The sequence below is a fragment of the Pseudomonas lactucae genome, from assembly GCF_016937615.1.
GTDB classification, from domain to species: Bacteria; Pseudomonadota; Gammaproteobacteria; order Pseudomonadales; family Pseudomonadaceae; genus Aquipseudomonas; species Aquipseudomonas lactucae.
Window position 1 is genome coordinate 1 of sequence record NZ_JAFHKI010000048.1, and the last position, 51,102, is coordinate 51,102.

The window sequence follows — 51,102 nt, forward strand, 5'->3', positions numbered from 1 at the left end:
CCCCTCCCACATTTTGACTGTGGTGAGGCTGGGCTATTTGGGGTAGCCGGCCCGCTTCATTTCGCGCTCGGTGGTGGTCTGCGCCGCCGTCAGTGCCGCATCGACCGTCTGCTGACCGGTCAGCGCACCGGAGAAGAACTTGCCGACCTGGGTCCCGATCGCCTGGAATTCAGGAATGGTCACCAACTGGATACCGATATACGGCACCGGCTTGAGCGTTGGCTTGGTCGGGTCGGCGACTTTCAGCGATTCCAGCGTTACCTTGGCGAACGGCGCAGCTTTCATGTAGTCGTCGCTGTAGGTCGAGGTGCGCGTGCCCGGCGGTACGTTGGCGATGCCGTCGGTCTTGGCGACCAGGGCGCCATATTCCTTGGAAGTCGCCCAGGTGGTGAACACCTTGGCGGCGTCCTTGGCCTTGGAACTGGTCGGAATCGCCAGGCTCCAGGAGTACAGCCACGACGTGCCCTTGTCGGTCTTCTCGTGCGGAGCGAAGGTGAAGCCGACGCTATCGGCCACCTTGCTCTGGGACTTGTCGGTGACGAACGAACCGGCGACGCTGGCATCGACCCAGATCGCACACTTACCGCTGTTGAACAGCGCCAGGTTTTCGTTGAAACCGTTGCTGGACGCACCCGGCGGGCCGGACTTTTTCATGTTGTCGACGTAGAAGTTCAGCGCATCCTTCCACTCGGGGCCGTTGAATTCGGGTTGCCATTTTTCATCGAACCAGCGCGCACCGTAGCCGTTGGCCAGAGTGGTGATCAACGCCATGTTCTCGCCCCAACCGGCTTTGCCGCGCAGGCACAGGCCGTATTGCTCTTTGGTTTTGTCGGTGAGTTTGGTGGCGAATTCGCCGATCTGGCTCCAGGTCGGGTGCTCAGGCATGCTCAGCCCGGCGTTCTTGAACAGATCGGTGCGGTAATAGGTAATCGAGCTTTCGGCATAGAACGGCAGGGCATACAACGAACCCTTGACCGACAAACCGTCACGCACCGAAGGGAACACATCGTCGAGGTCGTAGGACGCCGGCAGATCCTTCATCGGTTCCAGCCAACCCTTGGCACCCCAGAGTGCGGCTTCGTACATGCCGATGGTCAACACGTCGAACTGTCCGCCCTGGGTGGCGATGTCGGTGGTCAGGCGTTGGCGCAGTACGTTTTCCTCGAGCACCACCCAGTTCAGCTTGATTTCCGGATGCTCGGCCTCGAAGGTTTTCGAGAGCTTTTGCATGCGGATCATGTCGCTGTTGTTGACGGTGGCAATGGTCAGGGTTTGCGCGCCAAAGCTGACGGCGCTGAGGGTCATGCAGGTAGTCATGCAGGTGGAGACAAGCAGTGCTTTTGCTGTGAACTTCATCGCGCACTCCATTTCCGCGCCCAGGGGGCTACAGAAGGACAGTTATTGTTGTTGTGTCTTCCTACAGGGAGTCAGGAAGAGTGTGCGTTGATTACAGCCTTCTAAAGACTTGGTGACAAATCCTTGGGAACACTTGGACTGATACTTTTTTGCACTCTAGGTTGACGTGTGACAACCCCCTGCTGGAAGGCCGGGCGAAAACAGCTGTCATGCCGCTACAGCCTTTTCACCCGGCGTTACAACAGCCTACACCCCGGCATATCCATTGGAGTAGGGGGCCTTGGGTTGGTTGATCAGCTTCTCCATCCAGTTCTTTTCCAGCGGACTGAATCGCTTGCGTCCCTCTGCAACCTCTAGTTTTTCAAGGTGCCATTTGGCCATGACTTCTTTCAGCTTTTGTGTGTATTCGCGAGCTGGACAAGCAATATCTGCCCAGGGATCGACAATCCAGGCATCCGTCCAGGCAGCACCTGAGAAGTCCTTCGTCTCAGAGGGTAGCGTGGATGGTCCGCCGACGACGGTGAACGCGTGTGCATCCGACGCGTACCATTCGTAAGCACGACCACCACTCTTTTTGATGATGTCTTTGGACAGCCTAGCCATCTCTCCGCAGTTTCGCGCGCGTCTTCAATATTAAGTTGGAGTAATTCGGGTCTTCAGCCCCATTGATGTTACGTAGCCAGCCAATGGCTATATCTGCGGCGTCAGCGCGTGCCATATCCGTTTTTGAGCGAATCTTGTTACTGGGTCCCAGGCCGGTGACCTTCATTGAACGGTTCACACTGTCCTTGGCTTGTTGTGCATAGAATTTGTTCTGCTGCTCGGCTGTCCACGAGGTGAAATCAGCGGGTTGGGGCAATTGGGTCATCTGATTCGGCAGCAGCGCAATTGCCGGCTTGTCGATTGCCTTCAACCGTTGTAACTGATAGACAATTTCGCGCTGCTGCTCTTCGGTCAAGTCTTTACATAACGTCTTTAGTTTCTCGACATCCTCGTTCGAGTAACCCGAACGCGCCAACTGTTTGAACGCAGTGTCAAGTTTTGGCAGGGCAACAAAATTGGCATCAAAAGGCAACCTGGCAGCACCTTGGCGAATGCTGAATTTATTGCGGTAGCTTTGGACCAAAGGCAGCTCATTGGGCGTGCATTTTATGAACGTCAGTTGGTCGGTAGTGTCATTCAGCCTGGCGTAGTAAAACTCGGCGGTATCGGCCTCTATCACCAGGTATTTCTCGACGCCTCTGCCTGAAGGGCCGTTAACGATGACCCCGCGAACCTCACGTTTGTCGTCGCAGGCATCGCTGATCCTGTCCAGCTTGATCACACGGGTTTCCTGCGAGAGCGCGTCAGAAGGTCGCCCCGCCGAAAAGCCGAATTCCGGATCATGTTTGATGCGGCCATTGATCAGCGTCTTATAAGTAATGGGTTTGCTGTCCAGCGTTGGGATCAGGCGGGGGCCCATCTCACCGTCGACCATTTTGTAACGACGGCGCTCCAAAATAACGAACTGGTCCTTTCGCAAAAACTTCGGCGTCGAGGGAAACAGACGCACGTGCTCAAGCGCCTGGAGTTCCTGGGCCAACTCCCCGGAGACATCTTCGATCACTTTGGAAAAGCAGGTGTCATTTGCGCCGCGCTTGATCCTGCCGCTCACCGGTGGGACCGGGCAAACCGCTTCAAAATCATCCAGGGGCTTGAAATGATCGGCCGACGCCAGGTCGGTCAGCACACCGGGGTTGCGGGTGTCGTAACGGTAAACCTTGCCCTCGTTGATCAGATCGAAGCCATGGCTGCGGGCAATCGTGTAAGCCTCGGCGGCCAGAGGCTTGTCCGTCACCAAGGCTTGAGTGCCGTCTGAAAAAGTCTCTTGTCGCACGGCTGTCGATGTATCAGATACAAAACCATTCAGGGGCGGCCCGTAAGTCGCCATTGTTTTGGTGTCGTAGGCGTACCATTCGCCATTTTGGCGTACAGCGGTTGTCTTGAGGTGTTCGTGGAGGCCGGAATGCATCACCGTGCCGTCGGCCATGTTGGCAGCTGGAGAAGATGCATCCAGTGGCGACGGCGCAAGATGACTATCTTGCAGTCGACTCAATGCGTTGAGCGATTTCGACGTGCTGGAAGTGGTCATATTCCGGATGACCGCTTCGCCGCCGCCTTCTGCTGATTGAACGAAGGCTTCCCCTGCCGCTTCCCCTGCTGCTTCAGCGGCGACGCGTTCAAGGCCTTCCGCGGCCAGTGACCACCCCTTTCCGACGACTCCAGGGATGATGAGACCAAGGGCATCAATGAGCAGATCGCGGCCGGCCGCGGCATAATTGCCCTGGAAAGCGTCCTCGATACTGGTGACGCCAGGGATCATACGGGCCAAGGTATTGAGCCGCTCAAGGAAAGTGGGGCCTTTTTTCTCCAGTTGGTTGTAGCCGCGATTGATTGCCTTGTACTCATCTTTACGTAGGAAGTGTGAGTCGACAGCGATGTTGGCAATCAGGTCAAATGCCTCACTTGAGTAGCCGGGTGCTGTGCGGGTGTCGGGTTGACCGAACGTTGCGATGCCCTCATTGACCAGTTCTCCATTGATCAGCCTCATCGGCGGGACATTGTAGACAATAACGTCGCAGGTGACCCCGTCACGCGGCGCTTGCGCCGAACTGAACGCGGCAAAGTCCAGGGGGAGCGTGTGCGGGCCTTCGTCTCGCCCGTCATAGATCTTGCCGAAGGCAGCATTCGTGCCGCCGGCGGGCATCGGCACCGGCAGCCCCGACAATTTCTTCACCGTCCCGGCGTCCGGAAAGAGGCCGAAATCACTCACCTTGCCTTGGCTGTCGGTTGAGCGAATGATCAGGCCGTGGCTTCCCTTTTTACCTTTTTTGGCATGAAGGTTTTGCCATGCGCTAGTGTCCGACTCCCGAACGCTGTAGTACTCCAAACGGCCATGAGCCAAGCTGTTGCGGTCGTCCGGCGGAAGTCTGGACAGCAGGTCCTTGATGATCGCGATAGAGTGTTCCCTGCGCGCAGGGTAGTCCTTCTCTATAGCCGCGTCATACTGTGTATTGACATCGGGCAACTCAGCTACGCGGTCATGCAATAACTGGATGGGGATGCGAGGGTCCTTTGCTTCCCAGGCGGAGGTATTTGCCTTGGTAAACAACCGATCTATCAGGTTGTCGGACTTATAAGTATCGCCCAGTTGCTCGGCTTCATAGGCTTCTACCACACTAGCCAGGGTGCCATAGAGGGTGCCATCTTCCTTCCAGAGACTTTGGTCTTCATAGGGAATCTGATCGCCGAATTTTTTGGTCAGGTTCTCCAGTGCGAGGGTTCTTCGCTCGGGAACCGGTGTTTCACTCAGATAGCGCTTGGCATTCGCTACGTCTGTGCTTTGTTTAACCAACTGCGTGATACCACGTTGCAGTTGCTCGGAGGTGTATTCATCTTTGTCGTTTTTGTCGATAACTTTATTGGCAATACTCCAGTCGATAACCGGGTTCATTTGGGCTTTGAGCAAGTGCAGTGTTTCAGGTCTCGATATAGGCTTGATGTCATGCAGGCGCATGACTTGGGTGTAGTCACTACCGGACGCCGCACCTGGGGCGATTTGCTCGATACGGTTTACCGCTGTCACAAATGCGACCCACTCGGGAGATCCCTGGGTAACCGTTTGTGGCACGTTTTTGACCAGGTATTGCGGCGCCATTCCCGACATCAGCAATTGCGAGGCAATGGGTAAAAGATCTGCCGAGAGCTTTTGGGTGCCAGCCAAATGGCGGCTGAACTGCTCACGAATCCCGTCGGTACCTAGCCCCCAGTTCTCTCGTCGAGCGAAGTCGAAACCTGCCACGGTATTGCGCTGGGTGCCGGCATTTGGATCAAACTCGATTACCAGGGCGGTCAATAACCAGTTTTTAAGGCTGGTGCTGTTGGTTGCGCCCTTCATTTCGGTTTCCAGGTTTACGGCGAGTTCAAGCGCCTTGTTACTGGATAAAAGTTGCTGCAGCGCCTGTGCGGGGTCGGTACTGAGGCTGGATACGCCGCTGCTCAGGTAACTGAGGAGATTGTCGTGACCATCAATGGACTTCCTGACGAACGCTGCCACTGTGCCGCGCTGATCGGTGGTCAGGGGGAGCGCCGTGGACAGGAACCCCCAGCCATTGCCCAGTGGCGGCGCCTGTGGCGTCGGTGTTTGTAGGGCCCGCAACAGATTGTCGACTTCTGCGCTCCCTGTCGCCCCGTACCAGCCCTGATCCGTCAGGTACTGTTGGACCGTGGTCTCGCCTTTGGGTTGGTGAGATGAGTCCGGGTCGACAATAAAGCGTGTGGTGCTGTCGTTATAGATATTCGCCTTTTTGAGCTGATTGATCAGCGCATACCGATCATTGCTATCGCCCAGCGCGTTTTTTTGCCGGCTCAACCAGTTCACGATTCGCTGCGGATCTTCAGATGTTTTTCTGAACGCCTGCGTGCGGCCCATCAGCTCCGTGTCTTGTTCGAATGCCGAGCTACCGTAGTCGGTGCTGATGTCATAAAAATTGGCCACTTGCTCAAACGGCGCGCTGCTGTCGTCAGCGTGAACCAGTGATATGGGTTTTCCATGCGCGGTGAAGGCCGCTGCGGCAGTTAATACCGGCGTGAGCACATCGAAATGCTCCGGGTATTTTTTCGCGAAGTCGATGGCAGTAAAGCGCTGTTCAACACCGTTGGCATTGCCGATAAGGGCGTTGTCTGTCGGATCAAAACGCAGGGAGGCAAGGTCAATGTTCTGTTGCCGCGCCCATTCGGTAAAGCATCGCGCCTTCAGCGCTTTGCCCAGGTAAGTCCACCACTGGCCGAACAGGCTGTTGGCCGGGATCGACTCGATCATTTTTGTCGAGGCGTCGCTCGCTTCGGCCTTGAGTCCAAGCATTACACGATGCACAGCTACAGCCAGTGCGCTTTCGGCGTCTACCATGTCCTGCGCGTCCGGTGCTTGGCTCGGCGTTGCGTCAGGTTGCGCAGGGGCAGGTGAGCTTAGCCGCTCAATGACGGCCTGACGCTTTGCCTTGACTGCGAGCGAAGCCTCGTCCGGTGTCGGATTGTCGTTCTTCAATGCAGCGAAGCCGTTTCGGTTAAGCGCCACGCATTGCCTGAGCAGTTGCTCCGTGGAGAGGGGCGATGGCGCTGAGCGTTCCCCGTAGAAATTCAGCATGCTCCTGCAGCTGATGATGTCATTCCCAGGGTATGACACTCGGCTGGACGAGCCGGCGGCCAGGCTCTTGGCCAATGCCCAAATATCTGTGGCGACCGTTGACCATCCTGAATTGTCGGTCTGGCTGAAGCGCTTGTCAGACATGCTTCCGTTTTTATCGGTTACCTGGCAGGTCAATTCGCCACTCAACGGGTCAACCCGGATGCTTGAAATTTCAATGTTGTTCTGTTTTGCGAAGTTCAAAAATCCATCCGTCGCAAATGCTTTCTGGAACGCCTGGCGCGTCTGTTTCAGTGTCGAGTATTCGGGGAGCTCGTCAGCGGCAATGTAAAAACCGTCACTAGCAGAGTGTCCCGGGGCGTTGGCCAAGTACAGAAAACGACTGCACAGCTTGGCCAGTGCCAGATCCGCATCCTCAACCCGTTGCGCAACGCTTTGATTGCTCTGTGCGGGTGAAAACTTCCCAGGCTCCAGAGCGATCTGTAGTGCGAGATCCTGTGCTGCTTCGTCTTGCAATTGCCTGGCGTGCTGATATTCCGGGCGACTTTGCCCTGGTGTCTTGGTGTCAGGAGAAAGCACGGAGGGGAACGTCATGAAGTTCTGCAATTGACGGATATCCGTGAATGTCCCGGTCGGTGTGTTGGGAACCTGCACGCCGTAAAAATTACCGACTGCATCGATCATGGCTTTGTGGGCGCCGACATACACAAACGCTCTGTTGCCCGGGCTCAGTTTCCGGGCAATCGTCAAAACCTCCTGAGTGGCTTGCTCAAAACCGGGGGTGTATTTGGAGGCACCGACATTGGTTAGCCTGCCGTTAATGGTGCAATCCAGCCATCCGCTAGGTGTGATTTTCAGGTTTGAAACGTTGATGTTGTTTTTTTTCGCGAACGTTGCGAAAGGCTCGCTGTTGAGCGCTTGAGTGAGTTGTGCCCAGAGTTGTCCGAATGTGGAGTTAGGTGGAATGTCACAGGAGGATGGCGCTCGGCTGCGTGCGCTGTCTGAACCAACCTGATCCATCAAGGCCGTAGTGAATGTTCCTGCCAGCTCAGCGTCCGCCTTATGCACTAATGCCTGGGCTTTTTTTTGGACTTCCAGAGTGATCACCGGAATCGATGTGCTGCGTTTAGCGCGTGTCCCGTGCTGTTGCTCCTCTACTGTCGCAGGGGCAGGGGACTCACTCTGGAGCTGGACTGCTGGGGTCGAAAACGAGACTGATGGGAAGACTCTCATTGGAAATCCTTTGTGGCGACTTTGGAAAAACGCATAGCTGCACGGCGCGTCCGCCATGGCTCAGCTTATTGGTCGCGGGAAGGTGAGAGTTCCATCCTGGGTTTTATAGGACCTAAATGAGATAAATGTGATGCGTATTTCTCAGGTGACCAATACACCTCGACTTGAACTGAAGTGCGAAGTGTCCACTGGCATAAGGTTCTGCTCCGTCAGTCGCTGCACGGCCAGACGGCGATAGTGCGAAGGCGTCATGCCTTTAAGCTGCTGAAAGCGCCGGTTGAAGTTGGAAATGTTGTTAAACCCCGACTCAAAGCACACATCCGTCACAGCCTTGTCGCCATCAGCCAGCAACTCGCAGGACTTGCTGATGCGCAGCCGATTGACGAACTCGACAAACGTGCGTCCGGTGGCCTGTTTGAACACCCGGGAAAAATATGTCGGCTTCATGCCCAGGTATTCGGCCACTTCCTCCAGCGGCAACTCCCGTGCGTAGTGGGCAAAAATGTAGTCCACCGCGCGGTTGGTGCGGTCGATGCTGTGCTCATCGGCTTGCTGGGGCGTGGTCACGCCCGACAGCAGGTGGTAGTCCTCACAGGCATTCAATACTTCCAGCAGGATGAAAAAGTGCCCCAGACGCGCCATGCCCTTGGCATCCTCGATGCACTGCATCAAGTCCATGGCTTGGGCAATGGTCTTTTTGCAGCGGAATTCGATGCCGTACTGCGCGCGCTCCAACAAAGGCGCCAGGCTCTTGAGTTCGGTGAAGATATGGCTGCCATGCTCGAACAACTCATCGGTGAAATTGACCAGCATGTCGCGCTTGGGCACCACCTCGTCTTCTTCGACCTGGCTGATCCAGTTGTGGGGCAGGTTGGGGCCGGTGAGAAACAGGCTTTCCGGGTAGAAGTTGCCGATGTAGTCGCCGATGAACACCTTGCCCGAGCTGGCGACGATCAGGTGCAGCTCGTATTCCTTGTGGAAATGCCAGCGCACCAGCGGGCAGGGGAAGCCATGCTGGCGATAGATGATGGACAGACCGTTGTGATCGTCCATCAGCTCGTAGGAAGGGTCGGTAATCCGCGTTGCTCGGGTCATGCTGCCGTCGCTTTATTGTGGTCGCTGCGTAGGATAATGCCCCGTCGCACGCGACCTCGCCAGCAGCAGTGTTTACAAGTTGCGGTTTTTCGCTTCGATCCACTGCGACATGTACTGAGTACTTTTATGCGCATGGTGGCGCAGCATGCTGCCGGTGAAGTTGCTGCGCCGATGGACGGCGAGGTTGCGGCGGCATTGCTCCAGGCAGGCCAGCAGCGCCGGGCCGTGGATTGCCTGATCGTAGCGGCGGGCGAGCAGGTGCCGTCCCTGTTCCTGCGCCAGGTTCCAGCGTTCGCGATCCTGGTACAAGGCCACCGCCGCCGCCGCCAGGGCAGAGGCACTCTGTTCGATCGCGCCTGGCCATGGCTGTTCATCGCCCATGGCTTCGGCGCCGATCGGCGTGGTGACATTTGGCGTGCCGCACAGCATTGCGTCCGCCAGCTTGCCCTTGATACCGGCACCAAAGCGCAGCGGCGCCAGGCAGATCCGTGCGGCGGTCATTACCTGCAGCGCATCTTCGGCCCAGTTCATCACATGAAAGCCTGGGCCGGGTTGTGCAGCGCGGTGGCCTTGGGCGGCGTGTAGGCGCCATAGATATGCAGTTGCGCGCCCGGTAGTTGCTGACGAATCAGCGGCCACAGGCTGTTCTTCATCCATAGCACCGCGTCCCAGTTGGGCGCGTGGCGGAAGTTGCCGATGCTGAGAAAGTGCGCGCGCTCTTCATAGGGCGCGAACGCTGCGGTCGGCGGCACCATCATCAAGGGGCACCAGTGGAGCAGGGCGGCCGGCACCTTGAACTGCTGGGTGAGCAGGCGGATTTCCACGTCGGAGATCATCAGGCTGATGTCACAGCGGTAAATGGCTGCGATCTCGCGCTTGGCCAGGTCGGTGTCGGCCATGCGTTGGAATTCTTCTTCCAGGGCGGGCGCGAACAGGGCGCTGAAGTCGTCGCTGTCAGGGTGTGCCTTGAGATGGTCCTTCAAGCGCTGGTGACGGGCGTCGCGCAGGCTTTGCAGATCGGAGGTTTCGAGCACGCGCAGGGCCTCGGGGCAGCACTGTTCCACGCGCCAGCCGAATTGCTCTTCCATCATGAAACGGTCGAACAGCACGATGTCCGGGGCCAGTTCGCGGATAAAATCGTCGAAACTGCTGTTATTGAGCTCGATGGCGCATTCGGCGATGCCCAGTGCGCGCAGGTCGGCCTTGTGTTCGCCGAGAGCGGCCGGGCTGCTGAAGGTAATATCCCAATTCTGTGTCAGAAAAGTTTCGAGGATCTGCATCATATGCCCGCCGGCGGCCGAGGAACGGGGTTCCGGCCAGACATAACCAATGACCAGGACTTTGGTGGCAGGCGCTTTCATCGGCAGCGGGTTCCTTAATCGGGCGGGTAAAAAGCGCGCAATTAAACCACAACCGGCTGGCATGACAATTTATGTCTGGGGTAGGTAGCCACGTCACTTTGTGGTTAACTTCGGCCTCTCGAATTCGTTTAACCAAAACCCAGTATAAGGATTCCGTTCATGGCTCAAGTCACCCTCAAAGGCAACCCGGTCCAGGTTGAAGGCGAATTGCCGAAAGTCGGCGCCAAAGCCGCAGACTTCACCCTGACCGCCGGCGATTTGTCCAACGCCACCCTGGCTACTTTTGCCGGCAAGCGCAAAGTGCTGAACATCTTCCCAAGTGTCGATACCCCAACCTGCGCGACCTCGGTGCGCAAGTTCAACGCCCAGGCCAACGATGTGGAAAACACCGTGGTGCTGTGCATTTCCACTGACCTGCCATTCGCCCAGGCGCGTTTCTGCGGCTCCGAAGGCCTGGAAAACGTGAAGAACCTGTCGGACTTCCGTGATTCGGATTTCGCCGTTGATTACGGTGTGGCGATCGCCGATGGCCCGCTCAAGGGCCTGACCGCCCGTGCCGTGGTGGTGCTGGACGAAAACGACAACGTGCTGCACAGCGAGTTGGTCAAGGAAATTGCCGAAGAACCAAACTACGAAGCAGCCCTGGCTGTGTTGAAGTAACTGTTTCCGCGCATTGCTGTCGTGATGCCGTAACACGCTTGATACATGATTGCGGCCTGGCCTAGTCCAGGCGTTTTCATTTGCAGCTCAAACGCTTAGCGAAATAGCCGACGGACTAAGCCGCAGAAGTTAAAAGTTGTAAGCCCAAGGTAAATAGCCGGTAAAGGCGCTTTTCTTAATGCGCCCCAGTGCTTATCTTTCAGCCTCCCCCAGTAGAAGCTCTCGCGCCCAATGGTTGATCACTCCATGCAATCCTCCCCCCGCAACTCCCGTCGCTGGCTGTTCGGCCTGCTTGTGCTGCTGGTTATCGCCGGCCTGTGCTGGAAATTCTGGCCAGGCGGCGCTGCCCATAAAGACGCACCGGCCGGGCATACCGGTAAAACCGGCATGGCGCGCCCGGGCTTCGGCGGTTCCACCGGCCCGGTGCCGGTGCGCGTGGCGCCGGCGGTGCTGGGAGAGTTCCCGGTGTACTACAAGGCGCTGGGCACGGTGACGGCGCTCAACACCATCAATGTGCGCAGCCGGGTGGGTGGCGAGTTGGTGAAGATCGCCTTTGAGGAAGGGCAGATGGTCAAGGCCGGCGACCTGCTGGCGGAAATCGACCCGCGCAGCTACCAGAACGCCTTGCTCCAGGCCCAGGGCACGCTGTTGCAGAACCAGGCCCAGCTGAAAAACGCCCAGGTCGATGTCGAGCGTTACCGCGGCCTCTACGCCCAGGACAGTATCGCCAAGCAAACCCTGGACACCGCCGAAGCGCTGGTGTTGCAGTACCAGGGCACGGTCAAGACCAACCAAGGCGCGGTGGATGACGCCAAGCTCAACCTTGAATTCACCAAGATCCGTGCGCCCATCAGCGGGCGCGTGGGCCTGCGCCAGGTCGATGTGGGCAACCTGGTGGCGGCCAACGACACCACGTTCCTCGCCGTGATCACCCAGACCCAGCCCATCAGCGTGGCCTTCACCCTGCCGGAAAACACCCTGGAAACCGTGCTGAGTCGTTACCGCACCGGCAACAAACTGCCTGTGGAGGCCTGGGACCGTGGCGACGTTAAACAGCAGGCAGTGGGCGTACTGCAAAGCCTCGACAACCAGATCGACGTGACCACCGGCACCCTGAAATTCAAGGCGCGCTTCGATAACAAGGACCAGGCGCTGTTCCCCAACCAGTTCGTCAATGTGCATCTGCTGGCCGACACGCTGCACAACGTGGTGCTGGCGCCGTCCGCCGCGATCCAGTTCGGCAACAATGGCACCTTTGTCTACAAGCTCGACGGTGACAAGAAGGTCAAGGTCCAGCCGTTGGTCGTCGGTGATACCGATGGCGACAACACCGTGATCAAGGAAGGCCTGGTCGCTGGCGACCGTGTCGTACTCGAGGGCACCGACCGCCTCAAAGACGGCAGTGAAATCGAAGTGGTCAACGACAGCAGCGAAGTGCCGACCACCCCGACCGAACACTTGCAGGGCAAACCCGCGGCCAAGACAGACACCGGCACCAGCGCCGGCAAGGCGCAAAAGGTCGGTTCATGAACCTGTCGCGGCTGTTTATCCTTCGCCCGGTCGCCACCACGCTGAGCATGCTGGCCATCGTCCTGGCCGGCATCATCGCTTACCGCTTGCTGCCGGTGTCGGCGTTGCCCCAGGTGGATTACCCGACTATTCGTGTGATGACCCTGTACCCCGGCGCCAGCCCCGATGTGATGACCAGCGCGGTTACCGCGCCGCTGGAGCGCCAGTTCGGGCAGATGCCCGGCCTTACCCAGATGGCGTCCACCAGCTCGGGCGGCGCCTCGGTGCTGACCCTGCGTTTCAACCTCGACATCAACATGGATGTCGCCGAGCAACAGGTGCAGGCCGCGATCAACGCCGCCACCAACCTGCTGCCCAAGGATCTGCCGGCACGCCGGTGTACAACAAGGTTAACCCGGCGGACACCCCGGTACTGACCCTGGCCATCACCTCCAAGACCATGCTGTTGCCCAAGCTCAATGACCTGGTCGACACGCGCATGGCGCAGAAAATTGCGCAGATCAGCGGCGTCGGTATGGTCAGCATCGCCGGCGGCCAGCGCCAGGCGGTGCGCATCAAGGTCAACCCCGAGGCCTTGGCGGCCAACGGCCTGAACCTGTCGGACGTGCGCACCCTGATCGCCGCGTCCAACGTCAACCAGCCCAAAGGCAACTTCGACGGCCCCACGCGGGTGTCGATGCTCGATGCCAACGACCAGTTGGTATCGCCGCAGCAATATGCCGAACTGATCCTGGCCTACAACAACGGCGCGCCGTTGCGCCTCAAGGATGTCGCGCAGATCGTCGACGCGCCGAAAACGAACGCCTTGCCGCCTGGGCCAATGAAAACCAGGCCGTGCTGCTCAATATCCAGCGCCAGCCGGGGGCCAACGTGATCGAGGTGGTGGACCGCATCAAGGCGCTGCTGCCGAGCATCACCGACAACCTGCCGGCCGGCCTCGACGTCACCGTGCTCACTGACCGCACCCAGACCATCCGCGCCTCGGTGAAGGACGTGCAACACGAATTGCTGATCGCCATCGCCCTGGTGGTGATGGTGACGTTCCTGTTCCTGCGCCGGGTCAGCGCCACGATCATTCCGTCGATTGCCGTGCCGCTGTCGCTGGTGGGCACCTTTGGCGTGATGTACCTGGCCGGGTTCTCCATCAACAACCTGACGCTGATGGCGCTGACCATCGCCACCGGCTTCGTGGTCGACGATGCCATCGTGATGCTGGAGAACATCTCCCGCTATATCGAAGAGGGCGAGACGCCATTGGCTGCCGCGCTCAAGGGCGCCAAGCAGATTGGCTTCACCCTGATTTCCCTGACCCTGTCGCTGATTGCGGTATTGATCCCGCTGCTGTTCATGGCCGATGTGGTCGGGCGTCTGTTCCGCGAATTTGCCATCACCCTGGCCGTGGCGATCCTGATTTCCCTGGTGGTGTCCCTGACGCTGACACCGATGATGTGCGCGCGATTACTCAAACGTGAGCCCAAGGAAGAAGAACAGGGCCGTTTTTACAAGGCCAGTGGCGCCTGGCTCGACTGGATGATCGAAGCCTACGGGCGCAAGTTGCAGTGGGTGCTCAAGCACCAGCCGCTGACCCTGCTGGTGGCCATCGCCACCCTGGGCCTCACGGTGGTGTTGTACCTGGTGGTGCCTAAGGGTTTCTTTCCGGTGCAGGACACCGGGGTGATCCAGGGCATTTCCGAAGCACCGCAGTCGATTTCCTTTGCCGCCATGAGCCAGCGCCAGCAGGAACTGGCCAAAATCATCCTGGCCGACCCGGCGGTGCAGAGCCTGTCGTCCTACATCGGTGTGGACGGCGACAACGCTACCCTCAACAGCGGGCGCTTGCTGATCAACCTCAAGCCCCACGGCCAGCGCGACTTGAGCGCGGCGCAGGTGATTACCCGGCTGCAGCCTGAGATCGACAAGCTGGTCGGCATTCGCCTGTTCATGCAGCCGGTGCAGGACCTGACCATCGAAGACCGCGTGAGCCGCACCCAGTACCAGTTCAGCCTGTCGTCACCGGATGCCGAACTGCTGGCGTTGTGGAGCGACAAACTGGTGCACGCCCTCAGCCAGTTGCCGGAACTCACCGACGTCGCCAGCGACCTGCAGGACAAGGGCCTGCAGGTGTACCTGGTGATCGACCGCGATGCGGCCTCGCGTCTGGGCGTCAGCGTGTCGACCATTACCGATGCGCTGTACGACGCCTTCGGCCAGCGCCAGATCTCGACGATCTACACCCAGGCCAGCCAGTACCGCGTGGTGCTGCAGGCCCAGTCCGGCGAAACCCTTGGCCCTCAGGCGCTGAATCAGATCCACGTGAAAACCACCGATGGCGGCCAAGTGCGGTTGTCGAGCCTGGCTCGCGTGGAGCAACGCCAGGCGCAGTTGGCGATTGCGCACATCGGCCAGTTCCCGGCGGTGATGATGTCGTTCAACCTTGCCCCTGGCGTCGCCCTGGGCAAGGGGGTGGAGCTGATCAACCAGACTCAGAAAGACATTGGCATGCCGGTGGGCGTACAGACGCAGTTCCAGGGCGCGGCCCAGGCGTTCGAAGCCTCGCTGTCGAGCACCTTGCTGTTGATCCTGGCCGCGGTGGTCACCATGTACATCGTGCTCGGCGTGCTCTATGAGAGCTATATCCACCCGATCACCATTCTGTCGACCTTGCCGTCGGCGGCGGTGGGGGCTTTGCTCGCCTTGCTGCTCAGCGGCAATGATTTGGGCATGATCGCGATCATTGGCATCATCCTGCTGATCGGCATCGTGAAAAAGAACGCGATCATGATGATCGACTTTGCCCTCGACGCCGAACGCAACCAGGGCCTCGACCCGCAGACGGCGATCTACCAGGCGGCGCTGCTGCGCTTCCGGCCGATCCTGATGACTACCCTGGCGGCTCTGTTCGGCGCGGTACCGTTGATGCTGGCCACCGGTTCCGGCGCGGAACTGCGCCAGCCCTTGGGCCTGGTGATGGTCGGCGGTCTGCTGGTGAGCCAGGTGTTGACGCTGTTCACCACCCCGGTGATCTACCTGTATTTCGATCGCCTTGGACGTCGCTGGCGCAAAGAGCCGCAACGCCTGGAGCCGGTTGAGTCATGAACCTGTCCGGACCTTTCATTCGCCGGCCGGTCGCGACCATGCTGTTGAGCCTGGCGATCATGTTGCTGGGCGGGGTCAGCTTCAACCTGCTGCCGGTGTCACCGTTGCCGCAGATCGATTTCCCGGTGATCGTGGTGTCGGCCAGTTTGCCGGGGGCGAGTCCCGAGGTCATGGCCTCCACCGTGGCGACGCCGCTGGAACGCTCCTTCGGCGCGATTGCCGGCATCACCACCATGAGCAGTTCCTCAAGCCAGGGCTCGACCCGGGTGATCCTGGCGTTCGACTCTGACCGCGATATCAATGGCGCGGCGCGGGAAGTGCAAGCGGCGATCAACGCCTCGCGCAACCTGCTGCCCAGCGGCATGCGCAGCATGCCCACCTACAAGAAGATCAACCCGTCCCAGGCACCGATCATGGTGCTGTCGCTGACCTCGGACGTGTTGCAGAAGGGCCAGCTCTACGACCTTGCCTCGACGATTCTTTCGCAAAGCCTGTCCCAGGTGCCGGGCGTGGGTGAAGTGCAGATCGGCGGCAGCTCGCTGCCGGCGGTGCGTATCGAACTGGAGCCCAAGGCCCTCGACCAGTACGGCGTAGCCCTGGACGATGTGCGCAACACCATCGCCAACGCCAACCAACGCCGGCCCAAGGGCTCCCTTGAAGACAGCGAGCGCAACTGGCAGATCCAGGCCAATGACCAACTGGAGAAAGCCAAGGACTACGAGCCCCTGCTGATTCGCTACCAGAATGGCGCGGCCCTGCGCCTGTCGGATGTGGCGAAGATCAGCGATGGCGTCGAAGACCGTTACAACAGTGGTTTCTTCAACAACGATTCGGCGGTATTGCTGGTGATCAACCGCCAGTCTGGCGCCAACATCATCGAGACCGTGCGCCAGATCAAGGCGCAGCTGCCGGCATTGCAGGCGGTGCTGCCGTCGAGTGTCAAGCTGAGCCTGGCCATGGACCGCTCGCCAGTGATCACCGCCACCTTGCATGAAGCCGAAATGACGTTGCTGATCGCGGTGGGGCTGGTGATCCTGGTGGTGTACCTGTTCCTCGGTAACTTTCGTGCCTCGTTGATCCCGACCCTGGCGGTACCGGTATCGCTGGTCGGCACCTTTGCGGTGATGTACCTGTACGGGTTCTCGTTGAATAACTTCTCGCTGATGGCGTTGATCCTGGCCACCGGCCTGGTGGTGGACGACGCTATCGTGGTGCTGGAGAACATTTCGCGGCATATCGACGAAGGCGTGCCGCCGATGAAGGCTGCCTACCTCGGCGCCCAGGAAGTCGGCTTTACCTTGCTGTCGATGAACGTATCGCTGGTGGCCGTGTTCCTGTCCATCCTGTTTATGGGCGGCATCGTCACCAACCTGTTCCGCGAGTTTTCCATCACCTTGTCGGCGGCGATCATTGTGTCGCTGATCGTCTCGTTGACCCTGACCCCGATGCTCTGCGCGCGTTGGCTCAAACCCCACGTCAAAGACCGCATGAGCGGATTGCAGCGCTGGAGCCAGAAGATCAACGACCGCATGGTCGCCGGCTACGCCACCAGCCTGGACTGGGTGCTGCGTCATAAACGCCTGACCTTGCTCAGCCTGTTGCTGACCATCGGCATGAACGTGGCGTTATACGTGGTGGTCCCCAAGACCTTCATGCCTCAGCAGGACACCGGCCAATTGATCGGCTTCGTGCGCGGTGACGACGGTCTGTCGTTCAGCGTGATGCAGCCGAAGATGGAGACGTTCCGCAAGGCCGTGCTCAAGGACCCGGCGGTGCTCAGCGTGGCCGGCTTTATCGGCGGCAACAACGGCACCAACAATGCAGTGATGCTGGTGCGCCTCAAGCCTATCAGCGAACGCAAGATCTCCGCCCAGGCGGTGATCGAGCGGCTGCGCAAGGACGTGCCGCTGGTGCCGGGCGGACGTCTGTTCCTGATGGCCGACCAGGACCTGCAATTTGGTGGCAGTCGCGACCAGACCAGCGCGCAATACTCCTACATCCTGCAAAGCGGCGACCTGGCCGCGCTGCGCCTGTGGTACCCGAAAGTGGTTGCGGCCTTGCGTGAGTTGCCGGAACTGACCGCCATCGACGCCCGCGAAGGTCGCGGCGCAGCCCAGGTGACCTTGATTGTCGACCGCGACCAGGCCAAGCGCCTGGGTATCGACATGAATATGGTCACGGCGGTGCTCAACAACGCCTACAGCCAGCGGCAGATTTCGACGATCTACGACAGCCTCAACCAGTATCAGGTGGTGATGGAGGTCAACCCCAAATATGCCCAGGACCCGATCACCCTCAACCAGATGCAGGTGATCACCGCCGATGGCGCGCGGGTGCCGTTATCGACCATTGCCCATTATGAGAACAGCCTGGCCGATGACCGCGTCAGCCATGAAGGCCAGTTCGCCTCGGAAAACATCGCGTTCGACATGGCGCCCGGGGTCACGGTAGAGCAGGGCACGGCCGCCATCGAGCGGGCGATTGCCAAGGTCGGCCTGCCGGAGGACGTGATCGCCAAGATGGCCGGCACCGCCGATGCCTTCGCCGCCACGCAGAAGGGGCAGCCGTTCATGATCCTCGGCGCCCTGGTGGCGGTGTACCTGGTGCTGGGCATTCTGTATGAGAGCTACATTCACCCGCTGACGATCCTCTCGACCCTGCCATCGGCGGGTGTCGGCGCGATGCTTGCGATCTACCTGACCGGCGGCGAGTTCAGCCTGATCTCGCTGCTGGGCCTGTTCCTGCTGATCGGTGTGGTGAAGAAGAACGCGATCCTGATGATCGACCTGGCGTTGCAGCTCGAACGCAACGACGGCATGGGCCCGCTGGAGTCGATTCGCAGTGCCTGCCTGCTGCGGTTGCGGCCGATTCTGATGACCACCCTGGCGGCTATCCTCGGCGCCTTGCCCTTGCTGCTCGGCGCTGGCGATGGCGCGGAAATGCGCCACCCCCTGGGCCTGACCATCATTGGCGGCCTGGTGTTCAGCCAGGTCCTGACCCTTTACACCACCCCGGTGGTTTACCTTTACCTCGACCGCGCGCGCCACCGCTTCAACGCCTGGCGCGGCGTGCGTACCGATGCTGCCCTGGACACTGCACTATGACCGATTCATCCAACACCCTTGCAGGCGCCGCCGGCTTGTTGTGGCGAGGGAGTTTGCTCCCGCTGGGCTGCGAAGCGGCCCCCAAAAAGCCTGGGAGTGCTTCGCCCTCCAGCGGGAGCAAGCTCCCTCGCCACACCACCGGCATTGCACGCGGTGTGAAGGTATTGGTGATGGTGATGTGCGGCGCTCTGCTCAGCGCCTGCGCCGTCGGCCCCGACTACCAGCGTCCCGAGGTTGTCGAACCGGCGCAATTCAAGCAGGCCCAGGGCTGGCGTCAGGCCACACCGAGTGATTCCCTGGCCCGTGGCGCCTGGTGGGAGTTGTATGGCGACCGTGAACTCAATGATCTGGTGGTGCGCCTGAACAACGCCAACCAGACCGTGGCCCAGGCCGAAGCGCGTTTTCGCCAGGCTCAGGCATTGGTGCGCAGTTCGCGCGGTGCGTTCTACCCCACCGTCGACCTGAGCGCCGGCAAGACCCGCGCCAGCCAGGGCACCGGCAGCAGCAGCGCCAGCCTCAGCAGCTCCAGCAGCGGTATCCGCGACACCCTCAACGCGCAGTTGGGCGTGAGCTGGGAAGCCGACATCTGGGGCAAGTTACGCCGTGGCCTGGAGGCCAACGAGGCCAGCGCCGAAGCCAGCTCGGCGGACCTCGCCGCGATGCGCCTGAGCCAGCAGTCGGAACTGGTGCAAAGCTACCTGCAACTGCGCGTCATGGACGAGCAGACCCGTCTGCTGCAAGCCACGCTGGACACCTACCAGCGTTCCCTGCAAATGACCGAAAACCAATACCGCGCCGGCGTTTCCGGTAAGGACGCGGTGGCCCAGGCGCAAACCCAGCTCAAGACCACCCAGGCCAGCCTGATCGACCTGATCTGGCAGCGGGCCCAGCTCGAAAACGCTATCGCCGTGCTGATCGGCGAGGCCCCGGCGAACTTCAACCTGGCGGTAAGCAAAGATATTCCGGCACTGCCGCAGATCCCGGTGAGCCTGCCCTCGCAACTGCTGGAGCGTCGCCCCGACATCGCCTCGGCCGAACGCTCGGTGATCGCCGCCAACGCCAACATCGGCGTGGCCAAGGCCGCCTACTACCCGGACCTGACGCTGAGCCTGGCCGGCGGTTATTCCAGCAGCACCTACGCCGACTGGATCAGCCTGCCGAACCGCTTCTGGTCGGTGGGGCCGAAGCTGGCCATGACGTTATTCGACGGCGGCCAGCGTTCGGCGGAGGTTGACCGCAGCGTGGCGTCTTATGACGAAACCGTGGCCAAGTACCGCCAGACCGTGCTGGACGGTTTCCGTGAAGTGGAAAACTACATGGTGCAACTCAAGGTGCTGGAAGACGAGGCGGTGGTCAGCAACCAAGCGCTGGAAGCGGCGCGTGAGTCGCTGCGCTTGACCCAGAACCAGTACAAGGCGGGCTTGATTGCCTACCTGGACGTAGTGACGGTGCAGGCTACCGCGCTGAGTAACGAACGTACGGTGTTGACCTTGCTGCAGTCGCGGTTGGTGGCCAGCGTGCAGTTGATCGCCGCGTTGGGCGGTGGTTGGGACGGGCAGACCCCGATCAGCGCCAAAGCGGATTAAGCGTCAATGCGGATCCCATCTGGCTGATGCCCTCCGATGGGATACCTGTCAACTCTGACAGTATCGACCGCCGGTTTGCGGCGGTAGATTTGGCCCCACGATAACGTCGCTGGAGCCCGCTCATGCCTATTCATTCAAGGGTCGCTGGTGAGTTTGAACCCACCGGATCAATGCATGAGCCCCGGCGCGCTCATTGTTGTGTCGGGATCGGCGATCAAGGGGTCCTGGCGATAGCGGGGGCGGGCTTTGCATCCGGGTTGGAGGATGCTCCCATCACGCCCGGCAGGCTGAGTGGAGTCGAGCTCTACGATCAGGCGTCAGGCACTTGGTCTGTGCGTACACCATTGCCGGTGGGACGCGATACCTGCGGCGCGGTGCTTTTGATGTCCGGCGACGTCTTGGTTGTTGCCGGCAGCAATGCCGGTATGGCGATCGGGGATACCCATTTATACGATGTTTCCACAGACCTTTGGCGAGCAGCGGGCCAGTTGAGAACACCGCGTTTCGCTCACACCACGACGTTGCTTGAGTCAGGACGTGTCCTGGTCGTTGGCGGGAATAATCTGCAATTCACGGGCGGGCAGGTACAAGACAGTGTGGAGCTGTACGACCCGAATGCTCAAGAGTGGCAGCTTCAGGGCTGGTTGCCGGTCGACTGCATGGACCACACGGCAACCCTGCTGCAGAACGAAAGGGTACTGATTGTTGGCGGTTACTCCGGTAGGCAGAACGCGGCGTTGGCCCGCGCCTTTATTTACGACCCCTCAGCGGTCGGGCATTGGAGCGAAGTGTGCCCCCCACCGGTACCTCTCATGCAGCACACGGCGACGTTGCTGCAAGAGGGGCGAGTGCTGGTCTGCGGCGGGGCGAATGAGCCGTTTGGTTCCCCGCAGCGGCATGCCTTTATTTACGATCCGAGTCTGGATAGCTGGGAGCGAACGAGCATGTGCATTGACCGTAAGGGCCACACTGCGACGAGGTTGGCGACGGGTGAGGTAGTGGTGGTCGGCGCCAGTTCGATCGGCGACCCAGGGTCTGCGCGGACAGCGGAGCTGTATGATCCTCTGTCGGGGCAATGGAGGTTGACTGCCCCCTTGCTGGATGGCCGCTTCGGCCACAGTGCGTCTTGCCTTTGCACGGGGCAGGTTTTGATTGCCGGAGGCGCCCGGCCGGTTTCTCATCCGACGCCCTTATCATCCGCTGAGCTTTTTACGCTCACGTCGGGCAGTCGCTTGGCTGATTGATTTGGGTCGATGAAAAACCGTCCGGTTGAAGGTATTCTTGGGCTCCAACCCTAAACATCAGGTTGAATCAGGAGACCGCACTCATGGACAAAGTCCTCCTCATTACCGGCGGCAGCCGCGGGATCGGCGCCGAGACGGCATTGCTGGCCGCCCGCGAGGGCTACCGCATCTGCATCAACTACCAGTCGGACGAAGCGGCTGCCCAACGCGTGCTCGATCAGGTGCGCGCCCTGGCGCCCAGGCGATTGCCGTACGCGCGGACGTGAGCATCGAGGATGAAGTGATTGCGCTGTACCACCGGGTCGACGCTGAGTTGGGCCGCGTCACGGCCTTGGTCAACAATGCGGGCACCGTGGGCCATAAATCACGGGTCGATGAGATGTCCGAATTCCGCATTCTGAAAATCATGAAGACCAACGTGCTCGGGCCGATCCTGTGTGCCAAGCACGCGGTGCTGCGCATGTCGCCCAGGCACGGCGGGCAGGGCGGCAGTATCGTCAACGTGTCGTCGGTGGCGGCGCGGCTGGGGTCGCCGGGTGAGTATGTCGACTATGCGGCCTCCAAGGGGGCGCTCGACACGTTCACGCTCGGTCTGTCCAAGGAAGTGGCAGGTGAGGGCATTCGCGTGAACGCGGTGCGCCCCGGCTATATCTTCACCGATTTCCATGCCCTGAGCGGCGACCCGGACCGGGTCAGCAAGCTGGAGTCCGGTATCCCCATGGCCCGTGGCGGGCGCCCGGATGAGGTCGCCGAAGCGATCATCTGGTTGCTGTCGGACAAGGCGTCGTATGCCACCGGTACTTTTGTGGACCTGGGCGGCGGTCGTTGAAGCCATAGCGCCTGTTCAGAACGAGCGCACAATCCGCCCCAACGTCTCCATGGCCTTTTCCGACGCCTCGGTCCACGGGCTGCCGTAATTCAGGCGAATGCAATTGCGAAAGCGCCGGGTCGCCGAAAAGATCGGCCCCGGTGCGATGCTGATGCCCTGGGCCAGCGCCATCTGGAACAATTTCAACGAATCGGTCTGTTCCGGCAACTCCAGCCACAGGAAGTAGCCCCCGGCCGGTTGGCTGACGCGGGTCTGTGCCGGGAAATAACGGGCGATAGCCGCCAGCATGGCGCTTTGCTGCTCTTCCAGGGCATAGCGCAACTTGCGCAAGTGCCGGTCATAGCCGCCGTGTTGCAGGTAATCGGCAATCGCCGCCTGGGCCGGCATCGATGGGCACAGCGAGGTCATCAATTTCAGGCGCTCGACCTTCTGCGCATAACGCCCGGCCGCTACCCAGCCGACCCGATAACCGGGCGCAAGGCTCTTGGCAAACGAGCCGCAGTGCATCACCAGGCCTTCGGTGTCGAAGGCCTTGGCCGGTTTGGGCGCGTGTTGCCCGTAATACAGCTCGGCGTACACATCGTCCTCGATCAGCGGCACCTGGTGGCTGCGCAACAGGTCCACCAATGCCTGCTTCTTTGCTTCCGGCAAGGTGGCGCCGATGGGGTTCTGGAAACTGGTCATGGTCCAGCAGGCTTTGATCGGGTAGCGCTCCAGGGTTTGCGCCAGGGCGTTGAGGTCGATGCCGTCACGCGGGTGCACCGGGATTTCCACCGCCTTGAGCTTCAAGCGTTCCAGCACTTGCAGGCAGGCGTAGAACGCCGGGGCTTCAATGGCCACCAGGTCGCCGGGTTCGGTGACGGCCTGCAGGCACAGGTTCAGCGCTTCGAGGGCGCCGTTGGTGATCAGCAGTTCTTCCATCGGCAGCATCAGGCCGCCGACCATATACCGCAGGGCAATCTGCCGACGCAGCTGCGGGTTGCCCGGCGACATGTCGGTGACCACCAGGCGCGGGTCCATCTCGCGGCTGGCGCTGGCCAGTGAGCGGGCCAGGCGTGGCAACGGAAACAGCATGGGGCTGGGGAACGCCGAGCCAAAGGGCACGGTGTTGGGGTCTTTGATCGAATCGAGCACCGAAAACACCAATTCGCTCACATCCACCTCGGTGGACTCATGCACCTGCTCGCTCACCACCGGCTCGGAAAACGGGCTGGGCGCATGGGTGTTGACGAAGTAGCCGGAACGCGGCCGCGCACGGATCAGGCCACGCCGTTCCAGCAGGTAATAGGCCTGGAACACCGTGGACGGGCTGACGCCGTAGGTCTGGCTGGCATAGCGCACCGACGGCACGCGCTGGCCGGGGCCGAGCACGCCCGAGCGGATCAGTTCCGCGATGTCGTCGGCGAATTTTTCGTAGCGCTTCATGGGTGGCCTTGAACAGTTTCGATAGTTGGATCTCTACCTATCCAGATAGATTTCAGCGATTCAGTGGGGCGACAAAACGGCTGTCAGCTTCCTTGTAGATCCACGGTTCGTCCACATCCGTCACCTTGAACCGCAGGGTCTGCGAACTGCTCGCCGGCGTATCCGCCAGCAACGCCACCGACACCGGCACATCCACGATTTCCCCCGGCGCGAGGCTAAGCTTGGTCTTGCCTTGCAACTGGAAGCCCTCGGCCTCCATCAATTCCACCCGGTAGTCCTGGCGTTGCTGGGTCTTGTTGATGACCTTGAGGCTGTAGATGTTCTCGATCAAGCCCTGGGCGTTCTCACGGAACATGCCCCGGTCCTTGGTCACGTCCAGCGACACCATTGGCCGCTCGACCAGCGCCACCACCAGCGCGGCGATCATCACCAGCAGCACGGCACTGTAGCCGATCAGGCGGGGTCGTAGCAGGCGGGTCTTGCCGCCTTGCAGTTGATGCTCGCTGGTATAGCTCACCAGACCACGGGCGTAGCCCATCTTGTCCATGATCGAATCACAGGCGTCGATGCACGCCGCGCAGCCGATGCATTCCATTTGCAGGCCGTCGCGGATATCGATGCCGGTGGGGCACACCTGCACGCAGAGCTGGCAGTCGACACAGTCGCCCAGGCCGACCTCGGCCGGTCTGACGTCGCGTTTGCGCGGGCCACGGCGCTCGCCACGGGCGCTGTCGTAGGCAATGGTCAGGGTGTCTTTGTCGAACATCACGCTTTGGAAGCGCGCATACGGGCACATATGCATGCACACCGCTTCACGCAGCCAGCCGGCGTTGATGTAGGTGGCCGCCGTGAAAAACAGCACCCAGAACAGGCTCACGCCGCCCATTTGCCAGGTCAGCAGCTCGGCGGCCAGTGGGCGAATCGGTGTGAAGTAACCGACAAAGGTCAGCCCAGTCAACACGCTGATGCCCAGCCATAAGGTGTGTTTGGCCGAGCGCCTTGCCAGCTTGTTCAGGCTCCAGGGCGCCGCTTGCAGCTTGATGCGCTGGTTGCGCTCGCCTTCGGTGACTTTCTCGCACCACATGAACAGCCAGGTGAATGAGCTCTGCGGGCAGGTGTAGCCGCACCAGACACGGCCGGCAAACACCGTGATCGCAAACAGGCCGAAGGCGCAGATGATCAGCAGCGCTGAGAGCAGAATGAAATCCTGCGGCCAGAACGTCGCGCCAAAGATGTGGAATTTGCTTTCGGCCAGGTCCCACAGCACGGCTTGGCGGCCGCCCCAGTCCAGCCACACGGTGCCGAAAAACAGCAGGAACAGCAGCGCGGCACCGGCCACGCGCAAGGTGCGGTACAGGCCGGTGAAGCTGCGGGTATGGATCAGGTTATCGCTGGATTTGGCCTTCACCTTCTTTGGGTGCAGGGGCTCAAAAGTGTCCACGGTTGGGATTCGTTCGCTCATGGTCGTTCGCTCATCAGCCTCCATCAGGCCAATCAACTATGAGCGCCGGTCTGTTTGCATAACAGACTCAGGTATACAGATAAATAGCGGATCAGATACGTCTGGACCGCCCGCCTGCGACAATGTGCTGCACCCCATGGGGCCTGGGGTGCAGCGGTGTTCAGTACAGGCTGATACGGATCAATTAAATCGCCGAACCAGGCTCGGTGGCCCTCTTGTGTTGGCGCCCATCGGTGACGCCGGCCACCGTCAGGGCATCGGCTTCCTGTTCTGTGATGTAAACCCTGTTGCCATTGACCTCGACATAGGACATGGCCTTGGCGATGTCCGTGCTCACCGTCACTGCATTCGCCGGCAGGCTCTGCTCCTGGCCGTCGTCGTTGATCTTGAAGTAGCACGTTTGGCTTTCAATACGTACTGGCATGGCGATCTCCTTTTCATGGGCAGGTGATGATTAGGCGCCTGCACAGCGCCAGGTGTTCCAGGCAACTGACTGGCGGTCGCGGTTGTCCATGCTTTAACCACAACGACAAAGGACAATGCTGATGGACGCTTGGTGGCATGAAGTGTGGCTGACCGTGCAGGCCGAATTCGCCGACCTTGGCGACGCGCGGCAGCTCACGCAAATCAGCGTACGCCTGCTGATGGCCGCAATGCTGGGCGGCATTCTTGGGTTCGAGCGCGAGCAAAAGGGCAAGGCCGCCGGTGTGCGCACGCATATGCTGGTCGCCATGGGCGCCGCGTTGTTTGTGATGGTGCCGCAGATGTCGGGCAACCAGGCCGACGCCATGAGCCGGGTGGTGCAGGGGGTGATCGCCGGGATCGGCTTTCTCGGCGCCGGCACCATTCTTAAAGGCAAGGAAGACGAGGAGGGGCAGCACGTCAAAGGCCTGACCACTGCCGCCGGGCTCTGGATGACCGCCGCCATCGGCGTAGCCGCGGGGTTGGGGCGCGAATCGACGGCGGTGCTCAGTACCTTGTTGGCGCTGGCGGTGTTCAGCGTCATGCCAATAATCGTTAAATGGCTGGAGAGGGACTGACAACCACTGGCGGCATGGTCGTTGGCGGCTCCTCCACCGGCGGCGGCACGTTTTCCGGCGGCTCTTTCTCCGGGACCGGCTCCGGCTCGGTCGGCGGCAGGGTCGGGTTGTCGATATTCGGGTCCGGCGTTTCTGCCGGGATCGGGATAGTCATCGGTGTGGCCTCCTTTGTGCTTTGCTCTAGCGGTGGACAACCGTGGGGAAGATTTGATTCCCGCTCAATGGCGGTATATCCATCTGAACTTTTGGTAACGGCCCAGGCTCGGACCTATAGCGGCCCGTTCAGGGAAATCGCGGCTGGCTGAAGCATTCGAATCAAGCAAAGAGCGTCCACAGGGCGTAAGGGGAAGATGCTCGATGACCGCTGAAACACAGGTTCCAGAAGATTCCTTATTGTCGTTGTCCCAGGCGCTGTTGCTGCCCAGGATTGCGATCGAAAGCACCATGCCGGTGATCGACGGCGGTGAATTTGCCGTCAAGGCCGTGGTTGGCCAGCGGCTCAACGTCACCAGCAAGGTGTTCGCCGATGGTCATGACAAGCTCGCCGTGCTCATCCGCTGGCGCCCGCTGCAGGACGAAAGCTGGCACAGCGTGGTGATGAACGACGTGGGCAACAACGGCTGGGAGGGGGCGTTTACCGTCACCGCCCAAGGCCCTCACGAATATTGCATCGAAGCCTGGATCGATACCTTCGCCAGCTTTTGCTACGAGCTGCGCAAGAAGCACGAGGCCGGCGTGCCGGTCAGCCTGGAATTGCAGGAGGGGCGCAGCCTGGTATTGCAGGCCGCCGAGCGCAGTGACAACGAGCTGCGCGACCGCCTGATGCTGTTGCACCACGAACTCTCCGGCCTGCTGGAAACCGAGCAGGTCGCGCTGTTCCTGCACGAAGACAGTGCACACTTGATGACCCAGGCCGACCACCGTGCCTATTTGAGCGTCAGCACGGTGTACCCTATCGACGTTGAACGCGAGCGCGCCCAATTCGCCAGCTGGTACGAGCTGTTTCCCCGCTCGATCACCGACGATCCCGCCCGCCATGGCACCTTCAACGATGTGCATGCCCGCCTGCCGATGATCCATGACATGGGCTTTGACGTGTTGTACTTCCCGCCGATTCATCCCATCGGCCGCAGCCACCGCAAGGGCAAGAACAACTCGCTGACCGCCGGCCCCGACGATCCCGGCAGCCCCTACGCGATTGGCAGCGAAGAGGGCGGTCACGGGGCGATCCATCCGCAATTGGGCAGCCGCGAAGACTTCCGTCGACTGGTCAAGGCCGCCGCCGATCATGGCCTGGAAATCGCCCTGGATTTCGCTATCCAGTGCTCCCAGGACCATCCGTGGCTCAAGCAGCACCCCGGCTGGTTCAACTGGCGCCCGGACGGCACCATCAAGTACGCGGAGAACCCGCCCAAGAAGTATCAGGATATCGTCAACGTCGATTTTTATGCCGCTGACGCCATTCCGAGTCTGTGGACCGAACTGCGCGACGTCGTGGTGGGCTGGGTGGAAGAGGGTGTGAAGACCTTTCGCGTCGACAACCCCCACACCAAGCCGCTACCGTTCTGGCAATGGCTGATCAGCGATGTGCGTGCCAAGTACCCGGAGGTGATCTTTCTCGCCGAGGCCTTCACCACACCGGCGATGATGGCGCGCCTGGGCAAGGTCGGTTATTCGCAGAGCTACACCTATTTCACCTGGCGCAATACCAAGGCCGAGCTGAGCGAGTATTTCACCCAGTTGAACCAGTCGCCTTGGCGTGAATGCTACCGACCGAACTTCTTCGTCAATACGCCGGACATCAACCCCGGCTTCCTGCACCAATCCGGCCGCGCGGGATTTTTGATCCGCGCCGCGCTGGCCACCATGGGCTCGGGCCTATGGGGCATGTATTCAGGCTTCGAGTTGTGCGAAGCGGCGCCGGTGCCGGGCAAAGAGGAGTACCTGGACTCGGAGAAATACGAGATCCGCCCTCGGGACTTCACGGCGCCGGGCAACATCATTGCCGAGATCGCCCAGCTCAACCGCATCCGCCGGCAGAACCCGGCGTTGCAGACGCACCTGGGGCTCAAGCTCTACAACGCCTGGAACGACAACATCCTGTATTTCGGCAAGCGCAGCGAGGACGGCGGCAATTTCATCCTGGTGGCGGTCAACCTCGACCCGTTCAACGCCCAGGAAGCGCACTTTGAACTGCCGCTGTGGGAGATGGGGCTGCCGGACGATGCCCAGACCCAGGGTGAAGACCTGATGAACGGCCACCGCTGGACCTGGTACGGCAAGACCCAGTGGACGCGGCTGGAGCCGCAGATGCCGTTTGGGATTTGGCGCATCACTGTTTCCTGAGTCTTGCGCAGAGCAAATGTGGGAGGAGCGGTGCCCCTCCCACATTGATCGCATTCCGTCTGCAGAATTTGTTTTCAGGAGTTTCCAATGGCGAAGAAACCCAAGGCTGCCACCTTTATCAAAGACCCGCTCTGGTACAAGGACGCGGTGATCTACCAGGTTCACGTCAAATCCTTTTTCGACTCCAACAATGACGGCATCGGCGACTTTCCCGGGTTGATCGCCAAGCTCGACTACATCGCCGACCTGGGTGTGAATACCATCTGGCTGTTGCCGTTCTATCCGTCGCCACGTCGCGATGACGGCTATGACATCGCCGAATACCGCGGCGTACATAGCGACTATGGGACCCTGGCCGACGCCAAGCGCTTTATCGCCGAAGCCCACAAGCGCGGGCTGCGAGTGATCACCGAACTGGTCATCAACCACACCTCCGACCAGCACCCCTGGTTCCAGCGTGCGCGCAAGGCCAAGCCTGGTTCGGCGGCACGGGATTTCTACGTGTGGTCCGATGACGACCAGAAATACGACGGCACCCGCATCATTTTCCTCGACACCGAAAAATCCAACTGGACCTGGGACCCGGTCGCCGGCCAATACTTCTGGCACCGTTTCTATTCCCACCAGCCCGACCTCAATTTCGATAACCCGCAGGTCATGAAGGCCGTGCTGTCGGTGATGCGCTACTGGCTGGACATGGGCATCGACGGTCTGCGCCTGGACGCGATTCCTTACCTGATCGAGCGCGACGGCACCCACAACGAAAACCTCCCCGAAACCCACGATGTGCTCAAGCAGATCCGTGCCGAGATCGACGCCAACTACCCGGACCGCATGCTGCTCGCCGAGGCCAACCAATGGCCGGAAGACACGCAAATGTACTTCGGTGACCGCAAGGGCGATGACGGTGACGAATGCCACATGGCCTTCCACTTCCCGTTGATGCCGCGCATGTACATGGCGCTGGCCCAGGAAGATCGCTTCCCGATCACCGACATCTTGCGCCAGACCCCGGAGATTCCCGCCAACTGCCAGTGGGCGATCTTCCTGCGCAACCACGATGAACTGACCCTGGAGATGGTCACCGACAAAGAGCGCGACTACCTGTGGAATTACTACGCCGCTGACCGCCGTGCGCGCATCAACCTGGGGATTCGCCGACGCCTGGCGCCGTTGCTGGAGCGCGACCGCCGCCGCGTGGAACTGCTCAATAGCTTGCTGCTGTCGATGCCGGGCACGCCGACCCTGTATTACGGTGATGAAATCGGCATGGGCGACAACATCTATCTGGGCGATCGCGACGGCGTGCGCACACCGATGCAGTGGTCGATCGACCGCAACGGCGGCTTTTCCCGTGCCGATCCGGCCAGCCTGGTGCTGCCGCCGATCATGGACCCGCTCTACGGTTACCAGTCGGTCAACGTCGAGACCCAGACCCAGGACCCGCACTCGTTGCTCAACTGGAACCGGCGGATGCTCGCGGTGCGCAAGCAATCCAAGGCATTCGGCAGGGGCAGCTTGAAGATGCTCTCGCCGACCAACCGTCGCATCCTGGCCTACACCCGCGAGTACACCGGCGAGGACGGGCACACCGAGATCATCCTGTGCGTGGCCAACGTGTCACGCAGTGCCCAGGCGGCCGAGCTGGACCTGTCGGCGTTTGCCGGCATGGTGCCGGTGGAGATGCTCGGCGGTAATGCCTTCCCACCCATTGGCCAGCTGAATTTTTTGCTGACCCTGGCACCGTACGGCTTCTACTGGTTTGTGTTGGCGGCGGAAAACCAGATGCCCAGCTGGCATGTGGAACCGGCGCAGAGCATTCCCGACTTCACCACATTGGTATTGAAAAAACGCATGGAAGAACTGCTCGAAGAACCTTGCCGCACCACCCTGGAGCACACGTCGTTGCCGGCCTGGCTGCCCAAGCGGCGCTGGTTTGCCGGCAAGGACACGGCCATCGACAGCGTGCGGATTGTCTACGGCGTACGGTTTGGCGACCCGCAGCATCCGGTCTTGCTCAGCGAGCTGGAGGTGAGCGCCGCCGGGCAGGTCAGTCGTTATCAGTTGCCGTTCGGCTTCCTGGCTGAAGACCAGTTCACCAGCGCCTTGCCCCAGCAATTGGCCCTGGCCCGCGTGCGGCGTACCCGCCAGGTCGGGCTGGTGACCGACGCCTTCAGCCTGGAGCACTTCGTTCGCGCGGTGATCCAGGGCCTGCAAGCCGGCACGGTATTGAACTCCAGCGACGGCGACCTGCGTTTTGAAGCCACGCCCCATCTGGCCAAGCTGCAACTGAGCGACGAGACGCCCGTGCGCTATTTGTCGGCCGAGCAGTCCAACAGTTCGGTGGTGGTGGGCGAAAGCCTGGTGCTCAAGTTGATCCGCAAAGTCAGTGCCGGCGTGCATCCGGAGCTTGAGATGAGTGCCTACCTGACCGCCGCCGATTACCCGAATATCTCGCCGCTGATGGGCGCGGTGATTCGCCACGACGGCGAGGGCGAGGACAACCTGCTGATGATTGCCCAGGGCTATCTCAGCAACCAGGGCGACGCGTGGAGCTGGACCCAGAACAACCTCGAACGCGCCATTCGCGACGAACTGGCCGAAGCCATCTCCGAGCAGGAGCAGCACTACAACGCCCTCGGCGAGCTGGCCGACTTTGCCGGCTTGCTCGGCCAGCGCCTGGGTGAAATGCACGGCGTGCTGGGCGCGCCTACCACCGACAAAGCCTTTGAGCCGCAAGTCACCACCCCCCAGGACACCCAGGCCTGGGCCAAGGATGTGGGCGCGCAGATCGACCGCGCGCTGCAATTGCTCAAGCAGCATCAAAACCAATTGAACCCGGCGGATCAGGCGCTGGTCAGTGAATTGTTGGCGCAGAAAAAAGCCATCGGTGCTCACGTCCAGGCGTTGGCGAAGGCCACGCTGGGCGGCTTGCGCATCCGCGTTCATGGAGACTTGCACCTGGGCCAGGTCCTGGTGGTGAAAGGCGACGCCTACCTGATCGACTTTGAAGGCGAACCGGCGCGGCCGCTGCATGAACGTCGCGGTAAGCACAGCCCCTATAAGGACGTGAGTGGCGTACTGCGCTCATTTGATTACGCAGCGGCCATGGCCCTGAATGTGCAGGCAGTGGATCAGTCGCCGCAAGCGGATGCCGCGCGCAAGCGCGTGACCGATCGCTACCTGAATGAAGCACGCCGAGCATTTATCCAGGCTTATCAAGCCGCTGCGTCTACACTGGCGCATGACTGGCAGGATGCCAAGGGCCAGGACGCTGCGCTGACGTTGTTCAGCCTGGAGAAGGCCGCGTACGAAGTGGCCTACGAGGCGGAGAATCGCCCGACCTGGTTGCCGGTGCCTTTGCAGGGCCTGCACGGCCTGTTGAGCGAACTGTTACCTAAATCCAAGCATGCACGCGGTGGGGAGACGTCATGAGTTTTACGCATAAAGAACCGCTGCAGCCCAAGTTGACTGCAATGCCGGCGTCCAAGGACGTCGAAGCGCTGGTGCGCGCCGAGCACCACGACCCGTTTTCGATCCTCGGGCCGCACGACGACGAGCAGGGCGGGCAGTTCATCCGCGCGTTCCTGCCGGAAGCCTTGAGTGTCCAGGTACTTGAGCGCGACAGCGGCGAGCCTTTCGGCAGCCTTGAGGCGACTCAGGTACCGGGCTTGTTTGTCGGGCATTTCAGTACGCGTCAAGCGTATTTGCTGAAGATCCAGTGGGCCGGCGGCGAGCAAATCACCGAAGACCCCTACAGTTTCAGCCAGCTGTTGCTGGGCGAGATGGACCTGTACCTGTTTGCCGAAGGCAATCACCGTGACTTGGGCAGTTGCCTGGGCGCGCAGGTGACCAGCGTCGACGGCGTGCAAGGCGTACGTTTTGCGGTATGGGCGCCGAACGCGCGGCGTGTGTCGGTAGTGGGCGACTTCAATATCTGGGACGGTCGCCGACATCCGATGCGCTTGCGCCACCCTTCGGGGGTGTGGGAAATCTTTATCCCGCGCCTGCAACCGGGCGCGGCGTACAAGTACGAAATACTCAGTGCCCACGGGATTCTGCCACTCAAGGCCGACCCGATGGCGCTGGCTACCCAGCTGCCGCCGGACACCGCCTCGAAAGTCGCCGCGCCGCTGCAGGTCGACTGGCAGGACCATGAATGGATGCAATCACGCGGCGATAAGCAGAAATCGACGGCACCGCTGTCGATCTACGAATTGCACGTCGGCTCCTGGCAGTGCGAGCTGGACGAGGCCGGTGAGGTCGCTCGCCACTATGGCTGGCGCGAACTGGCCGAGCGGCTGATTCCCTATGTGCAGCAATTGGGCTTCACCCATATCGAATTGATGCCGATCATGGAGCACCCGTTTGGTGGCTCGTGGGGCTATCAAGCCTTGTCGCAGTTCGCTCCCAGCGCGCGCTTTGGCTCGCCGGAAGATTTCGCCTACTTCGTTAACGCCTGTCATCAGGCCGATATCGGCGTGATTCTTGACTGGGTGCCGGCGCATTTCCCCACCGATACCCACGGCCTGGCGCAGTTCGACGGCACTGCGCTGTACGAATACGCCAACCCGCTGGAAGGCTTCCATCAGGACTGGGACACCCTGATCTACAACCTGGGCCGCACCGAAGTGCACGGCTTCATGCTGGCCTCGGCGTTGCACTGGCTCAAGCATTTCCATGTCGACGGCCTGCGCGTGGATGCAGTGGCCTCGATGCTGTACCGCGACTATTCGCGCAAGGCCGGCGAATGGGTGCCCAACCGCCACGGCGGGCGCGAGAACCTGGAAGCCATCGACTTCCTGCGCCACCTCAATGACGTGGTGGCCCTGGAAGCGCCGGGCGCGTTGGTGATCGCCGAGGAATCCACCGCCTGGCCTGGCGTCAGCCAGCCTACCCAACAGGGCGGCCTGGGTTTCAACTACAAATGGAACATGGGCTGGATGCACGATTCGTTGCACTACATCCAGCAAGATCCGGTGTACCGCGCCCATCACCATAATGAGCTGAGCTTCGGCCTGGTGTATGCCTGGTCCGAGCGTTTTATCCTGCCGATTTCCCACGATGAAGTGGTGCACGGCAAGCATTCGCTGATCGACAAGATGCCCGGCGACCGTTGGCAGAAGTTTGCCAACCTGCGTGCCTATCTGACGTTCATGTGGATGCATCCCGGCAAAAAGCTGCTGTTCATGGGCTGCGAGTTCGGCCAGTGGCGCGAATGGAATCACGACCAGCAGCTGGATTGGTACCTGTTGCAGTACCAGGAGCACCAGGGTGTGCAAAAACTGGTGGGCGACCTGAACCGGCTCTACCGCGAAGAACCCGCGTTGCACGAACAGGACGACGCGCCCCAGGGGTTCCAGTGGCTGATCGGCGATGACGCGATCAACAGCGTCTACGCCTGGCTGCGCTGGAGCAAGGACGGCAAACCGGTGCTGGTGGTGGCCAACTTCACCCCGGTACCGCGTGAAGCCTACGCCGTGGGGGTGCCGTTTGCCGGGCGCTGGAGCGAGGTGATCAACAGTGATGCGGACACCTATGCCGGCTCCAATTTCGGCAACGGTGGTGAAGTGTTCACCCAGGATGAGCCGCGCCACGGTCAGCCGGTGTCGTTGTCGCTGAATTTGCCGCCGTTGGGGGTGCTGATTCTGCGACCCGAAGCGCGTTAACGGCTCTACCGTGAGGGATTCGGTTGTCCACGGTGCTGGCAGGGTGCCACAATGGCGCCTTTGTCGTGGCAGTCGGATCAGGCGGATTTCATGAATGGCCTTGGGCGTGAGCAGGACCAGGATTGCTTTATAGAAGAGCAAGTGCGGACCGACCGTCTGCACCAGCTGTTCCGGCAGTCGTTTGCGGCCATTTTCGGCAGTTACATGGCCGCCGCCATGCTGTGTTGGCTGTGCTGGGACCGCTTCGACCACAGCGTCATGCTGGTCTGGCTGGTGCTGCTGGCGGCGTCTTCGCTGTTGCGGATCAAGATGTTCGTGGACTGGTTTCGCTGCCCCAACAGTGAACGTACCCCCGACCGCTGGGAGCGCCGCTACTGGATCACGCTGACGCTCTCGGCGGGTATCTGGGGCCTTGGTGCGTTTGCGGTGATGCCCACCGACGACCGTTTATCCCAGGTACTGGTGATGTTGTTCACCGTGGGCATGTCGGTGAGCGCGGTCTCGTGTTATTCGGCCTATCGCTGCATGACGCTGGCGTCCATCGCCCTGGTATTGCTGCCCTGTACGCTGTGGCTGCTGTTTCAGCCATCGCCGATGCAGGTGGGGGTGGCAATTGCGGTATTGGTGTTCAGTACCTTTGTGGTCAGCGCTACCCGCAAATTGTCCGATGCCCTGGAAAAAGCCTTTCGCCTGACCCGGCAAATGGAACATGCCCACAACATCTCGACCCGTGCCGCACAAACCGACGAGCTGACCGGCCTGATGAATCGCCGCGCGTTTTTCGAACATGCCCAGTTGTTATACGCACAGTGCCGCCATCACCAGCAACCGCTGTGTGCGTTGATGATGGACATGGACCATTTCAAGCAGATCAACGACACCTACGGCCATCAGGCCGGCGATCAAGTGTTGCGCCAGATTGGCGGGGTGATCAGCGCATCGTTTCGTAAGGCTGACATATATGGGCGATTGGGCGGCGAAGAGTTTGCCGTCCTGTTGCCCAACACTACGTTGGAAACCGCGCGAGAAATTGCGGAACAACTGATCAAGGCCATCTCCAGCCTGGTCTCCGACCCGGTGCACGGGCTGAGCGCCAGCCTCGGCGTGGCTTTCACCGATGCGGTGGATCAGGACCTGCACGGTTTGATGAACACGGCTGACAAAGCGCTGTACCGGGCCAAGGCCCAGGGCCGCAACCAGGTCGCGGTGGCGGAGTAGCAGCAAACTGGGCCACGATAGGGGTACTCAATCCTTGAGCATGGCCTTGATCAACACCCGCGAAACCTGCTCGGCGGAGTAGGGCTTGGCAAGAAACTCGAACCCTTCGTAGCCGCTGTCCGCCAGCTCGTCACTGTAGCCCGAGGTGAGCACCACGGGTAAATCCGCGCGGCGCTGGCGCAGCTGCCTGGCCATGGCCACGCCGTGATGCCGGGCATCACCACGTCCGAGAAAATCACATCGAACGCCATGGCGTCCTGGCCCGCGAGGGTCAGTGCCTGCTCGGCATCGGTGGCCCAGGTGGTCTGGTAGCCCAGGTCTTGCAGGATCTGGCTGGCAAACCGTCCGACTTCGAGGTTGTCCTCCACGATCAATACATGGCACTGGGCAGTGTCATGGGCCGGGACGGGGCTTTCCTGGGCGCTGTGCTGCGCGCAGGTCTGGGCCTCGACCTGCGGCAGGTACAAGGTGAACACGCTGCCCTGGCCGAGGGTGCTGGCCACGTCGATGTTGCCCCCGGATTGCTTGGCAAACCCGAACACCTGAGACAAGCCCAAGCCCGTGCCTTTACCCACGGCCTTGGTGGTAAAGAACGGCTCGAAAATCCGCTCGGCGGTTTCGGGCGCAATGCCCGGGCCGGTATCGGCCAGGGAGATGGCGATATGCGGCTGGCGTGACCCGGCGTCGCCACGGATGCCGGGCAGCGGCTGTTCGCCGGCAACCCGCAGCGTCAGCGTGCCCTGGCCACCCATCGCGTCGCGGGCATTGAGGGCGATGTTGATCAGTGCGGTTTCAAACTGGCTGGAGTCGACCCGTGCGAAGCAGGCGTGCGGCGGCAACTCGACCAGTACCCGAATACGCGCCCCGGTGACGCTTTCGAGCATCTCGCCGATATTCTGTACACGCTGGCCCACATCGAAAACTTCGGGGTTCAGGGGTTGGCGGCGGGCAAAGGCGAGCAGTTGGCTGGTCAACTTGCTGGCCCGCTCCACGGTGTCGGACACCGCGCTCATATAGCGCTGGCGGCGTTCTTCCGGCAGGCCCGGCTGGCGTAGAAAATCCACCGATGAGCGAATGATCGTCAGCAGGTTGTTGAAGTCGTGGGCCACGCCTCCGGTCAACTGGCCGATGGCTTCGAGCTTTTGCGACTGGCGCAGCGCGGCTTCGGCCTGGGCCAGCGCCACGGTGCGCTCTTCCACGCGCTGTTCCAGGGTCCTGTTCAGTTCGGCATAGGCGGCCAGGCCCTGGCGCACGTCGGCATCGGCGCGTACCCGCTCGATATGCGCCCAGGAACGCTCGGTGACCTCGCGCAACAAGGCCAGGTCGTAGGGCGACCAGGTGCGGGGTGATTTGTCATGCACGGCCATCAAGGCTGTCAGGCGACCGTTCTTGATCAGCGGCATGCAGAGGGTGGCGCTGACGCCCAGGGCCTGGAAACTGGCGGACTCCGCGACGGGTAATTCGCGCAGGTTATCGTGGATCACCAGCGGTTCGCCGGCCCGCAGGCAGGTGACGGCGCGCTCACCAAACGCGGCCAGGCTGTAGCGCCCGATAATGCTCGGCGAGCCCGGCGTGGTCCAATTGCCGCGAATGGTGAAACCGTCTTCGTCGGCGTCCATGTCGGCATAGGCGCAATTGCTCACTTGCAGGTGTTCGGTCAGCAGTCGGGTCGTGCTGGTCATCACCGCCTCGGCATCGGCGGCATTGACCACGGCGTTACCGATGGCATCCAGCACCGCCAGGCGCCGCGTGAGGAGTACCGTGGCGGTGGTTTCGGTGACGGTATCCAGCAGGCCGACCACGTTGCCCCGGGGGTCGCGGATCGGGCTGTAGCAGAAGGTGAAGTACGCCTGCTCACACGCCTGGCCGCGATCGATCACCAGCGGGAAGTTTTCGATATAGGTGGCGTGGCCCTGGAAGGCGGCGTCGGAAATGGGGCGGATGTCGTTCCACACCTCACTCCATATTTCGCTGAACGGACGGCCCAGCGCATAGGGTTTATTACCCAGGATCGGGATAAACGCGTCGTTGTACAGCGTGATCAACTGCGGGCCCCAGACGATCGCCTGGGGGAAGCTCGACGCAAAACACAGTGCCACGGTGGTCTTGAGCACATCCGGCCATTGCTCCGGCGGCCCCAGGGGCGTACTCGTCCAATCATGCTGACGCACACGCTCAGCCATGTCGCTGCTGCATTGCAGCCAATTCGTCATTGGGAGAACACCTTTAACCAGAGTCTACTGTGCGCCTTCTGTGTCTGGCGCAAAGCTACAGACCTGCCTGAACGCTGCCAGTTCAGCGCGATTATCGGCTGGATGGCAATTTGATGCTTCCTTGAATTGAGCAGGCCAGGCGCCGTGAGGTCGGGCGCCCGGCCAATGCTCATTGCGTGCCGAATAAACCGGTCCAGTAGATGCCCGCGTCACTCTTCGGGTCCATGGCATAGGCGGCGCCCAGTTCGCGAAACTGCGGGTTCATCAGGTTGGCGCAATGACCGGGGCTGGCGAGCCAACCGTCGACCACCTTGCGTGGGGTGTCCAGGCCGGCGGCGATGTTCTCGCCGATGTTCTTCGCGATGTACCCGGCCAACTCGGCGCGGTCGCCAGGGGTACGGCCATCGTGGTCCAGGTGGTCGAAGAAATTGCCGTTGGCCATGTTACGCGTGTGGCTGTTGGCGGCGCTGGCCAGGGTGTCGTTCCACGACAGCGGGGTGGTCGCGGTGAAGGGCTGCGGCCCGCATTGGCGGGGTTGGCTGCGGGCGGTATTGATCAGGTCGAGGAGTTTACGGCCTTCGGTCTGCCAGTCGCCCAGTCCGCTGGACAGCAGCGGGCGCGCCAGCACGATGCGCCAGTCCTGGCCACTGTTGCTCACGCCGATATCGACGAATTGCGGGTCGAGCACCACCCGGCAGAAGCTTTCGCGCACTGCTTTCATCGCCGCCTGGGCATCCCTGGGCCCGGACAGGCTGATGGCCTGCACATTCACCATCGGGTAGGCCGCGCGGGCCAGGGCCTGCTGCAAATCGCCGACGTTATTGGCCGGCAGCACCAGGCGCGTGTCGGCGGCCAGGGGTGGCAGCTCCTGGGAACCCTGGTCGCCGCAGCGTTGCACCTGGCTGCGGTATTGGTTGATCTGTTGTACCAACTGACTTTCTTCATTCGCCATCGCGCTGGCGCAGAACACCGTACTGGCGGCCAGCGTCGTAAGACCCATCATCAATGACAGAACGCGCATGGACGTTACCCTTGAGCTTGAAAGTGCTCATGATGCGCGATGTAACCCGGTCTGGCGCAACGCCTTTTTTGTTTTTTTGCCTCAACGGGTGTTCTGCGCGCCGTTCACGCCACGGTTTTGGCCCCATGCCAGCGCACTGGCGAGCATGATCAGGCACAGCGCCGCGGCGAAGGTTGTGTGCAGGCCATTAGCCACGGATTGCGGCGCGGCGTGGATGACGTCGGGGGTTACCCAGGCGAACACCGCGCCCAGGGCCGATGCGCCGAGAATCAGGCCGAGGTTGCGCGACAAGTTCAGCAGGCCGGAAACCGTGCCGCGCCGGCTCGCCTCGACCTCACTCATCACCGCTGTGTTATTGGCGGCCTGGAACAGGCTGTATCCCGTCGTCAGGACCATCAGCGCGCCCAGATAGACGATCAACCCCGAGGCCAGCGACAGCAGCAGGGCGCCACACAGCAGAATGCCCAGCCCGGCACGGGTCATGCGTTGGCTTCCAAGGCGGTCGGTGAGGCGGCCGGCGGGCACACCGGTGAGCGCGGCGACACACGGGCCGACGGCCATCGCCAGGCCCATCCATTCGGGCGACAAGCCCAGGCCGCGTGACAGATAAAACGGCCCGACCACAAAGGTGGCCATGATCACGGCGGCGACCAACGTGCTCATTGCCAGGCCTTTGCGTAGCGATGCGTCCTTGAGTGGCGACCAAAGACTCACCGAGCCGGCCGCCTGCAGGTAGTGTCGATCCGCTGGCAAGGCGCGCCAGGCCAGCACCACCGCCAGCAACCCCAGCGGCACTCCGGCCAGGAATAACGCGCGCCAGCCCCATAGACTGAGCAACAGGCCGCCCGCGCTGGGCCCCATGGCGGTGCCGACGGCCGACATCGTGCCGAGCAAGCCCATGACCCGGCCGATGCGTGCCTTGGTGACGGTATCGGCGACCAGGCCCAGGGTCATGGCCATCATGATTGCGGCACCCAGGCCTTGCAGGGTGCGCGCGGCGATCAGCGTATTAAGTGACGGCGCGCTGCCGCACAGCCAGCATGCCAGCGTGAACAGCAGCAACCCGCCGAGCAACAGCCGACGACGTCCCAGGCGATCACCCAGATTACCCGCGCTGACGATCACCGCCGTAATCGCCAGCAGGTAGGCCAGCACCACCCACTGCACCGCCTGAAAGGATGCGGCGAACGCCAGCGCCAGGCTGGGCAAGCCGACATTGGCAATACTGGTGCCGAGGGACGCCAGCAACATGGACAGCGACAGGCAGACGAGGCTGCCGCGTGGGGAGGAGGGCATGGGGGATTCCTTGGGTGAATGCGACTGTTACAACGCTACGGCGTGGCCTAACATGGCGCAAGGCGCATGGGTTGCACTCAATACCTGCATAAGACGCCTGCCAAGGAGCTACCGATGCCTGATCTGAATTTGCTGATCACCCTGGACGTTCTGCTCGCCGAAGGCAGCGTCGTCGGCGCGGCCAAACGCCTGGGACTGAGCCCTTCGGCCATGAGCCGAGCCCTGGCGCGCCTGCGCGACACCACTGGCGACCCCTTGCTGGTGCGCGCCGGGCGCGGCCTGGTGCCGACCCCACGGGCGGTGGCACTGCGCGAACAGGTCAGCCGTCTGGTGCAGGACGCTCACGGCGTACTGCGCCCGGCGCAAGCCCTGGACATGGGGCGGGTAGAGCGCACCTTCACCCTGCGTACCAGCGAAGAGTTCGTCGAACAGGTCGGCCCGATGCTGCTGGCGCGCATTGCCCGAGAGGCCCCCGGCGTACGTTTGCGCTTCATCAACAAGACCGACACGGACAGCGCCTGGCTGCGCGATGGCCGGGTGGACTTGGAAACCGGCGTGGTCGACCCCGTCGCCAGCCCGGAAATCCTGACCCAGGCGCTGTTTCGCGACCGCCTGATCGGCGTGGTGCGCAAGGGCCATCCCCTCAGCCAGGGCGAGATCAGCGCCCAGCGTTTTGCCGAGGGCCAGCACGTCTACGTTTCGCGGCGCGGCCAGGCGCGTGGTCAGATCGACGATGCGCTTGAGCGCCTGGGTTTCACGCGACAGATAGCCAGCATCGTCGCTGGCTTCTCCACGGCCGTTGCCCTGGCCCGTGGCACCGACCTGATCGCCAGCGTGCCCGAGCGCTACATCGCCGACCGGCGCGACCTGTACTGTTTTGACCTGCCGCTGATGCTGCCCGGCTTCACCGTGGCGATGCTCTGGCATCCACGGCTGGACGCAGACCTGGCGCACCGCTGGCTGCGTGGATGCTTGCGTGAGGTGTGCGGGCAACAGGTACAATCCCCGCTGCCTTGACGCGAAACCCCAGGAATTTGCATGTTCAGCCTTACCCGCTACACCACGCCGTGCCCCGAGCCCATTAATGCTCAGATCTTGCAAATGGTGGTGGACAACCTCACCGACATCAGCAGCGTGGCGCTGCCGCCAAGCAATCTGCTCTACAGCATCTATCAGTATGCGGTTGGCTTTGAAGTGCACCTGTACCTGGAAGCGCTGAATGGCGAGAAGGGCATTGCGGTCGAGCTGATCGTCGCCACCGATGCGCAGCAGGCCGACCAGGTCATCGGCTTCTTGCTGTGTCTGCCGGTGAAGGATGACCCCGAGGCGTGCGGCATCGCGTTCATGGCGGTGCAAGCCGGTCGCCGCCGCCAGGGTGTGGCGCGAGGAATGATGCAGGACGTGCTGGCGCGCTATCCCCATGCCGAACTGGCCTGCGCCATGGGAAAAGTCCCGGCTTTCGAGGCCATGGGCTTCCAGGTGCGCGGCGCGCGCGGCACCCAGGTACTGATGAACACCCGCGACTACGGCACCGATGGCTTGATGGGCGTGCTGGATGTGGCGCCGATCTACAGCTCCCTGGAAGTGCGGCAGATCCATACCTACCTGCTGCAAAGGCACGGCAAGCGCGCAATGATCGACGCGGAGAAACAGCGGGACCGGCATTTGGATCAGTTGACGCACAAGGTTCGATTGTTCCTGCAGTCTCAAGGCTGAGTGGTCGCGCTGCTAGCCAACCACTGCAGCCTCCCTGTGGAAGCTGCCAAGCTTTAGCGAGGCTGCGATAGCGGTGGGGGCAGGCTACGCAGTTGTGGCAGCCCGCCCGCGATTGACCATCGCCAGAATCGTCGCCAATAACTCTTGCTGCGCCTCTTCACGGCTGATTTCGCCGTTGGCCGCCGCGTGTGACAAGGCTTCCGCCGCGCCCAACATGGCGCGCAGGCCGGCTTGAGAGACGATGCCCGTGGGCGCGAAGGGCGCCAGCGCGTCGCGGCACTTGTCGAGGAAGATCACCTCGTATTTGCGCTTGAGGGTTTCCAGTTCCGGCGAGCCACTCAGTGCCGCGGTCACACCCGGAATTTCCCGGCCCTGTAACAACACGCAATCGACATAGGACGCGGCGATTACCCACGCGCGGTCTTCCAATGTCGCGCTGCTGGCATCGATAGCCTCGGCAAACACCTGGTTCTGACGCCCATCGAAATCTTCGTACAACGCAGCCAGCAACCCGGCACGGGTGACGAAATGGTCGTAGACCACCGGCTTGGTCACGCCCGCCAGTTCCGCCAGGCGGCCCAGGGTCAGGGCGTCCGTGCCTTCCTCGCGCACCAGTTGCCAGGCGACTTCCAACAATTGGCGCAGCCGATCTTCACGGGACAAACGACGACGCGGGGCAGGGGATTCGTTGCTTGACATGCTTATGTACCAAAAGTAACTTACTAATCGTAACTTGGTCCTAGCCTAAACCGAAAGGGAGTCAATGTCATGCACGCGCTCATCGTTGTTGCTCACCACGACCCGCAATCCCTCACTCACGCCATCGCGACGCAAGTCGCTGCCGGTCTCGGTGCGGCCGGCCATACTTATGAAATCGCCGACCTTGCCGCCGAAGGCTTCGACCCGCGCTACACCGTTGCCGACCACCGGGTGCACCGCAGCCGCGCCACGCCTCCCGCGGATGTTCTGGCCGAACAAGCGCGCCTCGACCGTGCCGACGCACTGGTGCTGGCGTTTCCCATCTACTGGTGGTCACTGCCGGGCCTGCTCAAGGGATGGATCGACCGCGTATTCGTCAACGGCTGGGCGATCGATTACGGCCCGGATACCCCGGTGGTGAAAAAGCTACGCCACATGCAGGTGCATCTGCTCGCCCTCGGCGCAGCGGACGACAGCGCCTTCGACCGCCACGGCTATGCCAAGGCAATGCGTACGCAGATCGACTACGGCATCTTTGATTACTGCGGGGCGCGGGTAGTGACGTCCGAGCTGTTGCTGGACTCCGAAAGCGGTGCGGCACAGGCGCATCTGCAAACGGCACATGCCGTGGGGCGGCGCCTGTTCGAGGCTGAAACGGTCGCCGGTTGATTCAACCGTCGCGAAACAGGTCGTGGGCATCCAGCAGGCGATAGGCAATTTCCGGGCGTTTCTCCAGGCCTCGGCGAATCGCCGCCGGAATCGATTGCCGGGTCTTGCGGCACATCCCCGGTAAGTCGTCGATGACGATCTGAATCCCGCGCATGCTCTTGACCTCTGTGTGGCCTGGGGCGATATGCACACGGATGCCCAATTGCTGGTACATCAGTTGTTGCAGGCGTTCGAGGTCTTGCAGGCTCTTGAGGTCTTCAAGCCGCTCGAGCAGGCGTTTTTCTTCCTGGCGGGTGAGGCTGAGGATACGCAGGTCGGCGCCGGGGGCCTCAAGTAACTGTTCGCGCTCGCAGACGCAGGCGCCGGGTGGGCAGGGTTGGCGAATTGTCATGTGCAGGCCCTCCCCAAACCGACGCGGCTGATTCAGTCGCTGAGCACGACCCCGAGACTGCCCAGGGCCTTCCAGTACCCCGGATAGGTCTTGGCCACGCAGTCAGGGTCCTGGATGCGAATGCCCGACACTTTCAGCCCGGCCAGGGCAAAGCACATGGCGATGCGGTGGTCGGCGTGGGTGTCGATCAGTGCGTTGCACGAGGTACCGGCCAGCGCTGGGTCGGCGGCCACCAGCAGGTCGTCGCCTTCGATGGTTGCCAACCCCGGACGATCGCATTCAGGCCGTCATGCAGGGCCTGTACGCGATCACACTCCTTGACCCGCAGGTTGGCCAGCTCGGTGAAGCGCACCGGCGTAGTGTTGAACGCGGCCAGCACCGCCAGGGTGGGAATGGCGTCCTGCATTTGCGAGCCGACCACCGTGGCCGGCATGTTCGGGAACTGCGCGATCACGGCCTGCGCCTTGGCGTCTGGCTGAGTGAAATCCTGCGCGGCCACGCCGATGTCGATATGACCACCGGTCAGCACTTCGGCGGCCCACAGGTAGGTGGCGGCGGAGGCGTCCGGCTCGATCAGGTAGTCATGGGCGGTGTAGCCGGTGGGTGCTACGCGCCAGGTGGTGTCGCTTACCTCGTCAACCTGCGCCCCGAAGGCACGCATGCAATCGAGGGTCAGGTCGACGTAGCCACGGGCACCGATGTCCTTGCCGGTCAGCGCCACTTCGATCGGCGCTTCACCGCACGCCGCCAGCATCAGCAAGGCCGAGACGTACTGGCTGGACAAACCGCCGTCGATCTCAAAGCGCCTGGCCTGGACCTTGCCCGCGCCGTGCACGGTCACCGGCGGGCAACCGGTCGGGCTGTCGACCTGGATACCGTTTTGACCGAGGGTAGCCAGCAGCGGGCCGATCGGACGCTTGCGCATATAGTCATCGCCATCGAGCACTACGGTGCCATCGACGGTCGCCACCGCCGCAGTGAGAAAACGCATGGCGGTGCCGGCATTGCCGAGGAACAGCGGCTGCGTCGGCAATTGCAGCTTGCCGGAACCGGTGACGACGAAGGTGGTGTCGTCCGGCTCATCGATGGTCACGCCCATTTGGCGCAGGGCCACCGACATGTGCCGGGTGTCATCGCTCTTGAGCGCGCCGCTCAGGCGGCTGGTGCCCTTGGCCAGGGCGGCCAGCAGCAGGGCGCGGTTGGTAATGGATTTGGAGCCGGGCGGTGCGACCTTGCCATTGAGGGGGAAATTGGGCGGTGTGACGGTCACGGTTTTCTGCGAACTCAAGGTACAAGGCTCCTGGTCAAGGCAAGGTGATACGGAGTGGCCGGCGGGCGGACCCGAATAATCGGCCAAAGGTGCGGTGCTTGTCGAGGTTTAGCGCTGGCTCAACCAGTAATCATGCAGCGCCCGCGCCGCCGGTTCGATCTCGCTGACGCGCTGTTGGTGGGCCTGCACGTCCAGGTCTGCGGGCAACTCGAAGTTGTCCTGTTCGGCGCACCAGGAAATTTTCTCGAACTGCGCGGCCAGTTCCACAGGCAGTTGCGGCCAATTGCCGATCGTTGCGCCACGGATGTAGCCAAAGCACCACTCTTCAGCCAGGGTCACGATTTGGTCTTGATGTTCGGTGTCATCGAAGCGTGCCTTGAAGTCTTGGGCGTTGTTGGCCAATTGTGCCGCCAGGGTGTTGATGTGGCGTACGCACAGCTCGAGGAAACGCTGTGCTTGGTCCATGCTTTCCCATTCCGGGTTCTGCCCGCCCCAGATGGCCGGGAACCATTCGGCGATATCCACTTGCGTCGGGCTCGACACCAGCGCGGTGAAGTAACCGTCGAGTTCGGCCAGGTTCAGCACCGAATGATCATCGCCGTACTTGAGCAGGGTGTCTTCGATAAGCTCGAAATCGGCGGGGGTGAGGGGTTGGGCGTGCATGGCATTTCCTTAAAACGTCGAGCGCCGCGGGCGGGGCGGCTTAAAGCGCCAAGGATGGCGCCTGGCAGGATTTTTTGCCAGTCCCGCTTTTGGCCGATGCGCCGTCCTGCACCCTTGTTATAGTTCGGGCCTTATCACTCGCCAGCCAGGGATCACTGCCATGTCCGAATACCAAGCTTTCGTCGTCGAACTCACCGGCAACGTTGCCCATGTGCAGATCAATCGCCCGGAAAAAATCAACGCGATGAACGCGGCGTTCTGGACCGAGATCATCGACATTTTCCAATGGGTCGACGACACCGACGCGGTGCGTGCGGTGGTGCTCAGCGGTGCCGGCAAGCATTTCTCGTCGGGCATTGACTTGATGATGCTGGCGTCGGTGGCCAATGAATTCGGCAAGGATGTGGGGCGCAATGCCCGCCTGTTGCGACGCAAGATTCTAGAGTTGCAAGCCTCATTCAACGCTGTCGACAACTGCCGCAAGCCGGTACTGGCGGCGATCCACGGCTATTGCATCGGTGGCGCCATCGACCTGATCAGCGCCTGTGACATGCGCTACGCCGCCGAGGGTGCGCAGTTCTCTATCAAGGAAATCGACATCGGCATGGCCGCCGACGTCGGCACCCTGCAACGGCTGCCGCGCATCGTTGGCGACGGCATGCTGCGCGAACTGGCTTATACCGGCCGCCAGTTCGGTGCCGAAGAAGCCCGCAGCATCGGCCTGGTCAATCGGGTCTATGCCGATCACGAAAGCCTGTTGGCCGGGGTCATGGAGATTGCCGCTGAAATCGCCGCCAAGTCGCCGATTGCCGTCACCGGCACCAAGGCCATGATCAGCTACATGCGTGACCATACGGTCAATGATGGTCTGGAATACGTTGCCACCTGGAACTCGGCTATGTTGCAATCCAACGACCTGCGCGTGGCCATCACGGCCCATATGAGCAAGCAGAAACCCGACTTCGTGGATTGACTGACATGACCCCAGGCTGGATTACCACAACGCTGCTGGACAACGACACCCCCGGCGGCTGGGCCGTCGCCCGCAGCCGCGACGGCTTTTTGCATGATACCAACGGCCCGCTGTTCCCCCGCGAATGGCTCAAGCGCCAGGACCTGCCGGTGTTCGCCGAACACGGCATCGGCCACCTCGACGGCGAACCGGTGTACTTGCTGGAACTCGACGCCGCCAGCGAGGTGCCGGGGTGCAGCTGGCAGGGCCTGCGCGGCTTCATGCTGCAGGGCGATCACGCGTTGTACAAAGTGTTGGGGTACGCGGCGCAGATCGGCACCTGGGCGCGTGAGCATCGGTTCTGCGGCAGTTGCGGCCAGGCCATGGTCCAGGTTGCCCGGGAACGCGCCATGTATTGCCAGCCCTGCGACCTGCGCAGCTACCCGCGTATTTCGCCGAGCATGATCGTGCTGGTCACCCGTGGCGATGAGATCCTGCTGGCGCGCTCGCCGCGTTTTGTCACCGGCGTGTACAGCACGTTGGCGGGGTTTGCCGAGCCGGGCGAGTCGGCCGAGGACTGCCTGATCCGCGAAGTGCGCGAGGAAGTGCAGGTGGAGGTCAAGAACATCCAGTACATGGGCAGCCAATGCTGGCCGTTCCCCCATTCGATGATGCTGGGCTTTCATGCCGAATACGCCGGTGGCGATATCGTGCCTCAGGCCGATGAGATCGAGGACGCGCAATGGTTCAACATCCATGACCTGCCGCCGTTGCCGGCGTCACGTTCGATTGCGCGCTACCTGATCGACCTCTACCTGGCCCGCCGCTTAGGCCACGCTGAACCAGTGCTGCCAGGCTAGGCGCACCGTCAGGCCGAGGACCACGGTGATAAACACCGGGCGAATGAATTTGGCGCCGCCGCTGATCGCGCTGCGCGCGCCAAAGAACGCCCCACACATCACCGACACGCCCATGGCGAGGCCGACGATCCAGTCCACCGAACCGTTGAAGATAAACACCGACAGGGCCGCCGCGTTGCTGACGAAGTTCATGCTGCGCGCCACGCCGCTGGCTTTGACCAGGTCGATGGGGTAGAGCAGCATCGTGCTCACCGTCCAGAACGCCCCGGTGCCGGGGCCGGCCACACCATCATAGAAACCCAGGCCGAAGCCCTGGGTGGCTTGCCATTTTTTCTTGATCGGCGCGTCAGCGTCCAATGGCGCTTTGGGCGTACCGCCAAACAGCAGGTAGACGCCGCAGGCGAAGACGATCACCGGCAGCATCTTGTTCAGGGTTTCGGCGGGCAGGTAGTGCGCCACCACAGCACCGACGAGCGCGCCGACCAGCGTACCGACGATGGCATGCACCCATTGACGCGGGTGGAACAGCTTGCGGCGGTAGAAGGTAAAGCTGGCGGTGGCCGAGCCGAAGGTGGAGCTGAGTTTGTTGGTGCCCAGCACCAGGTGCGGCGGCATGCCGGCGGTGAGCAGGGCAGGCGTGGTCAGCAGGCCGCCACCGCCGGCGATGGCGTCGATGAAACCGGCAATAAAGGCCACGACGGCGAGAATGGCGAGGGTGGTGAGGTCAACGCTGAGTTCGAAGGGCATGGGATGGGCTTATGATTGGCGGGGCTGCTGAGGGGCGCCATCTTACCTTCCGAATGTAAGAGATCCAAATGTGGGAGGGGCGGTGCGACGATTCGACTTGCTCCCTCCCACATTTGACCTGTGTTCACTGGGTTATTTGTGGGTGCCCAACCATTCCAGCGCCGTGCGCCACACGCAAATCCCCAGAAAATACGCCGACATCAGCGACCACAACCCGAACGTCCACGGGTTGGTATTCGGGTAATCGACCACCATCAGAAAGCTGCACAGCAGCCAGATCGTGGTTACCGCGATATTGATCGGCATAAAGCGCTTGACCCGAAACGGGTGCAGGAACTTCATCGGCGTGACGGTCAGCAGCGCCAGGCCGATCACGGTCAGCAGCGTCACCCAGGCCTCTGGCTGGATGATGTACACGCACAGGGCGACCACATTCCAGGCGGCGGGGAAGCCGACGAAGTAGTTGTCCTTGCTCTTCATGTTCACGTTGCAGAAGCAGAACAATGACGACACCAGGATCACCGACACGGTGAACAGGTGGGTGAACTCCGGCAGGTCGATGTAGCGGTAGATAAACAGTGCGGGAATGAACACATAGGTGAGGTAGTCGATCACCAGGTCCAGCACCGAGCCGTCAAAGCTGGGCAAGACCGTGCTGACATTCACCCGTCGCGCCAGGGAACCGTCGACGCCGTCCACCACCAGCGCCAGGCCCAGCCAGAGCAGGCAGGCTTTGGGTGAGTTCTCCAGCAACGCCAGGGTGGCCAAAAAAGCCAGGACCACGCCGGTGGCGGTAAAGCCGTGGGCGCCCCAGGCTTTTATTCTGGCTACATGCAGGGTCGATATCACGGGCGGTTCTCCAAAAGGTCAAACGGGGCAGCCGACGGCGTAACGCGGTCGAGTCTGGCCGGGGAATGCAGGTATCGACCGGGAAGGGGGGCATAAGGTTCACCGCCCGGCGTATCGCTTAGCGTAGCAAGCGTAGGACGTTTCGGCATCACCCTTGGCGGAATACCAGCGCCTTCAAGCCACTTTGCGCGTCAATATCTGGAAATTCCGGCGGGTTTTTCAGGCGCTCGACAAAGCGCAGGCCCGGCGCTTCGCGGGTCACACCGTCGATCAGGAAGTCTTCGCCATAGGCCGGGTCGTTCATGCACGCGAGCACCGTGCCCTGCGGCGACAACAAATCCGGCAGGCGGCGCAGCACGCGCTGGTAGTCCTTGGTCAGCAAAAAGCTGCCTTTCTGGAAGGACGGCGGGTCGATGATCACCAGGTCATACGGACCGCGTGGGTCACCTTGGCCCAGGACTTGAACAGGTCGTGGCCCAGAAACGTCACCTTGCTCAGGTCATGACCGTTGAGGCGATGGTTGTCGCGACCACGGCTCAGGGCGCCACGGGCCATGTCCAGGTTCACCACATGCTCGGCACCGCCTTCGATGGCCGCCACCGAGAACCCGCAGGTGTAGGCAAACAGGTTGAGTACGTGCTGACCTTTGGCCTGCTCGCGCACCCAATTGCGTCCATAGCGCATGTCGAGGAACAGGCCGCTGTTCTGTTTTTTGCCCAGGTCGATCAGATAGCGCAGGCCGCCTTCGGTGATGGTCAGCTCGTCGATGGCGTCTCCCACCAGCCACTCGGTGGTGCTTTGCGGCAGGTAGCGGTGTTGCAGGGCCACGGTATGGGCGCCGAAGCGCGCCCAGTCGAACTGCAACAATTGCTGCTTCAAGGCTTGCAGGTGTTCGGTTTCCTTGAACAGGGCCACCAGCACGACGCCTTGCAGCCAGTCCACCGTCAACTGCTCCAGCCCTGGCCAGCAGCGACCACGGCCGTGGAACAGGCGCCGGGTTTCAGTCGGGGCGCTGGCCAGGGCGTTGAGCAGGTGGGTGTGCAGGGTAGCGAGTGCGTCTGGGTTCATCGTTGAGCGTCAGTCGTTGAGCGGGCGGCATTTTAAACACAATCGAGCGCGGTTGTTGCTCAGAGCGTGGCGATCAAGGCTGGCCCAAAGGACTCACGCAGAAAACCAGGTGCGATGTACCGCTCGTAATGCGCTTCGGAGAGCAGGAAGAACTCCCGATCAATCGCGTCGCGCAGGTCTGTGAGGTTGCGCTCGCGAAACTCCGGCAACAGCGCCAACCCATAGGCATCCAGCTTGGAAATCACCCGTGCGCCCCTGGCAATCAACTGGTAGGCCCAGCAATACGGCGACTGGTGCGGCACAAAGCGAATCTTGCGGTCTTCCAGTTGCTGGCGCAGGCGTTGCGGGTCGAAGACTTCCAGCTTGCTGGCCATGACCTGCACCAGCAATTGCTCAAGGCGCAGCCACACCGCCTGTTTTTCTTCGGCGTTGTAGCCATTCCACTGGATCACTTCATGGTGATAACGCTTGCAGCCGCGGCAGACCAGGTCACCGTAAACGGTGGAGCAGAGGCCGACGCACGGCGTCTTGATGGTTTGGTTGGGCATAAGGGCAATGTGCAAAGTTTATGGAACACCGCGTTCCCAATGTGGGATGCTGATCAATCCCAGCTCAGCGCGCCGCCGGTCTGGTACTCGATCACACGGGTCTCGAAGAAGTTTTTCTCTTTCTTCAAGTCCATGATCTCGCTCATCCACGGGAACGGGTTGGTGGTCCCTGGGTACTCTTCCTTAAGACCAATCTGCGACAACCGACGGTTAGCAATGAACTTGAGGTAATCCTCCATCATCGCCGCATTCATCCCCAGAACCCCACGCGGCATGGTATCCCGCGCATATTCAATCTCCAGCTGCGTGCCCTGCAGAATCATCTGGGTCGCTTCTTCCTTCATCTCGGCATCCCACAAGTGTGGGTTTTCGATTTTGATCTGGTTGATCACGTCGATACCGAAGTTCAGGTGCATCGACTCGTCACGCAGGATGTACTGGAACTGCTCGGCCACGCCGGTCATTTTGTTGCGGCGGCCCATGGAGAGGATCTGGGTGAAGCCGCAATAGAAGAAGATGCCTTCCAGCACGCAGTAGTAGGCGACCAGGTTGCGCAGCAGTTCCTTGTCGGTGTCGACGGTGCCGGTTTCGAACTTCGGATCGGAGATCGAACGGGTGTATTTCAGGCCCCAAGCCGCTTTCTTCGCGACGGATGGGATCTCGTGGTACATGTTGAAGATTTCGCCTTCATCCATGGCCAG

General features: G+C 61.4%; 32 protein-coding genes and 6 pseudogenes. 17 read left to right on the forward strand and 21 right to left on the reverse strand.

Annotated features, from left to right (window positions below; translation table 11 throughout):
- Nucleotides 1–33: 33 nt before the first annotated feature.
- From JWR98_RS09345 to JWR98_RS09365, 5 genes and pseudogenes are all read right to left on the reverse strand, one after another.
- Nucleotides 34–1,317, reverse strand: a complete 1,284-nt coding sequence (locus JWR98_RS09345) for an ABC transporter substrate-binding protein (protein WP_425273175.1) — start codon at nucleotides 1,315–1,317, stop codon at nucleotides 34–36.
- 285 nt (nucleotides 1,318–1,602) lie between these two features.
- Nucleotides 1,603–1,959, reverse strand: a complete 357-nt coding sequence (locus JWR98_RS09350; protein ID WP_205489822.1) for a hypothetical protein — start codon at nucleotides 1,957–1,959, stop codon at nucleotides 1,603–1,605.
- On the reverse strand, nucleotides 1,952–7,648 hold the full coding sequence (locus tag JWR98_RS09355; RefSeq protein WP_205489824.1) for a hypothetical protein: 5,697 nt from the start codon (nucleotides 7,646–7,648) through the stop codon (nucleotides 1,952–1,954). Before JWR98_RS09355 ends, JWR98_RS09350 begins: the two co-directional genes overlap by 8 nt.
- 267 nt (nucleotides 7,649–7,915) lie before the next feature.
- On the reverse strand, nucleotides 7,916–8,869 hold the full coding sequence (locus JWR98_RS09360; RefSeq protein ID WP_205489826.1) for an AraC family transcriptional regulator: 954 nt from the start codon (nucleotides 8,867–8,869) through the stop codon (nucleotides 7,916–7,918).
- Nucleotides 8,870–8,941: 72 nt separating this feature from the next.
- Nucleotides 8,942–10,230, reverse strand: a pseudogene (locus tag JWR98_RS09365) (glycosyltransferase).
- A gap of 159 nt (nucleotides 10,231–10,389) precedes the next feature.
- Here JWR98_RS09365 and tpx point away from each other — a divergent pair.
- The 7 genes and pseudogenes from tpx to JWR98_RS09400 all read left to right on the forward strand — a co-directional run bounded on the left by tpx (nucleotide 10,390) and on the right by JWR98_RS09400 (nucleotide 22,279).
- Complete coding sequence (gene tpx / locus JWR98_RS09370) at nucleotides 10,390–10,890, forward strand: thiol peroxidase (protein ID WP_065876326.1); 501 nt, start codon at nucleotides 10,390–10,392, stop codon at nucleotides 10,888–10,890.
- Nucleotides 10,891–11,121: 231 nt separating this feature from the next.
- On the forward strand, nucleotides 11,122–12,420 hold the full coding sequence (locus JWR98_RS09375) for an MdtA/MuxA family multidrug efflux RND transporter periplasmic adaptor subunit (RefSeq protein ID WP_078733066.1): 1,299 nt from the start codon (nucleotides 11,122–11,124) through the stop codon (nucleotides 12,418–12,420).
- Nucleotides 12,417–15,516, forward strand: a pseudogene (locus JWR98_RS09380) (MdtB/MuxB family multidrug efflux RND transporter permease subunit). The gene JWR98_RS09375 and the pseudogene JWR98_RS09380 overlap by 4 nt, the downstream one beginning before the upstream one ends.
- Complete coding sequence (locus tag JWR98_RS09385) at nucleotides 15,513–18,620, forward strand: efflux RND transporter permease subunit (RefSeq protein WP_078733068.1); 3,108 nt, start codon at nucleotides 15,513–15,515, stop codon at nucleotides 18,618–18,620. The pseudogene JWR98_RS09380 and the gene JWR98_RS09385 overlap by 4 nt, the downstream one beginning before the upstream one ends.
- 170 nt (nucleotides 18,621–18,790) lie before the next feature.
- A complete protein-coding gene (locus tag JWR98_RS09390; protein ID WP_078733110.1) occupies nucleotides 18,791–20,206 on the forward strand; it encodes an efflux transporter outer membrane subunit in 1,416 nt (471 codons plus the stop codon).
- 383 nt (nucleotides 20,207–20,589) lie between these two features.
- Complete coding sequence (locus JWR98_RS09395) at nucleotides 20,590–21,450, forward strand: Kelch repeat-containing protein (protein ID WP_143480863.1); 861 nt, start codon at nucleotides 20,590–20,592, stop codon at nucleotides 21,448–21,450.
- 83 nt (nucleotides 21,451–21,533) lie between these two features.
- Nucleotides 21,534–22,279, forward strand: a pseudogene (locus JWR98_RS09400) (SDR family oxidoreductase).
- A gap of 15 nt (nucleotides 22,280–22,294) precedes the next feature.
- On the opposite strand, the gene mapR reads toward JWR98_RS09400, so the two are convergent.
- From mapR to JWR98_RS09415, 3 genes are all read right to left on the reverse strand, one after another.
- Nucleotides 22,295–23,704, reverse strand: a complete 1,410-nt coding sequence (gene mapR, locus JWR98_RS09405) for a GntR family transcriptional regulator MpaR (RefSeq protein WP_078733071.1) — start codon at nucleotides 23,702–23,704, stop codon at nucleotides 22,295–22,297.
- Nucleotides 23,705–23,756: 52 nt separating this feature from the next.
- Entirely contained in the window at nucleotides 23,757–25,166 is a 1,410-nt protein-coding gene (ccoG, locus tag JWR98_RS09410) for a cytochrome c oxidase accessory protein CcoG (RefSeq protein WP_205489831.1), read from the reverse strand.
- 184 nt (nucleotides 25,167–25,350) lie between these two features.
- Entirely contained in the window at nucleotides 25,351–25,590 is a 240-nt protein-coding gene (locus JWR98_RS09415) for a DUF3203 family protein (RefSeq protein WP_078733073.1), read from the reverse strand.
- Nucleotides 25,591–25,711: 121 nt separating this feature from the next.
- On the opposite strand from JWR98_RS09415, the gene JWR98_RS09420 reads away from it, so the two are divergent.
- Complete coding sequence (locus JWR98_RS09420) at nucleotides 25,712–26,206, forward strand: MgtC/SapB family protein (RefSeq protein ID WP_205489832.1); 495 nt, start codon at nucleotides 25,712–25,714, stop codon at nucleotides 26,204–26,206.
- On the opposite strand, the gene JWR98_RS09425 is transcribed toward JWR98_RS09420, so the two are convergent.
- Complete coding sequence (locus tag JWR98_RS09425) at nucleotides 26,184–26,360, reverse strand: hypothetical protein (RefSeq protein ID WP_179119919.1); 177 nt, start codon at nucleotides 26,358–26,360, stop codon at nucleotides 26,184–26,186. The genes JWR98_RS09420 and JWR98_RS09425 overlap by 23 nt on opposite strands.
- Nucleotides 26,361–26,563: 203 nt before the next feature.
- Here JWR98_RS09425 and JWR98_RS09430 point away from each other — a divergent pair, with 203 nt between their 5' ends.
- The 4 genes from JWR98_RS09430 (at nucleotide 26,564) to JWR98_RS09445 (ending at nucleotide 35,439) form a co-directional block, all read left to right on the forward strand.
- The gene (locus JWR98_RS09430; protein WP_205489834.1) at nucleotides 26,564–28,552 is read left to right on the forward strand and encodes an alpha-1,4-glucan--maltose-1-phosphate maltosyltransferase; all 1,989 of its coding nucleotides are present in this window, start codon (nucleotides 26,564–26,566) and stop codon (nucleotides 28,550–28,552) included.
- An 87-nt stretch (nucleotides 28,553–28,639) separates the two neighbouring features.
- Nucleotides 28,640–31,987, forward strand: a complete 3,348-nt coding sequence (gene treS / locus JWR98_RS09435; protein WP_078733076.1) for a maltose alpha-D-glucosyltransferase — start codon at nucleotides 28,640–28,642, stop codon at nucleotides 31,985–31,987.
- Nucleotides 31,984–34,221, forward strand: a complete 2,238-nt coding sequence (glgB, locus tag JWR98_RS09440; protein ID WP_078733077.1) for a 1,4-alpha-glucan branching protein GlgB — start codon at nucleotides 31,984–31,986, stop codon at nucleotides 34,219–34,221. The genes treS and glgB overlap by 4 nt, the downstream gene beginning before the upstream one ends.
- Before the next feature lie 51 nt (nucleotides 34,222–34,272).
- A complete protein-coding gene (locus JWR98_RS09445; RefSeq protein ID WP_078733078.1) occupies nucleotides 34,273–35,439 on the forward strand; it encodes a GGDEF domain-containing protein in 1,167 nt (388 codons plus the stop codon).
- 27 nt (nucleotides 35,440–35,466) lie between these two features.
- Here JWR98_RS09445 and JWR98_RS09450 read toward each other — a convergent pair.
- From JWR98_RS09450 to JWR98_RS09460, 3 genes and pseudogenes are all read right to left on the reverse strand, one after another.
- Nucleotides 35,467–37,652: pseudogene (locus JWR98_RS09450) on the reverse strand (ATP-binding protein).
- A 169-nt stretch (nucleotides 37,653–37,821) separates the two neighbouring features.
- Nucleotides 37,822–38,673 carry a CAP domain-containing protein gene (locus JWR98_RS09455; RefSeq protein ID WP_078733080.1) on the reverse strand — a complete coding sequence of 284 codons (852 nt, stop codon included), beginning with the start codon at nucleotides 38,671–38,673 and terminating at the stop codon, nucleotides 37,822–37,824.
- An 81-nt stretch (nucleotides 38,674–38,754) separates the two neighbouring features.
- Nucleotides 38,755–39,969 (reverse strand): MFS transporter, encoded by a 1,215-nt coding sequence (locus JWR98_RS09460; protein ID WP_205489835.1) that lies wholly within the window; start codon nucleotides 39,967–39,969, stop codon nucleotides 38,755–38,757.
- A gap of 114 nt (nucleotides 39,970–40,083) precedes the next feature.
- On the opposite strand from JWR98_RS09460, the gene JWR98_RS09465 reads away from it, so the two are divergent.
- Both JWR98_RS09465 and JWR98_RS09470 read left to right on the forward strand, forming a co-directional pair.
- Nucleotides 40,084–40,986 carry a LysR family transcriptional regulator gene (locus tag JWR98_RS09465; RefSeq protein WP_205489837.1) on the forward strand — a complete coding sequence of 301 codons (903 nt, stop codon included), beginning with the start codon at nucleotides 40,084–40,086 and terminating at the stop codon, nucleotides 40,984–40,986.
- 21 nt (nucleotides 40,987–41,007) lie between these two features.
- On the forward strand, nucleotides 41,008–41,685 hold the full coding sequence (locus JWR98_RS09470; protein ID WP_205489838.1) for a GNAT family N-acetyltransferase: 678 nt from the start codon (nucleotides 41,008–41,010) through the stop codon (nucleotides 41,683–41,685).
- Nucleotides 41,686–41,769: 84 nt separating this feature from the next.
- On the opposite strand, the gene JWR98_RS09475 is transcribed toward JWR98_RS09470, so the two are convergent.
- On the reverse strand, nucleotides 41,770–42,384 hold the full coding sequence (locus tag JWR98_RS09475) for a TetR/AcrR family transcriptional regulator (protein ID WP_205489839.1): 615 nt from the start codon (nucleotides 42,382–42,384) through the stop codon (nucleotides 41,770–41,772).
- A gap of 69 nt (nucleotides 42,385–42,453) precedes the next feature.
- Here JWR98_RS09475 and JWR98_RS09480 point away from each other — a divergent pair, with 69 nt between their 5' ends.
- A complete protein-coding gene (locus JWR98_RS09480) occupies nucleotides 42,454–43,053 on the forward strand; it encodes an NAD(P)H-dependent oxidoreductase (protein ID WP_078733085.1) in 600 nt (199 codons plus the stop codon).
- Between the two features lies 1 nt (nucleotide 43,054).
- Here JWR98_RS09480 and JWR98_RS09485 read toward each other — a convergent pair whose 3' ends face one another.
- From JWR98_RS09485 to JWR98_RS09495, 3 genes and pseudogenes are all read right to left on the reverse strand, one after another.
- Nucleotides 43,055–43,444, reverse strand: coding sequence for a hypothetical protein (locus JWR98_RS09485; protein ID WP_003173703.1), 390 nt, complete (start codon nucleotides 43,442–43,444; stop codon nucleotides 43,055–43,057).
- Nucleotides 43,445–43,476: 32 nt separating this feature from the next.
- A pseudogene (locus JWR98_RS09490) lies at nucleotides 43,477–44,732 on the reverse strand (3-phosphoshikimate 1-carboxyvinyltransferase).
- Between the two features lie 90 nt (nucleotides 44,733–44,822).
- Nucleotides 44,823–45,377, reverse strand: a complete 555-nt coding sequence (locus tag JWR98_RS09495) for a UPF0149 family protein (RefSeq protein ID WP_078733087.1) — start codon at nucleotides 45,375–45,377, stop codon at nucleotides 44,823–44,825.
- Nucleotides 45,378–45,537: 160 nt separating this feature from the next.
- Here JWR98_RS09495 and JWR98_RS09500 point away from each other — a divergent pair, with 160 nt between their 5' ends.
- Together JWR98_RS09500 and nudC are read left to right on the forward strand one after the other, a co-directional pair.
- A complete protein-coding gene (locus JWR98_RS09500) occupies nucleotides 45,538–46,350 on the forward strand; it encodes a crotonase/enoyl-CoA hydratase family protein (protein WP_205489840.1) in 813 nt (270 codons plus the stop codon).
- Nucleotides 46,351–46,355: 5 nt separating this feature from the next.
- Nucleotides 46,356–47,189 carry an NAD(+) diphosphatase gene (gene nudC / locus JWR98_RS09505; RefSeq protein WP_078733089.1) on the forward strand — a complete coding sequence of 278 codons (834 nt, stop codon included), beginning with the start codon at nucleotides 46,356–46,358 and terminating at the stop codon, nucleotides 47,187–47,189.
- Here nudC and JWR98_RS09510 read toward each other — a convergent pair.
- The 5 genes and pseudogenes from JWR98_RS09510 to JWR98_RS09530 all read right to left on the reverse strand — a co-directional run.
- Nucleotides 47,157–47,936: a TSUP family transporter gene (locus tag JWR98_RS09510; RefSeq protein WP_078733090.1), complete on the reverse strand. Its 780-nt coding sequence runs from the start codon at nucleotides 47,934–47,936 to the stop codon at nucleotides 47,157–47,159. The two genes, nudC and JWR98_RS09510, sit on opposite strands and share 33 nt — an antisense overlap.
- A 132-nt stretch (nucleotides 47,937–48,068) precedes the next feature.
- Complete coding sequence (gene pcsA / locus JWR98_RS09515; RefSeq protein ID WP_003173708.1) at nucleotides 48,069–48,785, reverse strand: phosphatidylcholine synthase; 717 nt, start codon at nucleotides 48,783–48,785, stop codon at nucleotides 48,069–48,071.
- Between the two features lie 148 nt (nucleotides 48,786–48,933).
- A pseudogene (locus JWR98_RS09520) lies at nucleotides 48,934–49,853 on the reverse strand (class I SAM-dependent methyltransferase).
- Between the two features lie 59 nt (nucleotides 49,854–49,912).
- Nucleotides 49,913–50,401, reverse strand: a complete 489-nt coding sequence (locus tag JWR98_RS09525; RefSeq protein ID WP_042944623.1) for a DUF1289 domain-containing protein — start codon at nucleotides 50,399–50,401, stop codon at nucleotides 49,913–49,915.
- A gap of 53 nt (nucleotides 50,402–50,454) precedes the next feature.
- The coding region (locus JWR98_RS09530) for a ribonucleotide-diphosphate reductase subunit beta (RefSeq protein WP_139271538.1) at nucleotides 50,455–51,102 on the reverse strand (648 nt) is incomplete at its 5' end.

Excerpts from the sequence above, each read along its gene's own strand:
- JWR98_RS09345 (WP_425273175.1), bottom strand. The coding sequence starts at position 1,317 with ATGACTACCTGCATGACCCTCAGCGCCGTCAGCTTTGGCGCGCAAACC.
- JWR98_RS09350 (WP_205489822.1), bottom strand. The coding sequence starts at position 1,959 with ATGGCTAGGCTGTCCAAAGACATCATCAAAAAGAGTGGTGGTCGTGCT.
- JWR98_RS09360 (WP_205489826.1), bottom strand. The coding sequence starts at position 8,869 with ATGACCCGAGCAACGCGGATTACCGACCCTTCCTACGAGCTGATGGAC.
- tpx (WP_065876326.1), top strand. The coding sequence starts at position 10,390 with ATGGCTCAAGTCACCCTCAAAGGCAACCCGGTCCAGGTTGAAGGCGAA.
- JWR98_RS09375 (WP_078733066.1), top strand. The coding sequence starts at position 11,122 with ATGGTTGATCACTCCATGCAATCCTCCCCCCGCAACTCCCGTCGCTGG.
- JWR98_RS09385 (WP_078733068.1), top strand. The coding sequence starts at position 15,513 with ATGAACCTGTCCGGACCTTTCATTCGCCGGCCGGTCGCGACCATGCTG.
- JWR98_RS09390 (WP_078733110.1), top strand. The coding sequence starts at position 18,791 with ATGGTGATGTGCGGCGCTCTGCTCAGCGCCTGCGCCGTCGGCCCCGAC.
- JWR98_RS09395 (WP_143480863.1), top strand. The coding sequence starts at position 20,590 with ATGTCCGGCGACGTCTTGGTTGTTGCCGGCAGCAATGCCGGTATGGCG.
- mapR (WP_078733071.1), bottom strand. The coding sequence starts at position 23,704 with ATGAAGCGCTACGAAAAATTCGCCGACGACATCGCGGAACTGATCCGC.
- ccoG (WP_205489831.1), bottom strand. The coding sequence starts at position 25,166 with ATGAGCGAACGAATCCCAACCGTGGACACTTTTGAGCCCCTGCACCCA.
- JWR98_RS09415 (WP_078733073.1), bottom strand. The coding sequence starts at position 25,590 with ATGCCAGTACGTATTGAAAGCCAAACGTGCTACTTCAAGATCAACGAC.
- JWR98_RS09420 (WP_205489832.1), top strand. The coding sequence starts at position 25,712 with ATGGACGCTTGGTGGCATGAAGTGTGGCTGACCGTGCAGGCCGAATTC.
- JWR98_RS09425 (WP_179119919.1), bottom strand. The coding sequence starts at position 26,360 with ATGACTATCCCGATCCCGGCAGAAACGCCGGACCCGAATATCGACAAC.
- JWR98_RS09430 (WP_205489834.1), top strand. The coding sequence starts at position 26,564 with ATGACCGCTGAAACACAGGTTCCAGAAGATTCCTTATTGTCGTTGTCC.
- treS (WP_078733076.1), top strand. The coding sequence starts at position 28,640 with ATGGCGAAGAAACCCAAGGCTGCCACCTTTATCAAAGACCCGCTCTGG.
- glgB (WP_078733077.1), top strand. The coding sequence starts at position 31,984 with ATGAGTTTTACGCATAAAGAACCGCTGCAGCCCAAGTTGACTGCAATG.
- JWR98_RS09445 (WP_078733078.1), top strand. The coding sequence starts at position 34,273 with ATGGCGCCTTTGTCGTGGCAGTCGGATCAGGCGGATTTCATGAATGGC.
- JWR98_RS09455 (WP_078733080.1), bottom strand. The coding sequence starts at position 38,673 with ATGCGCGTTCTGTCATTGATGATGGGTCTTACGACGCTGGCCGCCAGT.
- JWR98_RS09460 (WP_205489835.1), bottom strand. The coding sequence starts at position 39,969 with ATGCCCTCCTCCCCACGCGGCAGCCTCGTCTGCCTGTCGCTGTCCATG.
- JWR98_RS09465 (WP_205489837.1), top strand. The coding sequence starts at position 40,084 with ATGCCTGATCTGAATTTGCTGATCACCCTGGACGTTCTGCTCGCCGAA.
- JWR98_RS09470 (WP_205489838.1), top strand. The coding sequence starts at position 41,008 with ATGTTCAGCCTTACCCGCTACACCACGCCGTGCCCCGAGCCCATTAAT.
- JWR98_RS09475 (WP_205489839.1), bottom strand. The coding sequence starts at position 42,384 with ATGTCAAGCAACGAATCCCCTGCCCCGCGTCGTCGTTTGTCCCGTGAA.
- JWR98_RS09480 (WP_078733085.1), top strand. The coding sequence starts at position 42,454 with ATGCACGCGCTCATCGTTGTTGCTCACCACGACCCGCAATCCCTCACT.
- JWR98_RS09485 (WP_003173703.1), bottom strand. The coding sequence starts at position 43,444 with ATGACAATTCGCCAACCCTGCCCACCCGGCGCCTGCGTCTGCGAGCGC.
- JWR98_RS09495 (WP_078733087.1), bottom strand. The coding sequence starts at position 45,377 with ATGCACGCCCAACCCCTCACCCCCGCCGATTTCGAGCTTATCGAAGAC.
- JWR98_RS09500 (WP_205489840.1), top strand. The coding sequence starts at position 45,538 with ATGTCCGAATACCAAGCTTTCGTCGTCGAACTCACCGGCAACGTTGCC.
- nudC (WP_078733089.1), top strand. The coding sequence starts at position 46,356 with ATGACCCCAGGCTGGATTACCACAACGCTGCTGGACAACGACACCCCC.
- JWR98_RS09510 (WP_078733090.1), bottom strand. The coding sequence starts at position 47,936 with ATGCCCTTCGAACTCAGCGTTGACCTCACCACCCTCGCCATTCTCGCC.
- JWR98_RS09525 (WP_042944623.1), bottom strand. The coding sequence starts at position 50,401 with ATGCCCAACCAAACCATCAAGACGCCGTGCGTCGGCCTCTGCTCCACC.